Source organism: Rhizobium esperanzae, assembly GCF_002204185.1.
GTDB lineage: Bacteria > Pseudomonadota > Alphaproteobacteria > Rhizobiales > Rhizobiaceae > Rhizobium > Rhizobium esperanzae.
The window spans coordinates 335,793-391,422 of the sequence record NZ_MXPU01000001.1 but is presented as its reverse complement, the minus strand read 5'-3'; the positions used below and the strand labels follow the sequence as shown (position 1 = coordinate 391,422).

General features: G+C 61.6%; 58 protein-coding genes and 1 tRNA gene (2 of these 59 only partly in view). 24 read left to right on the top strand and 35 right to left on the bottom strand.

Going from position 1 to position 55,630, the window contains the following annotated elements; genetic code table 11:
* Both B5E41_RS01965 and B5E41_RS01960 read right to left on the bottom strand, forming a co-directional pair.
* Positions 1-389, bottom strand: partial view of a TadE/TadG family type IV pilus assembly protein gene (locus B5E41_RS01965; protein ID WP_088390617.1) — the 5' portion only. 247 nt of this gene lie to the left of the window's left edge; 389 of the gene's 636 nt are visible here — the first part of the coding sequence; the start codon lies at positions 387-389; its stop codon lies beyond the left edge, outside the window.
* A gap of 113 nt (positions 390-502) precedes the next feature.
* Positions 503-913 (bottom strand): pilus assembly protein N-terminal domain-containing protein, encoded by a 411-nt coding sequence (locus B5E41_RS01960; protein ID WP_064809269.1) that lies wholly within the window; start codon positions 911-913, stop codon positions 503-505.
* 380 nt (positions 914-1,293) lie between these two features.
* On the opposite strand from B5E41_RS01960, the gene B5E41_RS01955 reads away from it, so the two are divergent.
* From B5E41_RS01955 to B5E41_RS01910, 10 genes are all read left to right on the top strand, one after another.
* Complete coding sequence (locus B5E41_RS01955) at positions 1,294-1,482, top strand: Flp family type IVb pilin (RefSeq protein WP_088390615.1); 189 nt, start codon at positions 1,294-1,296, stop codon at positions 1,480-1,482.
* A gap of 124 nt (positions 1,483-1,606) precedes the next feature.
* Positions 1,607-2,119, top strand: coding sequence for an A24 family peptidase (locus B5E41_RS01950; RefSeq protein ID WP_088390613.1), 513 nt, complete (start codon positions 1,607-1,609; stop codon positions 2,117-2,119).
* Between the two features lie 109 nt (positions 2,120-2,228).
* Positions 2,229-3,044 (top strand): Flp pilus assembly protein CpaB, encoded by an 816-nt coding sequence (gene cpaB, locus B5E41_RS01945; RefSeq protein ID WP_088390611.1) that lies wholly within the window; start codon positions 2,229-2,231, stop codon positions 3,042-3,044.
* Between the two features lie 11 nt (positions 3,045-3,055).
* On the top strand, positions 3,056-4,552 hold the full coding sequence (locus tag B5E41_RS01940) for a type II and III secretion system protein family protein (protein WP_088390609.1): 1,497 nt from the start codon (positions 3,056-3,058) through the stop codon (positions 4,550-4,552).
* Complete coding sequence (locus B5E41_RS01935) at positions 4,549-5,301, top strand: CpaD family pilus assembly protein (RefSeq protein WP_088390607.1); 753 nt, start codon at positions 4,549-4,551, stop codon at positions 5,299-5,301. The genes B5E41_RS01940 and B5E41_RS01935 overlap by 4 nt, the downstream gene beginning before the upstream one ends.
* A gap of 14 nt (positions 5,302-5,315) precedes the next feature.
* On the top strand, positions 5,316-6,593 hold the full coding sequence (locus B5E41_RS01930) for a CpaE/TadZ family protein (protein ID WP_088390605.1): 1,278 nt from the start codon (positions 5,316-5,318) through the stop codon (positions 6,591-6,593).
* A gap of 32 nt (positions 6,594-6,625) precedes the next feature.
* A complete protein-coding gene (locus tag B5E41_RS01925) occupies positions 6,626-8,098 on the top strand; it encodes a TadA family conjugal transfer-associated ATPase (protein WP_088390603.1) in 1,473 nt (490 codons plus the stop codon).
* A gap of 4 nt (positions 8,099-8,102) precedes the next feature.
* Positions 8,103-9,110, top strand: coding sequence for a type II secretion system F family protein (locus B5E41_RS01920; protein ID WP_088390601.1), 1,008 nt, complete (start codon positions 8,103-8,105; stop codon positions 9,108-9,110).
* Positions 9,111-9,125: 15 nt separating this feature from the next.
* Complete coding sequence (locus tag B5E41_RS01915) at positions 9,126-10,112, top strand: type II secretion system F family protein (RefSeq protein ID WP_088390599.1); 987 nt, start codon at positions 9,126-9,128, stop codon at positions 10,110-10,112.
* 126 nt (positions 10,113-10,238) lie between these two features.
* On the top strand, positions 10,239-10,871 hold the full coding sequence (locus B5E41_RS01910) for a LysE family translocator (RefSeq protein WP_088390597.1): 633 nt from the start codon (positions 10,239-10,241) through the stop codon (positions 10,869-10,871).
* Positions 10,872-10,912: 41 nt separating this feature from the next.
* Here the strand turns inward: B5E41_RS01910 and B5E41_RS01905 are convergent, their stop codons facing one another.
* Positions 10,913-11,752: a tetratricopeptide repeat protein gene (locus tag B5E41_RS01905; RefSeq protein WP_088390595.1), complete on the bottom strand. Its 840-nt coding sequence runs from the start codon at positions 11,750-11,752 to the stop codon at positions 10,913-10,915.
* Between the two features lie 141 nt (positions 11,753-11,893).
* Between B5E41_RS01905 and B5E41_RS01900 the strand changes: the two genes are divergently transcribed.
* The 3 genes from B5E41_RS01900 (at position 11,894) to B5E41_RS01890 (ending at position 14,663) form a co-directional block, all read left to right on the top strand.
* Positions 11,894-13,285: a leucyl aminopeptidase family protein gene (locus B5E41_RS01900; protein ID WP_088390593.1), complete on the top strand. Its 1,392-nt coding sequence runs from the start codon at positions 11,894-11,896 to the stop codon at positions 13,283-13,285.
* 158 nt (positions 13,286-13,443) lie between these two features.
* Positions 13,444-13,794, top strand: coding sequence for a MarR family transcriptional regulator (locus B5E41_RS01895; RefSeq protein ID WP_011423607.1), 351 nt, complete (start codon positions 13,444-13,446; stop codon positions 13,792-13,794).
* A gap of 11 nt (positions 13,795-13,805) precedes the next feature.
* Positions 13,806-14,663: a C40 family peptidase gene (locus B5E41_RS01890; protein WP_088390591.1), complete on the top strand. Its 858-nt coding sequence runs from the start codon at positions 13,806-13,808 to the stop codon at positions 14,661-14,663.
* Here the strand turns inward: B5E41_RS01890 and B5E41_RS01885 are convergent.
* The 11 genes from B5E41_RS01885 to B5E41_RS01835 form a co-directional block, all read right to left on the bottom strand.
* Complete coding sequence (locus B5E41_RS01885; RefSeq protein WP_088390589.1) at positions 14,660-16,051, bottom strand: amidase; 1,392 nt, start codon at positions 16,049-16,051, stop codon at positions 14,660-14,662. The two genes, B5E41_RS01890 and B5E41_RS01885, sit on opposite strands and share 4 nt — an antisense overlap.
* Positions 16,051-16,911 (bottom strand): ABC transporter permease, encoded by an 861-nt coding sequence (locus tag B5E41_RS01880; protein ID WP_088390587.1) that lies wholly within the window; start codon positions 16,909-16,911, stop codon positions 16,051-16,053. Before B5E41_RS01880 ends, B5E41_RS01885 begins: the two co-directional genes overlap by 1 nt.
* Positions 16,912-16,914: 3 nt before the next feature.
* A complete protein-coding gene (locus B5E41_RS01875; RefSeq protein WP_088390585.1) occupies positions 16,915-17,862 on the bottom strand; it encodes an ABC transporter permease in 948 nt (315 codons plus the stop codon).
* A 358-nt stretch (positions 17,863-18,220) separates the two neighbouring features.
* The gene (locus B5E41_RS01870) at positions 18,221-19,753 is read right to left on the bottom strand and encodes an ABC transporter substrate-binding protein (RefSeq protein WP_088390583.1); all 1,533 of its coding nucleotides are present in this window, start codon (positions 19,751-19,753) and stop codon (positions 18,221-18,223) included.
* A gap of 107 nt (positions 19,754-19,860) precedes the next feature.
* A complete protein-coding gene (locus B5E41_RS01865; RefSeq protein ID WP_088390768.1) occupies positions 19,861-20,856 on the bottom strand; it encodes a P1 family peptidase in 996 nt (331 codons plus the stop codon).
* Between the two features lie 126 nt (positions 20,857-20,982).
* Positions 20,983-21,177, bottom strand: coding sequence for a hypothetical protein (locus B5E41_RS01860; RefSeq protein ID WP_003544544.1), 195 nt, complete (start codon positions 21,175-21,177; stop codon positions 20,983-20,985).
* A 522-nt stretch (positions 21,178-21,699) separates the two neighbouring features.
* Entirely contained in the window at positions 21,700-24,627 is a 2,928-nt protein-coding gene (locus B5E41_RS01855) for an aminotransferase (RefSeq protein WP_088390581.1), read from the bottom strand.
* Positions 24,628-24,746: 119 nt separating this feature from the next.
* Positions 24,747-25,631: a formyltetrahydrofolate deformylase gene (gene purU / locus B5E41_RS01850; protein ID WP_064800306.1), complete on the bottom strand. Its 885-nt coding sequence runs from the start codon at positions 25,629-25,631 to the stop codon at positions 24,747-24,749.
* A gap of 308 nt (positions 25,632-25,939) precedes the next feature.
* Positions 25,940-26,956 carry an acyltransferase family protein gene (locus B5E41_RS01845; protein ID WP_088390579.1) on the bottom strand — a complete coding sequence of 339 codons (1,017 nt, stop codon included), beginning with the start codon at positions 26,954-26,956 and terminating at the stop codon, positions 25,940-25,942.
* A gap of 52 nt (positions 26,957-27,008) precedes the next feature.
* Positions 27,009-28,289: a hypothetical protein gene (locus B5E41_RS01840; RefSeq protein WP_088390577.1), complete on the bottom strand. Its 1,281-nt coding sequence runs from the start codon at positions 28,287-28,289 to the stop codon at positions 27,009-27,011.
* 2 nt (positions 28,290-28,291) lie between these two features.
* Positions 28,292-29,341, bottom strand: coding sequence for a glycoside hydrolase family 5 protein (locus B5E41_RS01835; protein ID WP_088390575.1), 1,050 nt, complete (start codon positions 29,339-29,341; stop codon positions 28,292-28,294).
* A gap of 136 nt (positions 29,342-29,477) precedes the next feature.
* Between B5E41_RS01835 and B5E41_RS01830 the strand changes: the two genes are divergently transcribed.
* Both B5E41_RS01830 and B5E41_RS01825 read left to right on the top strand, forming a co-directional pair.
* Positions 29,478-31,106, top strand: coding sequence for a GumC family protein (locus tag B5E41_RS01830; RefSeq protein ID WP_088390573.1), 1,629 nt, complete (start codon positions 29,478-29,480; stop codon positions 31,104-31,106).
* 60 nt (positions 31,107-31,166) lie between these two features.
* On the top strand, positions 31,167-31,493 hold the full coding sequence (locus B5E41_RS01825; RefSeq protein ID WP_088390571.1) for a hypothetical protein: 327 nt from the start codon (positions 31,167-31,169) through the stop codon (positions 31,491-31,493).
* A 7-nt stretch (positions 31,494-31,500) separates the two neighbouring features.
* On the opposite strand, the gene B5E41_RS01820 is transcribed toward B5E41_RS01825, so the two are convergent.
* The 14 genes from B5E41_RS01820 to B5E41_RS01755 all read right to left on the bottom strand — a co-directional run bounded on the left by B5E41_RS01820 (position 31,501) and on the right by B5E41_RS01755 (position 45,755).
* On the bottom strand, positions 31,501-32,649 hold the full coding sequence (locus B5E41_RS01820; RefSeq protein WP_088390569.1) for a DegT/DnrJ/EryC1/StrS family aminotransferase: 1,149 nt from the start codon (positions 32,647-32,649) through the stop codon (positions 31,501-31,503).
* Between the two features lie 81 nt (positions 32,650-32,730).
* Positions 32,731-33,969 (bottom strand): glycosyltransferase family 2 protein, encoded by a 1,239-nt coding sequence (locus B5E41_RS01815; RefSeq protein ID WP_088390567.1) that lies wholly within the window; start codon positions 33,967-33,969, stop codon positions 32,731-32,733.
* Positions 33,966-34,508: a dTDP-4-dehydrorhamnose 3,5-epimerase family protein gene (locus B5E41_RS01810; RefSeq protein ID WP_088390565.1), complete on the bottom strand. Its 543-nt coding sequence runs from the start codon at positions 34,506-34,508 to the stop codon at positions 33,966-33,968. The genes B5E41_RS01815 and B5E41_RS01810 overlap by 4 nt, the downstream gene beginning before the upstream one ends.
* Positions 34,505-35,740 carry a class I SAM-dependent methyltransferase gene (locus B5E41_RS01805; RefSeq protein WP_088390563.1) on the bottom strand — a complete coding sequence of 412 codons (1,236 nt, stop codon included), beginning with the start codon at positions 35,738-35,740 and terminating at the stop codon, positions 34,505-34,507. The genes B5E41_RS01810 and B5E41_RS01805 overlap by 4 nt, the downstream gene beginning before the upstream one ends.
* Positions 35,737-36,801: a CDP-glucose 4,6-dehydratase gene (rfbG, locus tag B5E41_RS01800; RefSeq protein ID WP_088390561.1), complete on the bottom strand. Its 1,065-nt coding sequence runs from the start codon at positions 36,799-36,801 to the stop codon at positions 35,737-35,739. Before rfbG ends, B5E41_RS01805 begins: the two co-directional genes overlap by 4 nt.
* Entirely contained in the window at positions 36,792-37,565 is a 774-nt protein-coding gene (gene rfbF, locus B5E41_RS01795) for a glucose-1-phosphate cytidylyltransferase (protein WP_064800317.1), read from the bottom strand. Before rfbF ends, rfbG begins: the two co-directional genes overlap by 10 nt.
* Positions 37,566-37,715: 150 nt before the next feature.
* Positions 37,716-38,354 (bottom strand): GNAT family N-acetyltransferase, encoded by a 639-nt coding sequence (locus B5E41_RS01790; protein ID WP_088390559.1) that lies wholly within the window; start codon positions 38,352-38,354, stop codon positions 37,716-37,718.
* Between the two features lie 16 nt (positions 38,355-38,370).
* Positions 38,371-39,402, bottom strand: a complete 1,032-nt coding sequence (locus B5E41_RS01785; protein WP_088390557.1) for an N-acetylneuraminate synthase family protein — start codon at positions 39,400-39,402, stop codon at positions 38,371-38,373.
* Positions 39,403-39,413: 11 nt separating this feature from the next.
* A complete protein-coding gene (locus tag B5E41_RS01780; RefSeq protein ID WP_088390555.1) occupies positions 39,414-41,195 on the bottom strand; it encodes a thiamine pyrophosphate-binding protein in 1,782 nt (593 codons plus the stop codon).
* Positions 41,196-41,207: 12 nt separating this feature from the next.
* Positions 41,208-41,687 (bottom strand): 3-hydroxyacyl-ACP dehydratase FabZ family protein, encoded by a 480-nt coding sequence (locus tag B5E41_RS01775; RefSeq protein WP_064809290.1) that lies wholly within the window; start codon positions 41,685-41,687, stop codon positions 41,208-41,210.
* Positions 41,684-41,932: an acyl carrier protein gene (locus tag B5E41_RS01770; RefSeq protein WP_064800322.1), complete on the bottom strand. Its 249-nt coding sequence runs from the start codon at positions 41,930-41,932 to the stop codon at positions 41,684-41,686. Before B5E41_RS01770 ends, B5E41_RS01775 begins: the two co-directional genes overlap by 4 nt.
* Before the next feature lie 91 nt (positions 41,933-42,023).
* Positions 42,024-43,232, bottom strand: a complete 1,209-nt coding sequence (locus B5E41_RS01765) for an acyl-CoA reductase (RefSeq protein ID WP_176439321.1) — start codon at positions 43,230-43,232, stop codon at positions 42,024-42,026.
* On the bottom strand, positions 43,216-44,304 hold the full coding sequence (locus B5E41_RS01760; RefSeq protein WP_088390551.1) for a LuxE/PaaK family acyltransferase: 1,089 nt from the start codon (positions 44,302-44,304) through the stop codon (positions 43,216-43,218). The genes B5E41_RS01765 and B5E41_RS01760 overlap by 17 nt, the downstream gene beginning before the upstream one ends.
* The gene (locus tag B5E41_RS01755) at positions 44,301-45,755 is read right to left on the bottom strand and encodes an AMP-binding protein (protein WP_088390549.1); all 1,455 of its coding nucleotides are present in this window, start codon (positions 45,753-45,755) and stop codon (positions 44,301-44,303) included. Before B5E41_RS01755 ends, B5E41_RS01760 begins: the two co-directional genes overlap by 4 nt.
* A 309-nt stretch (positions 45,756-46,064) precedes the next feature.
* Here B5E41_RS01755 and B5E41_RS01750 point away from each other — a divergent pair, with 309 nt between their 5' ends.
* Positions 46,065-46,355: a DUF982 domain-containing protein gene (locus tag B5E41_RS01750; RefSeq protein WP_088390547.1), complete on the top strand. Its 291-nt coding sequence runs from the start codon at positions 46,065-46,067 to the stop codon at positions 46,353-46,355.
* Positions 46,356-46,484: 129 nt separating this feature from the next.
* On the opposite strand, the gene B5E41_RS01745 is transcribed toward B5E41_RS01750, so the two are convergent.
* A tRNA-Leu gene (locus B5E41_RS01745) sits at positions 46,485-46,569 on the bottom strand.
* 168 nt (positions 46,570-46,737) lie between these two features.
* Between B5E41_RS01745 and B5E41_RS01740 the strand changes: the two genes are divergently transcribed.
* Positions 46,738-47,145, top strand: a complete 408-nt coding sequence (locus B5E41_RS01740; protein ID WP_088390545.1) for a BA14K family protein — start codon at positions 46,738-46,740, stop codon at positions 47,143-47,145.
* A gap of 10 nt (positions 47,146-47,155) precedes the next feature.
* On the opposite strand, the gene B5E41_RS01735 is transcribed toward B5E41_RS01740, so the two are convergent.
* Entirely contained in the window at positions 47,156-47,449 is a 294-nt protein-coding gene (locus B5E41_RS01735; protein WP_088390766.1) for an Rdx family protein, read from the bottom strand.
* A gap of 125 nt (positions 47,450-47,574) precedes the next feature.
* Here B5E41_RS01735 and B5E41_RS01730 point away from each other — a divergent pair, with 125 nt between their 5' ends.
* From B5E41_RS01730 to B5E41_RS01720, 3 genes are read left to right on the top strand one after another with little or no spacing between them, the layout of a single operon-like run.
* On the top strand, positions 47,575-48,312 hold the full coding sequence (locus B5E41_RS01730; protein ID WP_088390543.1) for a type 1 glutamine amidotransferase: 738 nt from the start codon (positions 47,575-47,577) through the stop codon (positions 48,310-48,312).
* Positions 48,313-48,322: 10 nt separating this feature from the next.
* Complete coding sequence (locus tag B5E41_RS01725; RefSeq protein ID WP_088390764.1) at positions 48,323-48,880, top strand: sugar O-acetyltransferase; 558 nt, start codon at positions 48,323-48,325, stop codon at positions 48,878-48,880.
* Positions 48,881-48,922: 42 nt separating this feature from the next.
* Positions 48,923-49,375: a GFA family protein gene (locus B5E41_RS01720; RefSeq protein WP_088390541.1), complete on the top strand. Its 453-nt coding sequence runs from the start codon at positions 48,923-48,925 to the stop codon at positions 49,373-49,375.
* 4 nt (positions 49,376-49,379) lie between these two features.
* Here B5E41_RS01720 and B5E41_RS01715 read toward each other — a convergent pair whose 3' ends face one another.
* The 4 genes from B5E41_RS01715 to tenA form a co-directional block, all read right to left on the bottom strand.
* The gene (locus tag B5E41_RS01715) at positions 49,380-49,679 is read right to left on the bottom strand and encodes a CcdB family protein (RefSeq protein ID WP_064800330.1); all 300 of its coding nucleotides are present in this window, start codon (positions 49,677-49,679) and stop codon (positions 49,380-49,382) included.
* The gene (locus tag B5E41_RS01710; RefSeq protein ID WP_085857834.1) at positions 49,679-49,909 is read right to left on the bottom strand and encodes a type II toxin-antitoxin system CcdA family antitoxin; all 231 of its coding nucleotides are present in this window, start codon (positions 49,907-49,909) and stop codon (positions 49,679-49,681) included. Before B5E41_RS01710 ends, B5E41_RS01715 begins: the two co-directional genes overlap by 1 nt.
* A gap of 57 nt (positions 49,910-49,966) precedes the next feature.
* Complete coding sequence (gene lepA, locus B5E41_RS01705) at positions 49,967-51,799, bottom strand: translation elongation factor 4 (protein ID WP_064800332.1); 1,833 nt, start codon at positions 51,797-51,799, stop codon at positions 49,967-49,969.
* A 77-nt stretch (positions 51,800-51,876) separates the two neighbouring features.
* A complete protein-coding gene (gene tenA, locus B5E41_RS01700; RefSeq protein ID WP_088390539.1) occupies positions 51,877-52,575 on the bottom strand; it encodes a thiaminase II in 699 nt (232 codons plus the stop codon).
* A gap of 137 nt (positions 52,576-52,712) precedes the next feature.
* Here tenA and B5E41_RS01695 point away from each other — a divergent pair, with 137 nt between their 5' ends.
* Together B5E41_RS01695 and B5E41_RS01690 are read left to right on the top strand one after the other, a co-directional pair.
* Entirely contained in the window at positions 52,713-53,282 is a 570-nt protein-coding gene (locus B5E41_RS01695; protein WP_088390537.1) for a helix-turn-helix domain-containing protein, read from the top strand.
* Positions 53,283-53,306: 24 nt separating this feature from the next.
* On the top strand, positions 53,307-53,825 hold the full coding sequence (locus B5E41_RS01690; protein ID WP_088390535.1) for a GNAT family N-acetyltransferase: 519 nt from the start codon (positions 53,307-53,309) through the stop codon (positions 53,823-53,825).
* On the opposite strand, the gene B5E41_RS01685 is transcribed toward B5E41_RS01690, so the two are convergent.
* On the bottom strand, positions 53,807-54,451 hold the full coding sequence (locus B5E41_RS01685) for an HAD-IA family hydrolase (RefSeq protein WP_088390533.1): 645 nt from the start codon (positions 54,449-54,451) through the stop codon (positions 53,807-53,809). The genes B5E41_RS01690 and B5E41_RS01685 overlap by 19 nt on opposite strands.
* 134 nt (positions 54,452-54,585) lie before the next feature.
* On the opposite strand from B5E41_RS01685, the gene B5E41_RS01680 reads away from it, so the two are divergent.
* Positions 54,586-55,611, top strand: a complete 1,026-nt coding sequence (locus B5E41_RS01680; protein WP_088390531.1) for a histone deacetylase family protein — start codon at positions 54,586-54,588, stop codon at positions 55,609-55,611.
* Between the two features lie 9 nt (positions 55,612-55,620).
* Positions 55,621-55,630 carry the 5' portion of a recombination regulator RecX gene (gene recX, locus B5E41_RS01675; RefSeq protein WP_088390529.1) on the top strand. The gene runs 542 nt beyond the window's last position, so the window shows 10 of its 552 coding nt (coding positions 1-10); the start codon lies at positions 55,621-55,623; its stop codon lies off the right edge, out of view.

Below are 55,630 nucleotides of genomic sequence, written 5' to 3'. Positions count from 1 at the left end.
AAGGAGCTGAACGTCTGCACATCCACGTAAAGCTTGCTCGGCGTGGCGGCTTCGCTGGTCGAGCAGCTGATCAGGATCGAGATCTCGTTGCAGAACGCCTGGCGGAATTGCGTCTGGCTCATATCGGTCGTACGACCGAGATTGTAGGTGATCTGCCCGGTCCGCATCCGGCGGCTCATCGTATCGACGGCGTTGGAGACGAGTTCTTCGGCGGCGAAGGCGATGAAGGTTTCGAGGATCGCGAAGATCACCAGGAAGTAGGGGATGGCAAGCAAGGCAAATTCGATTGCCGCTGCGCCGTCGCGCGACCGGGCGACAGCGCGAAAACGGGAGAAACGGCTCGGCGCCAAGGCGCGCTCCCTATCCGTCTTCTGTTCAACTACCTTCATTGCCTGCACCCGAGCGACATCTCTGTCTGCCACACTAGGGTGCGTTCGTTGATTTTCCGTTTCAGGCCGATACGACGATTTTAAGGAATGCCAGAAGATCCGAACCGGGTCGATCAGGGTGACGTGGTGCCGGCGGCCGCTTGCTGCGCATGCTGCTCGCAATTGGGCGTGCAGGACAGCACGGAGCGCTCGGTCTGCCGGTAGACGCGCACCGTGTTGCCCTCGTCTATCGACACAAGGATGCGCTCGTCCAGGATCGCATTGCCGTCGGCATCCAGAAGAACCAGATTGGTGGTGCCGAAGCTGCGTCCCGTCAGCACGATCGTCTTGGCATCGGCTACGGTCGCGTCGGCGACCTGGGCGTTGCCGACGATGACCTTGCTGACGGGGCGGTCGAGCTTCAAGACGCGCGCGTGATCCATATAGACGCGCAGCATGTCATCGTCTGCGGCCGAGGAAACTCCCGAAATACCGGAAACGGCGATCATGCCGGCAAAGAAAATGGTTTTGCCGCTCGATGACATTTGGTCCTCTTTCACGATCACAGCGCAATAGGCGCATAGAATGGAAAAAAATGGTGAATGAAGCCTTAAACTCGCCATGCTGTTTCGCGGTGAAGCAGGATGATCTGATTTGGCACGGGCTCCGGGTGGCGCAGGTTCCGACTGAATGCAGTACCTGTGCTATTTCGATAAGAATCCCGCTGGCAACCTCTGAATATCGTTAAACATTGAGAGAAATGAATAAGGTAAAGCTTACCCTGCTGAAGCGTATAGCGGGCTTCACAGGCTGTTAACTCTTTTTCTTAAGCCGCTGGAAACGCCCATTCATTAGATTGCGGTTCATCCGATCAACGGCAACAGTTGGCGGACGTGCTGAACATCAACTGGAGTTAGGAGTACCCATGACCAAGCTTTTTAGCCGTTTTCTGAAGGACGAATCCGGCGCGACCGCAATCGAATACGGCCTGATCGCAGCCCTCATTTCCGTAGCACTCATCGCCGGCGCCACGACCCTCGGCCAGAAGATCGGCAACACATTCAACGGCCTGAGCACCAAGATGACGAACGCTGAGACCGCGAGCGGCGGCTGAGTTAGGCCTTACCGGGCGGCGTCGGTATAATGTCGGCCGGATTTGCTTCGGCGAAACTTTCGAGCGGGCTCACAGGCTTAACGGCCGTGAGCCTTTTCGTGTCTTACTATGATCGGGTATACGCATGATCGCAGCTGCAGTCTTCGTGATACTGCCACTCTGCCTCGCCATGGCGGCCTTTTCGGATCTGTTCACCATGACGATTCCGAACCGTGTTTCCCTGATCCTTATCGGCTCTTTCTTCGTTCTTGCGCCGTTTTGCGGCCTGGGCTTCCAGATGATCGGCATGCATCTGGCCGCCGGCGCGCTCGTCTTTACCGCATGCTTCGCTCTTTTTGCCTTCAATGTGATGGGCGGCGGAGACGCCAAGCTGTTGACCGCCACCGCGCTCTGGTTCGGTCTGAACGAATCCCTGCTTTTCCTGATGACCGATGTTGCCATTATCGGCGGCCTCATCACCCTGCTCATCCTGCTGGTGAGGGCACAGTCGAATACCATCCTTGCGATCGGCCTGCCGGTGCCGAACTCTTTGCTGCTCGCCAAGAAGATCCCCTACGGCATCGCCATCGCGATCGGCGGCTTCATGGCCTTCCCGTCTTCGCCGCTCTTCATCGCTGCGCTGGAAAGCTTGAAATAACCGCATTTTAAATGCCCGTTAACTTAAAATGTAAGCATTCCATTAACCATAATTATACCAATTCCTGAGCATTCTGCAGGGCGAACATATCGTGCCCTGAGGATGATCGATGAAACCGGCCCGCCTTATAATTCTCGCTGTCGCCGTGGTGGCAGCCGGCCTAGCCGGGCTCCTGGCGATGCGCATGGCCGGCAGCGGTGGCGTCGTCACCCAGGTGCAGTCGGTTATCGAGAAAGAACCCACCGTCAATATCCTCGTCTCGAGCGGCAATTTGCCGGTCGGAGCAAGGCTCGATGAGAAATCGGTGCGCTGGATGCCCTGGCCGCAGGGCGGCGTGGTCCAGGGCTTCATCACCGAGGCTGACAAGCCGGATGCGATCAAGGATCTGCAGGGCGCCGTCGTGCGTCTGCCGATTTTCGAAGGCGAGCCGATCCGGCCTGAAAAAGTCGCCGATTCCAGCAGCCGCATCCTGTCCTCGCTGTTGCCGGCCGGCAAACGCGCGGTCGCGACCGAGATATCTGTGGCAACGGGCGCCGGCGGTTTCATCCTGCCGAACGATCGCGTCGATGTCATCATGGTCCGCAAGGGTACCGAGGCCAACAAGCTCATCACCGAGACCGTGCTGAGCAATGTGCGCGTTCTCGCCATCGACCAGCAGATCCAGGAAAAGGACGATGGCTCCAAGACCGTGGTCGGCACAACCGCAACGCTCGAGCTGACCCCGGACCAGACGAAAGTTCTCGCCGTTGCCCAGCAGATGGCTGACCGACTTTCGCTCGCTCTGCGCTCCGTCGCCGATGCGCAGGAGCAGGATACCAGTGCGGCGGACTATCTGCTGAGCGGCGACAACGGCAGCGCGATCATTCAGGTCATCAAGTCGGGCTCCGTCGTGACGGATGCCGGCGCAGCGCCGAAGGCGGAGTAAAGGACGTGCAAATGGGCAATTCAACACGGCGCGCCAAGCTTCTCCTGACAGGCTGCCTTTCGCTGGCAGTCGGCGCGACCGGCATGGCACCGGCCTCTTTCGGACCGCTTCTCGTTGTCAATGAGGCGCGTGCCGCGGAAAGCCTTGTCCGCATCTCGCAGACCGGCCCCGACGCCCATCGCCGGCTGAAGCTCGGGCTGAACAAGGCCGTCGTCGTCGATCTGCCGGAGGATGCTCACGATATCCTCGTCTCCGACCCGACAATGGCTGATGCCGTTACCCGCACTTCGCGGCGCATCTACCTGTTCGGCAAGAAGGTCGGCCAGACGAATATCTTTGTCTTCGGCGCCGGCGGGCAGGAGGTCGTCAATCTCGACATCGAGATCGAGCGCGATGTCTCCGGCCTTGAAACCAATCTCCGCCGCTTCATTCCCGACTCCAACATCAAAGTCGAAATTGTCTCCGACAATATCGTTCTGACCGGCACCGTGCGCACGCCGCAGGATGCCACCCAGGCGGCCGATCTGGCGCAGGTCTTCCTGAAGGGCGGCGAAGCGACGACAAGAACCGAGACGGCATCCGGCACCGGCGGCGACAGCTCGGCGGCGCTCTTTGCCGAAGGCCGCCAGACCTCGCAGGTCGTCAACCTGCTGCAGATCCAGGGCGAGGACCAGGTCACCCTCAAGGTGACGATCGCCGAGGTTCGCCGCGAGGTCCTGAAGCAACTCGGCTTCGACAATCTCGTCTCCAATTCTTCCGGCATGACGGTTGCTCAGCTTGGCGCTCCGAGCGCTGACAGCGCCACAGCCACTGTCGGCGGTGGCCTGGCAGCGCTGTTCAAGAGCTCGATCGGCAAATATGACATTTCGACTTATCTCAACGCGCTGGAGCAGGCCAAGGTCGTCAGGACGCTTGCAGAGCCGACGCTGACGGCAATCTCTGGCCAGGCGGCAACATTCAATTCCGGCGGTCAGCAACTGTATTCGACGACCGACAGCGATGGAAACGTCACCGTCGTTCCCTTCAACTACGGTATCAACCTCGCCTTCAAGCCGGTGGTGCTCTCGTCCGGGCGCATCAGTCTGCAGATCAAGACCAACGTCTCCGAGCCGGTGGCCGGCAGCGGCAACGCCACCTATCAGCGCCGCTCGGCGGAGACCTCGGTGGAACTGCCCTCCGGCGGCTCGATCGCTCTGGCCGGCCTCATCCGCGACAATGTTTCCCAGACGATGGGCGGCACTCCCGGCGTCTCGAAGATCCCGCTTCTCGGCACGCTGTTCCGCCAGAAGGGCTTCGAGCGTCAGGAAACCGAGCTTGTCATCATCGCCACACCCTACCTGGTGCGTCCGGTGGCGCGCAATCAGCTCAACCGGCCGGATGACAATTTCAGCCCTGAGAATGACGGCGCAACCTTCTTCCTCAACCGTGTGAACAAGGTCTATGGCCGCCGCGAGGCGCCCGTCGCCGATGCGCAGTTCCACGGCTCGATCGGGTTCATCTACAAATGAGCGGGGCACGATCGGCAGCAATGGCACAGAACAGAGATCAGGCGATGGCCCATATCAATGCGACGACACACCGCCTCGGTTACTCCAGGGCGCTTTTTACCACGGCCGTCATGTCGGTGGCGATCCTTTCCGGATGCGCCGGTCCGCATGACCAGCTGACGACAGGCGGAATTCCCGACGACTACCGCGCCCGCCATCCGATCATCGTCACCGAGGCCGAGCAGACGGTGGATATACCCGTCGCCTCGACCGACCGCCGCCTGACCATCGCCCAGCGCGATCTCATCCGCGGCTTTGCTGCCAACTACATTTCACGCGCCTCGGGCCCGGTTTACGTCCTATCGCCGGAAGGTTCGCCCAATTCCGCGGCCGCCTATCAGTTGCGCAATCAGGTGCGTGCCGAACTGACGACAAGAGGGGTCGCGAGCTCGAAAATCATCAATACCTCCTATGCCGCTGCCGGCGCCGGCGATGCCGCGCCGATCCGGTTGAGCTTTACCGGCACGACGGCGATCACCACGCAATGCGGCCAGTGGCCGAAGGATATCTCGAACGATCTCGCCAACCAGAATTATTATAATTTTGGCTGCGCCTCGCAAAATAACCTCGCCGCCCAGATCGCTAATCCTGAGGACCTGGTGGCGCCTCGCGGCATGACCCCGATCGATGCACAGAGGCGCAACAACGCCATCCAGGAATACCGGACGACGTCGACGACGATCGAAGATGCCAGCGACAGCGGATTCTGAGGCGGAACGGCACGATGAGCGCAATCGAATACGAAATCAGGAATCCCAGCGAACTTCGCCACGCCGAAGAGGCGGTGCGGATGGCAGATCTGGAAACTATGCGGCCGTTGCCGCGCATCTCTGTTCACGCCTTTTGCGAAAGCGAGGCCCTGCAGCATGTCATGGAACGCTGCGCCAATGATCGGCGCATGGCGAAGGTAAGCGTGCGCATCACCAGCGGCGGCATAGCCGCTGCCGCCAATATGTTCGCCGCCGCGCCGACGCCGAACCTGATCATACTCGAGACCAAAGCCAATTCCGGAAGCCTGCTCGGCGAACTTGCGCCGCTCGCCGCCGTCTGCGACCCGACCACCAAGGTCGTGATCGTCGGCTACTACAATGATATCGGGCTCTATCGCGAACTCATCCGCAACGGCATTTCCGAATATATGGTTCAGCCGGTCGCCATGCCCGACATTCTGACGGCGATGGCGTCGATATTCGTTGATCCGGAAGCCGAACCGCTCGGCCGCAGCATCGCCTTCATCGGTTCGAAAGGCGGGACCGGCGCCTCGACCATCGCGCATAATTGCGCTTTCGGCATTTCCAATCTTTTCTCCACCGAGACTATACTCGCCGATCTCGACCTGCCCTATGGCACGGCGAATATCGATTTCGATCAGGATCCGGCGCAAGGCATCGCCGAAGCGGTCTTTGCGCCCGATCGGCTCGACGAGGTCTTTCTCGACCGCCTGCTGACGAAATGCTCCGAGCACCTTTCCCTGCTTGCCGCACCCTCGCTGCTCGACCGCGCTTATGATTTCGATGGCCAGGCTTTCCAGCCGGTGCTCGATGTCCTGCAGCGCAGCGCGCCCGTCACCGTGCTCGACGTTCCGCACGCGTGGTCGGAATGGACGCGCTCGGTGCTGGCGAGCGTCGACGAGGTGGTCATCACGGCGGTTCCCGACCTAGCCAACCTGCGCAACACCAAAAACATGCTGGATGCGCTGCGCAAGATGCGGCCGAATGACAAGCCGCCGCATCTGATCCTCAATCAGGTCGGCATGCCGAAACGTCCGGAGATATCGCCGTCGGATTTCTGCGAGCCGCTGGAGGCCGATCCGATCGCGATCATTCCCTTTGACATCAACCTCTTCGGCAACGCCGCCAACAGCGGCCGGATGATCTCGGAAGTCGATCCGAAGTCGCCGACGGCCGAGACCTTTTCGCAGATATCGCACATCGTCACCGGCCGGGTCGCCATCAAGAAGGCGAAGAAGGGCGGCCTGCTCGGCCTCCTGAAGCGGAAATAGATGACTAGAATGAAGAGATCGGATTAAGCGGCATGTTTGGAAAACGCGGAAACGAAGGTTTCGGAAAGGCCGGAGGCGCGATTGCTCCTCCGCCGCCGACCCCGGCCGCCGCCGTGGCCTCTTCTCCTGCCGTTCTCGTCGAACCGCAGCGCGAACCCTCGCGCCAGCAGGTGACACCGCCGCCGATGCAGGCGCCGCAGCGCAAACGACCGGTTCGCACCGAGGAATATTATGATACCAAGCAGCAGGTCTTTTCCGCGCTGATCGACACGATCGATCTCTCGCAGCTTTCCAAGCTCGATGGCGAAAGCGCGCGTGAGGAAATCCGCGACATTGTCAACGACATCATCACCATCAAGAACTTTGCGATGTCGATCTCCGAGCAGGAAGAACTGCTCGAGGATATCTGCAATGACGTTCTGGGCTACGGTCCGCTGGAGCCGTTGCTAGCGCGCGACGACATCGCCGATATCATGGTCAACGGCGCCGGCCAGACCTTCATCGAAGTCGGCGGCAAGACGATCGAATCGGAAATCCGCTTCCGCGATAATGCGCAGCTTCTCTCCATCTGCCAGCGCATTGTCAGCCAGGTCGGCCGCCGCGTCGATGAATCGAGCCCGATCTGCGACGCGCGCCTGCCCGATGGCTCGCGCGTCAACGTCATCGCGCCGCCGCTGTCGATCGATGGGCCGGCGCTCACCATCCGCAAGTTCAAGAAGGATAAGCTGACGCTCGATCAGCTCGTCCGCTTCGGCGCGATCACGCCGGAAGGCGCGACCGTGCTGCAGATCATCGGGCGCGTGCGCTGCAACGTCATCATCTCGGGCGGCACGGGCTCGGGCAAAACGACCCTCCTGAACTGCCTCACCAACTATATCGACCGGGATGAGCGCGTCATCACCTGCGAGGACACGGCCGAACTGCAGCTGCAGCAGCCGCACGTCGTGCGTCTCGAAACGCGCCCGCCGAATATCGAAGGCGAGGGCGAGATCACCATGCGCGATCTCGTCAAGAACTGCCTGCGCATGCGTCCCGAACGCATCATCGTCGGTGAAGTGCGCGGACCTGAAGTCTTCGACTTGCTGCAGGCGATGAACACCGGTCACGACGGCTCGATGGGCACGATCCACGCCAACACGCCGCGCGAATGCCTGAGCCGTATCGAATCGATGATCGCCATGGGCGGCTTCTCGCTACCGGCAAAGACGGTTCGCGAGATTATCTCCACCTCCGTCGACGTCATCATCCAGGCGGCGCGGCTGCGCGATGGTTCGCGTCGCATCACCCAGATTACCGAGGTGATCGGCATGGAAGGCGACGTCATCATCACCCAGGATCTGATGCGATACGAGATCGAAGGCGAAGATGCGGGCGGCCGACTGGTCGGCCGGCACATGTCGACCGGCGTCGGCAAACCGCATTTCTGGGATCGGGCTCGTTACTTCAACGAGGAAAAGCGCCTGGCCGCCGCCCTCGACGCGATGGAAGCGAAATCGAAGGAATAGGGTGATGTTCGGATTCGATCCGGTAGTCCTGGCAATCGTCGTCCTCGCCGCTGTCTCCGCCGCGGCGGTCGCCTATGCCCTGTTGTTTTCCCGGATCGAGGCCGACAAGAAATCGGCAAGCCGCATCAACCGTGTCAAATCGGCCGAGGTCGACCGCGCCAAGGTCAAGGCCGCCCGCGACCGGGTGCAGGAGATGTCGAAGCGGCGCAAATCGGTGCAGGACAACCTGAGGGATCTGGAAAAACGCCAGAACGAAAAGACCAAGAAGACCCTGTCGATGAAATTGCGGCTGGTGCAGGCCGGCCTGACGGTCACGCTGACGCAGTTCTATCTCTTCAGCGCCATTTTCGCTTCGGTGCTGCTATTCATGGCTTTCATCATCGGCGCGTCGTGGCTGGTCATGATCGGCATCGCTTTCGTGGCCGGACTCGGTCTGCCGCGTTGGGTCATTGGTTTCCTGATCAAGCGCCGCCAGAACAAGTTCCTCAACGAGTTCCCCAATGCGCTCGATGTCATCACCCGTTCGATCAAATCGGGATTGCCGCTCAACGATGCGATCCGCCTTATCGCGACCGAAGGCACTGAGCCGGTGAAGAGCGAATTTCGCCGCGTTATCGAGGCCCAGCAGGTTGGCCTCAGCATTCCCGACGCCTGCGCCCGCATGACGCTTCAGATGCCGCTCCAGGAAGTCAACTTCTTCGCGATTGTCATCGCCATTCAGTCGCAGGCAGGTGGCAATCTCTCCGAAGCGATCGGCAACCTGTCAAAGGTGCTGCGCGAGCGCAGGAAGATGAAGGCGAAGGTCTCGGCGCTGTCGATGGAAGCCAAGGCGTCCGCCGTCATCATCGGCGCTCTGCCCTTTATCGTCGCGACCCTCGTTTACCTCACGTCGCCGAACTACATGATCGTCCTTTTCACTGATCCGCGCGGCCATTTCATCATGGGCGCCTCGGCGGTCTGGATGTCGATCGGCATCCTCGTCATGCGCAACATGGTCAATTTCGACATCTAGCGGGAGAGAAGCACCATGTCGCAGGATCTTGCCGCAACGCTGACCAATCCGAGCGTGCTGATCGCTGTTTTCGTCGCGATCGCCGTCTTCGCGACTTTTTACACGATCGCCGTGCCCTTCTTCGAGCGCGGCGATCTCAACAAGCGCATGAAAGCGGTCTCGACCGAGCGCGAGCAGATCCGCGCCCGCGAACGCGCCCGCATGAACACGGAACCGGGCGCCGGCAAGACTTCGCTCAGGAACCAGAACAATCGCTCGGTCCGCCAGATCGTCGAACGCTTCAACCTGCGTAAGGCGCTTGTCGACGAAAACACGGTCAACAAGCTGCGCGCCGCCGGTTTTCGCTCGGAAAACGCGCTGAATACCTTTCTCGTCGCACGCTTCCTGCTGCCATTTCTCTTCCTCGCGCTCGCCGCCTTCTGGGTCTTCGGTCTCGGCGGCCTTGCTGATCGCGGCATGCCCATGCGTATGCTCGCCGTCATCGGCATCGCCTATCTCGGCTTTTACGCGCCGAATATTTATATCTCCAACCGCATGAGCAAGCGTCAGCACTCGATCAAGCGCGCCTGGCCGGATGCGCTGGACCTGATGCTGATCTGCGTCGAATCAGGCATCTCGATGGAGGCGGCGATGCGTCGCGTGTCGGAGGAGCTCGGCGAGCAGTCGCCGCCGCTTGCCGAGGAGATGGTGTTGACCACCGCCGAACTCTCCTTCCTGCCGGATCGCCGCGTGGCGCTCGATAATCTCGCTGCGCGCACGCAGCTCGAGCTGGTGCGTTCGGTGACCCAGGCGCTGATCCAGGCGGACCGCTACGGCACGCCGGTTGCACAGGCCCTGCGCGTTCTGGCTCAGGAAGGACGCGACGAGCGGATGAACGAAGCGGAAAAGAAGGCGGCCGCCCTGCCGCCGAAACTGACGGTGCCAATGATCCTGTTCTTCCTGCCGGTGCTGATCGCCGTCATCCTCGGCCCGGCCGGCATCCAGGTGGCGGATAGGTTCTGAACCGCAGGGGCCTTCGACCCGCGTGACCGGCGCTGGCATAGCTGGTAAACCGGATCGGACGGTCGGGGAGCACGGAAGTGGCCGCCGCTTTTTCCAGCGCAATCCGATCCCGAAAGAGAGGTTCCGATGTCTTCCGCAGGCATTTTCATCAGCATCATGGCAGCCTTGGCCGTCGGCGCGATGAGCCCCGGCCCGAGCTTCGTCGTCGTCTCCAGGATCGCCATCTCGCGTTCGCGGCTGGATGGACTTGCGGCCGCATTCGGCATGGGCGCCGGCGGCGTCGTTTTCGCCGGCCTGGCGCTCGCCGGTCTGACGGCGTTGCTGTCGCAATTCGAATGGCTCTATGTGCTGCTCAAGGTAGCGGGCGGGGCTTATCTCCTCTACATCGCCGTCAATATCTGGCGAGGCGCCGCAAAGCCGATCGAGCTTTCCGATGCCGTCAATGGCCATCGTGCGCCCATGCGCAGCTTCATCACCGCAGTGCTGACGCAGCTCAGCAACCCGAAGACGATCATCGTCTACGCCAGTCTCTTTGCGGCGCTTCTGCCGAGAACGGTGCCGCTCGATCTTCTCGTGGCGCTGCCGGTCGGCGTCTTCGCGGTGGAGGCGGGGTGGTATTCGATCGTGGCGCTCGCCTTTTCGGCCCGCCACCCGCGGCAGCTCTATCTCCATGCCAAAGGCTGGATCGACAGGGCCGCCAGTGCGGTGATGGGCGGCCTTGGTCTGCGGCTCATTCTCTCGGGCCTTAGCATCAGGTAGAACAGGCGGAGAAGGCCTGGTCATCCGGCAAAATGACGAGATCAGTTCGTGTTGCTGCCATCAGCTGCGCCCGGCGTCTTGTCCTTGGCAGCGAGTTTCTGCCAGGAATTCTGCTGTGAGAGCATGCCCCTGAGATAGGCGACATTGGCATCGGCCTGCTGCGGCGAAAGCTCCCGCCGTGCGATCTGTTCCGCTTCCGCAAAACGCCCTTGCAGGCCGACGACGAGGGCAAGATTCTGCCGAACGCGGCTGTCGGCGGTCGGCTGGCCGGCGGCGGAGTGCAGATAGGTTTCGGCCGTGCGCAGATCGCCGGTCAGCACGTAGGACATGCCGAGGTTGGAAAGGATTGAAGGTTCATTCGGCTGAATGTCGAGCGCGTCGCGGTAGCGCTGCCGGGCCTCGCTCGCCCGGCCCATCTGGTCGAGAATTGCGCCTTCGGCCGAGATCAGCCTCCAGTCGGGGCGATCCGGTGTCTGGGCGCGGCCGAGCGTGTCGAGCGCCTGCTGGAACTGACCGGCCGCCGCCTGCGCCTTGCCGTAGGCGGCCAGCACATTGCGGTCGCCCGGATTGGCGATCGCCACCTGCTGCATGACGGCGAGCGCCTGCGCGTCGCGGCCGCTCATGCGCAGCAGGTTGGCATAGTTGACGCCGTTGACGGGATCGCGCGGATTCTTTTCATAGGCCTGGCCGATCCGATCCGTCGCCGAGCGCAGCTCGGTCGCATCCATCTCTTCGAGCGGCTTGGTAAGCTTCGGCACCGAGCCTGTCGTCATCCGGTCCTTGGCCGTCGTCGAGCAGCCGGCAAGCGCGAGGATGATCAGCGAAGCTGCTGCGCCGCGCAGGATATGGTTCATGGATATGGTGATGCGCGAGGCGGGCATGTTGCGTTCCTGATTCCGAAATCGGCGCCTGACCTCGAAGCGGAACAGGGAAAGGTTTGACGCAATCTTCGCTCCAGCAATAGTCTGTTAACCCTAACAGACCGTTAAGGAACGATTCCTGGCGACCGCCGAAGGACAATCATGGCCCCCTATCAGTTCATCGAAAGACCGACTCCTTTCAACACGAAAGGTGGCTCGACGCTGCCGATCTTTGCCGTCACGCCTGCCCACATCGACACCGGCACGATCGATCCGATTGCGCTCGATTGGGCGCGCAAGGCGGGCTACAAGGCCGAAAGCGGCTCGCTCTTGCTGATCCCGACCGCCGACGGCCATCTCGGCGGCGCGCTTTTCGGCCTCGGCACCAACCCGTCGGAACAGCCCTACATCACCGGCAGGCTGGCCCGTGCGCTGCCCGCCGGCGACTGGCACATCGAGACCGCGCCGCTGACGGCGAATCGCCTCGCCCTCGGCTTCGGGCTCGGCAGCTACCGTTTCGATCGCTACAAATCGGAAAAGTCGCCGGCAGCGACCTTGATGATTCCCCGCGATGCCGACGGCGCCGACATCAAGCGCCAGCTCGCCGGCGTCTTTCTTGCCCGCGACCTCATCAATACGCCGACGAACGATATGGGGCCGGACCAGCTCGAGGCCGCCTTCCGCGCCCTGGCCGCACATTACAAGGCGGAAATATCCGTTGTGAAGGGCGACGAGTTGCTCGAGCAGAATTTCCCGCTTGTCCATACCGTCGGCCGCGCCAGCGCCGATGCGCCCCGCCTTCTCGAACTGCGCTGGGGCAAGAAGGGTCATCGCAAGGTGACGCTCGTCGGCAAGGGTGTCTGCTTCGATACCGGCGGTCTCGATATCAAGCCTGCCGCCTCGATGCTGCTGATGAAGAAGGACATGGGAGGCGCGGCGAATGTCATGGGGCTCGCCCTGATGATCATGGACGCCAAGCTGAAGGTCGATCTGCGCGTCATCGTCCCGGTCGTCGAAAACGCCATCTCCTCCAACGCCTTCCGCCCAGGCGACATTTATCGCAGCCGCAAGGGCCTCACCGTCCAGATCGACAATACCGACGCCGAGGGCCGTTTGATCCTGGCCGATGCGCTTGCCTATGCCGATGAGGAAGAGCCCGAACTCCTGATCGACATGGCGACGCTGACCGGGGCTGCCCGCGTTGCCCTCGGTCCGGATCTTCCGCCCTTCTTCACCGATGATGCCAATCTGGCCCATGATCTGACCGAGGCAAGCCTGGAGACGGACGATCCGATCTGGCGCCTGCCTCTCTATGCCGGCTACGAAAGGGATATCCGCGCCAAATTCGCCGACCTGACCAATGCCCCGGCCGGTGGCATGGCGGGGTCGATCACCGCCGCGCTTTTCCTCAAGCGCTTCGTCAGCAAGACCAAGAGCTGGGCGCATTTCGACATTTACGGCTGGGCTCCGTCCGAACGGCCGCATTCGCCGGGCGGCGGCGAAGCACAGGCGATCCGCGCGCTCTTTCATCATATCCGCGGAAGCCTGCGCTGACGGATGCAAAAGAGGTTGCGACGCCGCCTCACGCGGCGCCTCGCGGCCAATCGTTAAAATTTTATTCACCCTGCCGGGCGGCTGTTCTCGCCACCACTTGCATGTCCACGACAACTGCCGGAAAATGAAACGCTAGCGTAACGATTTCCGGAGGGGCCGTGCCGATCGAACTGACCGCCTCGCAGGCGCTGGGGCTTTGGCATGGCGTGGCGCTCGATCAGGTTCGTCATGACGACCGCGATTTGACATTGCGCCAGATGGCGATCCTGCTGCATATTTATCTCGTGCCGCCACCCCACACCGTGCGCGGGCTTGCCGCCACGCTCAACGTCACCAAGCCTGTCATTACCCGCGCCTTGGATACGATGGGTGAGATGGGCCTGGTTGATCGCGTGCGCGACGATGCCGACCGCCGCAATGTGATCATCAAACGTACCGTCGGCGGTGCGCTTTATCTGGAAAAGCTCGGCGATCTCGTGCGGGATCAGGGCCGCCGGCTGCCGATCTGAAAGGAAGATAAATGACGATGCTCGACCGCCGCCTGCATGCCTATCGGCCGGATCTCGCGGAAGCGGGGCTCGAGGGCAAGGTGGAGGCGTCGCGATTCGTGGAAGGCGCCGCAGCGCGTGTTGCCCTTCCCGTCGCCGCCCTGCGCCCTGAGCCGGACCTTGCCCGCGGCATCGATACGGAACTGCTCCTCGGCGAGGATGTGACCGTTTTCGATCGTGCCGACGGCTGGTGTTGGGTGAAAGCTGTCTCCGACGGCTATGTCGGCTATCTCAAGGCGGAGGCGCTCTCGCAAACCGGACCGGCGCCGACCCACATCGTCACCGTCCAGCGCACCTTCCTCTATCCGGAGCCGGAACTGCGCAAACCGCACCGGGCCATCCTGTCGATGGGAAGCCGCGTTCACGTCGCCGGCGAGGCGGAGGTGCGCGGCAATCACTACGTCGTACTGACGGACGGCACGGCGATCTTCGCCAGACACGTGCAGCCGATCGGCGCTCTCGACGGTGCCGATTATGTCGGCATCGCCGCCCGTTTCCTCGAGACACCCTATCTCTGGGGCGGCCGATCCGGCCTTGGCATCGATTGCTCCGGCCTCATCCAACTGGCGATGCTGATGGTGGGCAGACCGGCGCCGCGTGATACCGACATGCAGGCGGCCGGACTCGGCGAGCCGATCGACCGCTCGGAGATCCGCCGCGGCGACCTGGTGTTCTGGAAGGGCCATGTCGCCATTTTCGAGGATCCCCAAACCATTCTTCACGCCAACGGCCACAGCATGACGGTGGCGCGCGAGAATTTCGAGGCGGCCGTCGAGCGCATCGGCTCGCTATACCAACGGCCGACCGGCTATCGCCGCCCGTTTAGCTAGGTGATCGGCCGCTGCGGCCAGACGCTCACGCCCCCGGTCCAATCCTCGAAGGCTTTCGACAGTCTGAGCACCCGCATGTCGTCGAAACGCGGTCCGACGATCTGCAGCCCGATTGGCATGCCCGACCGTGAGAAGCCGCAATTGATCGAGGCGGCCGGCTGCTCCGACATGTTCCACGCTACGGTGAAGGCGATATGTTCGAACGGCCTCGTCGGATCGTTGGTCGGCGATGCCCATTCCGCCGGATAGGAGATGATGGGATTGGTCGGCGAAAGCAGGGCGTCGACCGTGGTGAACAGCCGTCCGCAGCTCCTGCGCATTTCGATCGTCTGATTGAAGCCTCTGACGGCATCGACGCCGCTGATATCGGCGCCGGCCTTCGCCCAATCCCGGATATAGGGCAGGATGCTGTCGCGCCGCTCTTCGTTAAGCCCTGCGATATCGCTCCACAGACGGGCGCGCCAGAACGTGTCGAGCCCGTCAAGCATCGCGCGCGTCAGCACCGGTTGAACGGAGACGATGGTCGCGCCGGCTTTCTCGAAACGTTTCGCCGCCGATTCGACCGCGACCCTGATCTCATCATCGACAGCAAACCCGCAACCGGCATCGAGCATCAGGCCGATCTTCATGCCTGACATGTCGACAACGAAATCCATCCAGTCGAAATCGTTGGGCGGCAGGCTGGTGCCGTCGCGCCAGTCGGGTCGCGACAGCGTCGCCATCGAAAAAGCGGCATCCTCGACGGTGCGCGTCATCGGGCCGAGACAGCGCCCGACATAATAGGGATCGGCCGGAATGCGCCCGTGGCTCGGCTTGAAGCCGAAGATGCCGGTCCAGCCGGCAGGAAGCCGTACCGAACCGCCAATATCTGTGCCGATGTGCAGCGGCCCGTAACCGGCCGCCGCCGCGGCCGCGGCGCCGGCGCTCGATCCGCCGGGATTCTGCGCGATGTTCCAGGGATTGCGGCTGAGAGGATGAAAGCTCGACAGGCCGGAGGAAAGCATGCCGTAGTCGGGACAGGTGGTCTTGGCGAAGATCACAGCGCCGTCCTCGCGCAGCCGCGCGGCAGCCGGCGCGTCGGCCTCCGCCGGCTTCAGTTCCACCGCTCTGGTGCCGAGTGGCACCGGCTGGCCCTCCGTCGCGATCAGTTCTTTCAGCGTTGCCGGGACGCCGTCGAGCGTGCCGAGCGTTCGTCCCTTCGCCCAGCGCTCCGTCGAAGCTTTCGCCTGCACGCGCGCCGCCTCCGGGTCGTAGAGGTAGAGTGCTGAAATCGACGGCTCCCAGGCGGCGATATGGTCTTCGAGGGAGAGCCAGTATTCGAGCGGCGAGAGGCTCTTGTCGGCGAAGCGTCGCCTGAGTTCACGGATGGTAAGGTCGGTTTCGGCCATCAGCGGCTCGCCTCGCGTGGATCGAGAAGATCGCGCAACCCGTCGCCGAGCATGTTGAAGCCGAGGACGGTGAGCGCGATGGCAAGGCCGGGCAGGACCGCCAGCCAGGGGGCCAGCGCCAGATAGGTTTGCGCATCCGCAAGCATCCGGCCCCATGTCGGCGCCGGCGGCGCCATGCCGAGCCCGAGAAAGCTGAGGCCGGCTTCGGTCAGGATCGCCAGCCCGAGCTGGATTGTCCCATGCACGATGATCTGGCCGATGATGTTCGGCAGCACATGGCGCAGCGAAATGGTCAGGCGCGTATTGCCGATCGCGCGCGCCGCCGTCACATAATCGCGGCTCCAGGCCTGCAGCGAGGTCGCCAGCGTCACCCGTGCAAAGACCGGGATCATGAAGACGGCGATCGCTGTGATCGCGGTGAACCGCCCGGGCCCGAGAAAGGCGCCGAGCACCATCGCCGACAGGATCGGCGGCAAGGCGAAGATGACGTCGCAGATGCGCATCAGCAGCGCTTCGGCCGGACCCCGGATCGCCGCGGCGGAGATGCCTGATATCGAGCCGAGCGTCCCGCCGATCGCAACCGCGGTAATGGCGACCGATAGGGAGTTCCAGCATCCCGCCATCAGCATCGAGGCCACGTCGCGGCCGAACTGATCCGTGCCAAGCAGGCCGAAGGCGAGCGGCGGCTGCAGTTTATGGATGATCTGCATCTTCGCCGGCGGCAAGGGTGTCCATGCGAGCGACAGCAGCGCAACGGCGACCAGCAGGCCAATGATCACCGCTCCGGATATCAAGTTAATTCGCCGGCTAAGTTTTAAACCCCGGCGGCTGATGATGGTGGCGGAAATGACGGAAGTCATGCTTCAGGCCGCCTTCCTCATCCTGGGATCGATCGCCAGATAGGAGAGATCGACGATGAAATTCACCACGATGACCAAGCCCGCGAAGAACAGCACGACGTCCTGCATCACGATGACGTCGCGCTGGGAGAGTGCCTGAAGGGCGAGCCTCCCGAGACCCGGCAGGTAGAAGACGTTTTCCACCAGCACCGCGCCGGCGACAAGAAAGGTGAATTGCAGCCCGATCATCGTCAGAATCGGGATCAGCGCATTAGGCACGACATGTCGCCACAGTACCGCACTGCGTGACAGTCCCTTGGCGACGGCGGTGCGGGCAAAATCCTCATGCATCGTTTCGAGCACCGCCGAACGTGCGACGCGCGTCAACACCCCCGCCTGCGGCAGCGCCAGCGCCACGGCCGGCATGACAAGCGCCTGCACCGCCGGCAGAAGACCGGCGCCCCACCCCGGAAAGCCGCCGGCCGGCATCAGTCCGAGCATCGTCGAAAAAAGCATGATCAAGAGCAGCGCCACCCAGAAGGCGGGCACGGCGATGCTGATTTGCGAAAACAGCGTTGCGATGACAGCGAAGACACCGCCGCGGCGCGAAGCGGCCAGCACGCCGAGCGGCAGCGCAATCGCCACCGACAGTACGATTGCCATCAGCGCCAGCGGCAGCGTCACCGCCAGCCGCTCGACGATCAGTCCCGCAACGGGAACGCCATAGGTATAGGATTGGCCGAGATTGCCCCACACCACGCCAGCCAGCCATTGCCCGTAACGCAGGATGAGCGGCTGGTCGAGACCGAGCTCGTGACGCAGCGCCGCCAGCGTTTCCGGGCTTGCCGAGGTGCCGAGCATGATCGAGGCTGGATCGCCGGGCAGGAGATCCATGACGGTGAATATCAGCAGTGAGACGATCAGGAGGGTGACGAGGAGACCGGCGAAGCGGCGGGCGAGGAGGGCGATCATGTGGGCTGCGCTGCCGAGGTGGCACGGCGGCTCTCCCATGGGCTGACGTTGAGTTTGGCGAGAAGGTCAACCCCAGTCTCCGTCATCCTCGGCCTTGAGCCGAGGATCCATGTCGCGGCTGCTGGTGGATGCCGTGTGGATGATCGGCTCAAGGCCGAGCATGACGGAGGGCGGGGTGGGTGGAAGGAGTCATCGAAAGCGCTGACGCCAGGAGTGCCATCCAGCGAAATCAAACCATGTCGGTCCCGGCTGAACGGGCTTAGCGAGCCAGGGAAAGGGCTGCGCGCTCTATCGGCCAAATACATCTCGGATCTGTCCAAGGCCATCCTCTTTTTCGCGTCCCCACCAGGCCCGCCGCTCACTCCTCCCAGGAAACCCCCGACAGCACATTCGACGGAATCGGCTCGTTCTCCCACAGCCCCTTCAGCTTCCTGTCCCAGACGCCGAGTTTCGGCATGACGAAGAGGTAGAGCGCCGGCACGTCCTCGGCGAGAATCTTCTGCGCCTCGCCGTAAACCGCATTTTGTGCGGCGGGATCGGCGGTCTCCTGGACCTTCTTCATCAGCGCATCGAAGGCCGGGTTCCTGTAGTTGAAATAATAGGGATCGCGTGCGTAGATGTCGATGTCGAGCGGTTCGGCATGAGCGACGATCGTCATGTCGAAGTTGCGATCCTTCATAACGTCCTGGACCCATTTCGCCGGAAATTCGGTCGGCTCGATATTCATCGTCACGCCGATTTCGGCAAACATTGCCTGCATCACCTGGGCGCTGCGCGGCGCATAGGCCATCTGCGGTGATTTGATCGTGAAGGTGAAGCCGTTGGGATAGCCGGCTTCGGCCAGCAGCGCCTTCGCCTTTTCGACATCATAGGGCAGGACGCCGGTCATGTCCTGGTAGCCCGGATCGTTCGGCGTGTAATGGCTGCCGATCGGCGTGCCAAGGCCGGACCATGCGCCGTCGATCACCGTCTGCCGGTCGATCGCCATCATCAGCGCCTGGCGGACGCGCTTGTCGTCGAAGGGCTTCTTGGCATTGTTCATGCCGGCGATGACCTTGAGTTCGGTATTGCCGACCTTGGTGATGAGCCTGGCATCGCCGTCGAAGGAACTCATCAGCTCGGGCGCGGCAAATTCCGGAAAGGTATCGAGATCGCCCGATTTCAGCGCGGCCGCCTGCGCCTGCGGATCGGGGATGAAACGGAAGGTCACCTTCTCGAGCTTGGCAGAGGCATCCTTGTTCCAGTAGTCGCCATTCCTGATGAGTTCGACCCTGTCGCCCTTCGTCCAGCTGACGAACTTGAAGGGACCGGTGCCGATCGGCATGACCTTGTCGTTGTCGGCCGTCTTCGGGGCGACGATGACAGATGCCGGCCAGCCCAGCCAGTAGATCAGGCTGCCGGTCGGCGCCGAGAGATGCAGCACCAGCGTTTCGGCATCCGGCGTCTCGATCGAGGCGATCGAGGCGAAGAAGCGCTTCTGCGGATTGACTGAATCCGTCCCGCGGGCGCGGTCGAGCGTAAATTTGGCGGCGGCGGCATCGAAGGCTTCGCCGTCATGAAATTTGACGCCGGTCCGCAGCTTGAAGGTATAGATCAGGCCATCGGCCGAAATCTCCCAGCTCTTTGCCAGCTGCGGCTGGACCTTGCCGGTCTGATCGATCGTCACCAGCCCCTCGAATACATTCTGCCAGGTGACCTGGCCGATCGCGACCGGCGCGGCGATCGTCGGGTCGAGGCCTGTTGGTTCGACGCTCATGCCGAGATTGAGGGTGGTCTTGGCCGCTTCCGCCGGTGTCATTGCCGTCACTACGAGACCGGCCGATAACGCAGCAACGAGGGAAAGCCGCTTGATGAAGCGCGCCGAAGACGCAAACGAAACTTTGTTGATCATATCCCCCGGCACATGATTTGGTTCTCACCAGCTCGTCGAAAATACATCAGCGGCAGGATCTGCATTCACTTATCTCCGCCATTCTATCAGGTTGAGACCCTATTCAATCAATGGCGTTCAGCATAGCGGTCTTGCCATGCTATTTGTCCGCCTTCCGCCGGAAGGGCGCTCGCCATATAGACGCCGCGCGCGATCGCCCGCGCCATGACGATAGTGGCGAGGTGGCAAAGCTCCATCAGGCTTGCCATGTCATTTCTTGAATGTTTGGCCGTCGAAGCGGCAAAGACGGTATCGCCGTCGAGCGGCAGATGGGCCGGCAGCAGCGCCCGGGCAAGGCCGTCATGACCGGCAAGTGAAAGCCGATGCGCTTCCGCCTTCGTCAACTGCGCGTCGGTGACGACCGCGCCGATCGTCGTTGCCGGCGTAGTCATCCCCTTGAGCCGCATCCGGTGATCGGTCGTCGCAGGCATGCCGAGCCCGCCGAATTCGCCATATTTCTCGAAGGGTGCCGCCCAGAAATGCGGCCCGTCGCCGATCGTTGCCGAACCGAGCGCATTGACGGCGACGATCGCAGCGATGCGATGGCCGGCGCTGCTGACGGCACTGGCCGAGCCGAGCCCGCCCTTGAAGGTGGCCGTCGTCGCCCCGGTGCCGGCGCCGGCGGTGCCGAGCGGAAATACGCCCTTCGTCGCGGCCTTCAATGCCGCATAACCCATCTCACGATAGGGGGAGTGAAGGCCCCAATCCTTGTCGCCGCCATTCAGCAAGTCCATCAGGATCGCTTGCGGCACGATCGGTATTCGCACCGTACCCACGGCAAAGCCGCGGCCGGCTTCGCGCAAGCCGGCCTGCACGCCGCCGGCTGCATCGAGCCCGAAGGCCGAGCCGCCCGAGAGCACGAAGGCATCGACGGCACTGACAGTCATCGACGGGTCGAGCAGACTGGTGTCGCGTCCGCCCGGCGCGCCGCCGAGCACCGTGCCGGATGCGACCGCCGGCTCGTCGAAGACGATGACCGTGACGCCGGATCCCAGCGCGAGGTTGGTCGCATGGCCGACGGAAACGCCTTCGATATCGGTGAGCAGATTGAGAAGATCGGGCAAGGGCTGATCCTGGTGGCGCTGATCCGGCCGATAGGACTGCAATTGCCCGCAAAAAACAAGACCGGCCCTTTTGGCAGGACCGGTCACATCAGAAAAGCCGCGAAAGTCGGTAGCGGCCGCATGCCGTCAGGCATGAAGCGGCTTCGGATGACGGCGGGTCATCAGGTCGTGGATGGCCAGCCGCACCTCGTCGGGCGAACCGAACCGCTGCTCATCGAGGTCGTGGACATGGAATTTCACGGCGATGAACTTCAGCCGGTCTTCGTCGGGGATAACGATGCCGACGGGAACGCCAGCATATTCGATAACTTGCTTCTTCATAGATAGAACTCCTGCCGCGCGGGCATGCGCAGCCATGGCGAATTGACTTGTCTGGTACCGTTGAAAGGAGGACGAACGTCACATTCGACAGTTCGGGCGGGAGAGGGCGCCCGGACGGTCATTGCCAAGCACAGATCGCCCAAGGAGAGTGGCGAGAATTTCGATGTCTATCATGTCTCGTTTCCTTTCGTTGGCGTTGCGCTCGATGGTCCCGGAAGAGCCCGGGGCCGGTGATGGCTGTCTTCAATGTCTACTAACTTAGTAGAAATTAACCGATAGCCTGTCGGAAACATATTCCGAAACGTGTCAAAATATCGACGATCCGAAAAAATTCATTCCAGCCTGGCCCGAACTTACAGAAGGAAACATATCAGCTCTTCGTAAAATTCGCATGACAGAATCGAAACTCTTTCGATCGCCGCAGCAGAAATAGGAAGCCTGTCTGATTCCGACAATGGGCCTCGTCGCTAAAAATCGAGATGCCTCGAAATGATCGATTTGGTTAACGCCCGAAAGCATGGATCACCAGCCTTCCTGGAGCACCTTTTCCAGCATGTCTGCGAAGAAATCCGCGCTTTCGATGCTGAGGCAGAGCGGCGGCTTGATCTTCAGCACATTTTGGTGATCGCCGGTCGGCTGCATAATGATACCGAGGTCGAGAAGGCGGTCGCAGATCGCCGCCGTCTCTTCCGTCGCCGGCTCCAGCGTCGTTCTGTCGCGGACGAATTCCAGGCCGAGATAGAGACCCATGCCGTGGACGGCGCCGGCGATCGGGTGCCGGTCGATCAGCGCGGCAAGTCGCGCCTTCAGATGGTCGCCGACCGTTCGGGCATTTTCCTGCAGCTTCTCCTCGGCCATGATATCGAGCACCGTCATGCCGGCGACGCAGCTGACCGGGCTGCCGCCGGTGGAGGAGAAGAAAGGCCCTTCCTTCTCCAGCGACTGCGCAATCTCCCGTCTGGTGATGACGGCGCCGAGCGGATGGCCATTGCCCATGCCCTTGGCGATGGTGATGATATCGGGCACGACCCCCTGCTGTTCGAAGCCCCAGAAATAATGGCCGAGCCTGCCGTAACCGACCTGCACCTCGTCGGCGATGCAGAGCCCGCTGCGGGCGCGCACCTCGGCATAGATCTCCTTCAGATACCCTTCCGGCAACGGAATGCCGCCGGCATTGCCGTAGACCGATTCGCAGATGAAACCGGCAAGGCCCTGGCCGCCGGCGTCGATCGTCTCGAGCATCGGCTTGACGGCGGCCAGATAGCTCGCCGCTGTGTCGGGTCCGCGAAACGCGCCGCGATAGGTATTCGGCGAAACGGCCGCACGCACCCAATCCGGTCGGGTGGTCAGCGCCAGCGGGTTGTCGGCGATCGAAGTGGAGACGGCATCGCTCGCCGCCGACCAGCCATGATAGGCTTCGAGCAGGCAGAGCATGTTGCGGGCGCCGCTATGGGCCCGCGCCAACCGAATCGCCAGATCGTTCGCCTCAGAGCCGCTGTTGACGAGGAAGACGGCGTCGAGGCCATCAGGCGCGAGCGCCGCGAGACGTTCGGAAAATTCCGCAATCGCCGCATAGTGGAAGCGTGAATTCGTATTGAGCCGCAGCCATTGAGCGCTGATTGCCGCCGCCATCCTGGGATGGCCGTGACCGAGGATCGTGACATTGTTGACCATGTCGAGATAGGCGCGGCCCTCGACATCGAACAGGTGCTCCTTCCAGCCGCGCTCGATCTGCGGCGGCGCGGCATAATAGTTCTTCTGGGCGCTGGCGAGATGGGCCTGCCGCCTGACGAGCAGTTCAATGGTCTCCGGTCGCGGCGCATCCGCGCCCGTGCTGAGAAGGGATGAAGGCGAAGGGCAGAGCACCGACCAGGCCGGCGCCTTGCGCGGCATGGCAAAGAGCGGCGGTTCGAGGCCTGCGACGCTGCAGAGCTGGAGGCGTAGGCCGCCGAGCGACGACGCTTCACCGAAAACCGAACCGAGCGGATCGCCGGCGGCAAGCACGACGCCATCCTCGACCAAGGGGTTGAGTCCATCGAGATGCAGGGTCATGCTGTCATCCGTCAGTGTCAGATGCTGGTCCTTCCAGCCGATGCGGCCAGCAAAGGGTGCCGCGACCGCGCTTCCTGCGGCAAGGCAGATGTCGACATGCAGGGCGAAGGTCGCCTGTCCCGCGTCGTTTCCGAGCGCAGTGCGGGAAAGCCGATATTCACCATAGCGCGTCGCCGCCGTGCCGCTTTCGGTTGCAGCCCGGGCAAGCAGCCGCCAGTCCATATCGGCGTCCAGCCAGTTGCCGGCGGAAAAATGCGTACTTTGTACGCCAAGGTCGACATAGGCGATCGTGGCGGGATCGACATCGGGCAGCAAGGGCAGCCATGCTGATGCCGACGGGGCGGCGACATCTGCGCCGGCCGCCTTGAGGATTGCAGCTTCCATGAGCTCGAACGGAACCGACATCACCGTATCGAAGATCGCCCGCTCGCGGTCGAGATTGCTGCGGACGTAATCGTTATCAGGATCGATCGACATCTGCTGTTCGCTGCTGGCGACGAGGATGACCGCGCGCGCGACGATCAACGGCCAGAGCGCCTTCAGCTCGTCGTCGCTCAGCGGATAGATCGCCTGATAGGCGGTGACGGCGGGCAGGATATGAAAGGGATCGCCATTCGCCTGATGCAGCAGCGAAGCGCAGGTGACGGCAAGGTCGCCGACCAGCCAACCGCGGATGATGTCGCCGAAATCGATCACGCCATCGGGGATCGTGTGGCCTTGGGCGTCGCAATGGCCGACGACATTGTCGCCGGTGACGTCGTGATGGACGGCCTGGAGCCGAAGCGACGGCGCCAGGGGCTGGATGCGGCGAACGGCCATCACCATGGTTTTGGCGATCCGGTCACGGGCAGCGCTGTCGGTGATGGCGGACAGCAGCTGTACGGCGACAGGGCCGGCGCGTCGTAAATCCCACTGCAGGCTGCGGTCGAGGCCCGGATGGTCGAAATCGGCAAGCGCCTGCGCCAGCCTCGCGCAGAGCGCGCCAAGCGCCGCGACGGACGCCGGCGCCAGATATCTCATCTCCGTCAGTCCCTGGCCTTCCAGATATTCCAGCAGCCGGACCTGATAGCCCCGCCCGCGCACGGTAAGGACGACAATTTCCCGCCCGTCATTCGCGGCGATCACCTTCGGAACGCGTGGCGCATCCTCTCGGCTCTTGAGATGATCGAGCGCGGCATTCTGCGCTTCGAGCTCGCGGACCTCGTAGGCGGCATGGCAGATCTTCAGGACGTATCGACCGCGATCGCTGTCGACGCGGTAGTTCCGATCCTGCTGGCTGCCGAGTTCGGCGAGCGTGCCGGTCAGGCTGTAATGGGCAAGAAGGATTTCTTCCGCGTCAGCAACGGTGACGTCGGGACGCGGCAGCGTCATGCGATCCACAAGCGCCTCGTCGGTCATGACACCCCTCCCGCAGCATGATTCGATTACCCCTTAAGCGCGATAATCAAATACTTGCCGCTGGCAGGCAACGGGAGATTGTTGTCTGCCAGCAAAAGAGATGCGCGGCCTCGGCCGACTCACCCCATGCGTTCGGAGGCGTAGCTTCCGGGGCTTGCCGGGAAGACGACGGTGCGGTTGCCGTTGATGAAGGTGCGGTGGTGGATATGGGCGTGGATGGCGCGCGCCAGCACCTGGCTTTCGACATCGCGGCCGATCGAGACATAGTCGTCGGGCGACTGCGCATGGGTGATGCGGGCGGTGTCCTGCTCGATGATCGGGCCTTCGTCGAGATCGGCGGTGACGTAATGGGCGGTCGCGCCGATCAGCTTGACGCCGCGCTGATAGGCTTGCTTGTAAGGGTTGGCGCCCTTGAAGCTCGGCAGGAAGGAATGGTGGATGTTGATGATCTTGCCCGACATCTGCTTGCAGAGCTGGTCGGAGAGAACCTGCATGTAGCGGGCGAGCACGATCAGTTCGGTGCCGGTCTGCTCGACGAGATCGACGAGCTGGGCTTCCGCCTGCGGTTTGTTCTCCTTCGTCACCTTAATGTGGTGGAAGGGGATGTCGTGATTGACCACGACCTTCTGGTAGTCGAAATGGTTGGAGACGACGCCGACGATATCGATCGGCAGGGCGCCGATCTTCCAGCGGTAGAGCAGGTCGTTGAGGCAATGGCCGAAGCGCGACACCATCAAGAGCACCTTCATGCGGCTCTCGCTGTCGTGGAATTCGTACTCCATCTCGAAGGGCGCGGCGACGGCAGCAAAATCGGCGCTGATCGCGGAACCGGAAAGTCCTTCCTCGGAAATGAAGCTGACGCGCATGAAGAACCTGCCGGTATCGAGGTCATCGAACTGCGAGCTGTCGATGATGTTGCAGCCCTTCTCGGCCAGATAGCTCGAAATCGCCGCAACGATGCCGCGCGTCGATTTGCAGGATACCGTCAACACATAGCTTTTCATGTCTCTCCCTCTTCCCTCTTGGAGGCCGCAGCCCGTGCTTAGATCAAAGCCCGTGCCGCGAATAGGCCGGCGCACTTTCATTTATGCGACAAATTGCAAGATAAACCATCACGTTCCTGCAAGTTCTCTCATCGCCGGATCAGCTTAGGAGAAGTTGCTCAAAACGCTGTGCCGCCAGCGCCGCACGGATGTGTATTCTCGCCTTCAGTGAATGAAATTAAAGCATGTCGCTGAAAGCTGATGAGCAATTTGCGACATCGGGAGGCGGGAAACCAAGCATGTGAAGGACGGAAAGTGGATCCGAAGGGTTAGGCCGGCGGACGGCTTGCCACGGCGACCTTCCGGCGCGGCGTGGTGATTTCATGAATGATTGCGCCGCCGATTGACGACAGCACCAGCGACAGGATCACGAAGAGCACCGGCTGCTGCAGGATGCCGAGCGGCAGGCGGTCCGAAGCCACCCTCAGGAAAGCGAGCGTGAAAGCGTGGGTGATATAGATGCTGTAGGAGCAGTCGCCGAGATAGTTCAGCCATCCCAGAAAGGGCAGCCGGGAAAAGTCGATGGAAACTGCCCCGTAGATGATGAAGATCGCCGGAATTCCCCAGGCGTAGAACCGGCTCTCCGGCGGCATCAGCGCTTCGTTGATGAAGAGGAACACAAAACCCGTGGCCAGTGCCGCCCATGCCCACCGGTTCGGAAGAAGCACCTTCTGCCCGTAAAGCCAGCCGAGCACGACGCCGGCGAGGAACTCCAGCATGATCGGTTCGCCGTAGAACCGGGTGGCCGTCGTTTCCGGCAGCACCCGGCAGGCAATCAGGATCACCGCAAAGACGGCAAACATTACTGGAATCCGGCGGGTTTCCGAGAGCGGCAGCAGCAGCGCAAAGATGAAATAGAAGAACATCTCGTAATTCAGTGTCCAGCCCGGCACGACGACGGGGGTGATCGTGCTTGGATCGGCGGCATTGGCCCATGGCAGAAAGAGCAGCGAGGCGATGAGATGCGGAAGGTCGAACACCGTCGATTTCAACAATGACGGGGCCGCCAGCGCCACGACAGCCGAAAACAATGTTGCCAGCCAATAGAGCGGGACGATCCTCCTGATGCGGCGGCGGGCGAAATCGATGGGGCTGATCGCGCGCCCGCTCGTCGTCAGCCACATCACGAAACCGCTGAGGACGAAGAAGATGTCGACGCCGGTTTCGCCATAAAGAAAAGCCGTGGCATCGACGGCGGGATTGACCTTGGCAAGCTGCAATATCGCATGGAAATAAACAACCATCAGCGCCGCAACCGCGCGCAGATATTGAAGCTGGACAAGCATCTGATGTCTTGCTCCTCGGGCTCGCGCGGTCGCGTTTACCGTGCCGCTGCGGTCAACTCAGTACATCTACCGCACGACCCTGTCGGATGCGTGGGCTGTCGTGGAAGCGCATATATCCGACGACGAACCACAAGAGGCCGGCGATCTTCATCGAGAAAACGGCGGTCCCCCCGATCATCATATTCAGAAAAATGAAAAGAGAAAGTGAATGGGCGCAGCGCCGCTGCGCCGCCGTACGCCCGGCGGGGAAGAGGCAGACGAACAGCCAGAGAGCGACGACGCCGAAGATCGTCGCCGCGTAGATCAGATAGACATAGCCGCTGTCGGCGAACTCGGCGACCCTGTCGACCGAAAGCCCGAGCACGGCGAGAGGATCGAGCTCCATGATCTTCTTCATCGTCAGATTGATGCGGCCGGTGAAATTGTCGCCCGTCGCATTGGGTTTGAGGGTATAGACGACGAAACCTGCGACGACGATCAGCGGCATCAGCGCCAGATTGAAATTCCGCGGGATCTTCGGAAAGACGAAATAGCCGACGATACAGGCAAAACAGAAGATCAGCATGGTGCGTGTATCGTTCGTCACCAGGATCAGCACCGCCGTGCTGATGAAGAGCAGCCGGTCCCAGCACCCCAATCTTTCCCACATGGAAATCAGGTAGATCGCGATCACGCCGCAAAAATTGGCAAGCGACACCTGTTCGAGGAAAATCGACGACGAGCGATGGTCGATGATGCCGAAGGAAAAGCGCTCGGGAAAGCCGAGCGCATTCTGGAAAAGGCCCGTCTTGTTGTAGCTCAGCGGCAGCAGCCCGCGCGTATTGGCGAAATAATCGGACGGATGCACGATGCTGACATAGAAAGGCACGCTGATGATCTCGAAGATCAGGAAGATCAGCACGACGAGGCTTGCCCAGCGGAAGGCCAGCTTCATCGTTCTCTCGTTGCTCCAGCCGCCGAGGCCGGTAAAGCAGAAGATGATCAGCACGTTGCGGAAATGATCGACGAACGGCATGCGGTTGAGCACGCTGACATAGACGGTCACGACAAGCGTGAACAGCAGGAACAGGAAGGCCGGCAGATCCGTCTCGTAGATCCCCTTATGGAGGATGTAGATGATGGCGCCTGCCAGAATCAGGCCTTCGCTGGCGGCGACATGCGTCATCGACAGCGGCATGATGTTGTGGTTGATGAAGGCAAGAATGCCGTTATAGAGCATCGAAAGCAGGCCGAGCCAGAGCACCGGATGGTCGATGCGCGACGTTCCCCCGGCCGCCTCGAGGCGGTTGCCCGCCACGGCGAAACTCGCTGCCTTCTGATCGACGGCCGCCACGGTCAGTTCCCCGCAGGCTTGACGGCGGTGCAGGCGCCGGCATCGGCTTTCACCGACGCGGCGAGAAGCCGCATCTGCGGTCGCTCGGTACCCTTGCCCGGCTGAACGTTGAAAGCTTCGTCCGCCGGCCACCATTCGCCCGCCGCCCAATAGGACCAGCCGAGCCAGACATCGCTGTTGTCGGACATGGTGGCGTAGATCTTGGTCAGGCCGCTCATGCAGTCCTTATCGCCGGAGCCGCCGAATTCGCCAAGAAAACCGCGTTTATGGTTTCGCTTCAGCCAGGCGGTGACGCCGGCGATGGCCTCGACCGCGGCGGTGGCGCCTTCGCAGGTGGCATGGGTTCCCGACGAATCGACGTCGAGATATTGGTGGACCTCGTAAGCGTAGAAATCGAGCGGATCGCGCACGCCGAGCATGACCGTGCCGTTGGCACCGCCGATCACATCCTCCTCCCAGCTGTGAGCGCCGCTCCAGGCGGTACCCGGCACGAGGATGAGGTTGCGAGCGCCGACGGCGCGGATGGCGCGGATCGCCGCGTTGGCGGCATCGAGCCAGTCCGTCGCCTTGACGTCGTGCGGCTCGTTCATCAGGCCGAAGAGAACGCCGTCCTCATTGGCGAATTCGACCGCGAGCCTTGCCCAGAAGTCGGCGAATGCGGCGTCCGTCGCCGGCGCGGTGCCGACCTGCGCCTTGTCGTAATAGCCGAAATTATGCGGGTCGAGCAGAACGGCCATGCCCTGCTTTCGGATCAGGCCGACCGTTTCCTTGATCCGCTTGAATTCGTCCTCGTCCAGCCGCCCGCCGAGCGCCGGCTGCAGCCGCTCCCAGCGGAAGGGCAGCCGAATGATCGTCATGCCCTTTTCGGCGAAATAGCGGATCGTCTGCTCGCTCGGATAGATGTAGTTCGTGCCGTAGATGGCGCCGCGCTCGCTATATTCGCCGCCGGACAGATTGACGCCGCGATAACACGGCGCGCCGGCCGCAAAGACCGGCGACGGCATGAGGGCGGCCGCAAGCAGCAGCGCCACCAGATGTCGTGTCGTCCTCATGGCTATCCTCGCAATCACGGCAAAATCGCAACATCGACTTCGCTGCACCTATCTTAACGGTCCGTTAGCTAAGAATTTCTAAAGTCTCCGCACCTTGGCTTCAGTCTTTCACGCTGGGCGGGATACGAGTGCGCGTATGAGTCAGTATGACAGGAACAGGGTAAGCCGGCTGCCCGGCTGGCGGAGTTACGAGCCGTCTCCGACTGCGTCGGAAGGCGTGCGCCCGCGCAGTCCCGTTATTCGTCCGGATGATTTCGCCCGTCCCGAACCCCAACCCGCCCCGCCGCCTTTTGTGCCGCCGTCGGCACGGGTTGCAGACATCCGTCGATCCGAGCCGCCGCCCGCAGCTGCCGTCGAGCCGCCTGCGGCCCCAGAACCGCCTGCGGCCAATGTGCCGCAGCAGAGCACATCCGCGCCCGCCGCCCCGCTTCTCGACCTCCGCTCCAGCATCGCGGCGATCTGGAGCCGCCGGCTGGTGGTGTTTGTGCTGGCCCTGTTTGGAGCCGTCGGGGGCGGCGTGGTGGCGCCGCTGATCGGCCAGAAATTCACTGCCGTCAGCAGCCTTTATTTCGATCCGCGTCAGATCGGCCTTGCCGAGGCCGGCGCGCAATCTTCAGGCCCATCGCCGGACATGATCTCGGCCCTGATCGACAGCCAGGTGCAGATTCTGACCTCGGGCAATGTGCTGCGCCGCGTCGTCGAGGCGATGAAGCTCGACCGGGATCCGGAATTTAACGGCGGCAGGACGGATGGCGCGGCCGTGATCGGCGCCCTGCAGAAAGCGCTTGTCATCACCCGCCAGACCGGCACCTATGTCGTTTCGCTCGCCGCGACGACCAACGATCCCGAAAAATCGGCAAGGCTTGCCAACCAGGTCGTCACCTCCTTTACCGAGGAGGAAAACAGCGCTTCGAACGGCCTCTACGAAAACACCTCTTCGACGCTCGACGGACGCCTTGCCGACCTGCGTCAGAAGGTGCTGGAGGCCGAGCAGGCGGTCGAAACCTTTCGGGCCGACAACGACATGGCCGCGACCGAAGGCAACCTGATCTCCGACCAGCGCCTCGTCTCGCTGAACACGCTGCTGGTGACGGCGCAGGAAAAGACCATCCAGGCGAAGGCCCGCGCCGATGCCGTCGCCAATCTGCGCGTCGAGGACATCGTTGCCGGCAACCAGGCGGAGGGCGGCGTCACCTCGCCGCTCGTCAGCTTGCGTCAGCAATATGCCGCCCAGGCCGCCGCCGTCGGCAGCCTCGAAAGCCAGATGGGCACGCGTCATCCGCGCCTGCAGGCGGCGCGCTCCTCGCTGCAGAGCATAGCAGGCGAAATCAGGGGCGAATTGCAGCGCCTCGCCACCTCGGCAAAGGGCGAATACGAGCAGGCCAAGGCTGCCGAGGACAGCGTCGCCAAGGAACTCGCCGTTCAGAAGGCGCTGCAGGCGACGACCTCGGACAAGCAGGTGGAGCTGAACGAATTGCAGCGCAAGGCGACGGCGGCGCGCGATATCTACGAAACGGTGCTCAAGCGCTCGAGCCAGACGAGCGAGGAGCAGAACCTCAGCAAGAGCAACATCCGCGTCATCTCTCCGGCCGAACCGCCGGTCAAGGCCGATGGTCCGGGGAAGAAGATCTTGATGGTCGCCGGCATCATCGGCGGCTTCCTCGCCGGGTTCTTCCTGGGTGCCGCCTTTGCCATCCTCGCCGGTCTCTTCGGCCACTCCGTCATCAGAGGCTATTTCAGGAAATCCCCCGCCGCGGCGGCTTGATGCTGGCCGTCGGTTTTCCTACATGCAGGAGAAGCGGTTTGTCGCCGCAGGAGAATTCCCATGCGGCTGTTGCTTCTGATATCCATCGGCGTCCTGTTCAGTCTCGCCCCAGCGTCAGCCTTCGCTGTCGACTGGACGAAATCCGTGGATTCGACTGTTCAACCCCTCTATCCCTACAAGGGCCTTCCCGGCGTCAAGGCGCAGCCGGACAAGAAGGAAGAGGAATCCTATAATTGCCGCACCGAGACCGTCCAGATCCGCCGGCGCTATGACGAAATCTTCCGCTCTGGCGGCATGCCGACGCTGATGTACGTCTGCGACCGCGACGGCTTCGTCACCATGGGCGAAAAGGTTCCGCTGCGCGGCCACTATCAGCCGGTGCGGTAAGGCCTTTTCAGGCCTGCTGCCGCAATGTCATGCTGTTGTGATACATTCGAGTCGAGGCGAGATTGACCAGCGTTGCCGCCACTCGCTCGATATCGGCCTCGCTCATGTCATGATAGCTCGGCAGGTTGATCGCCCGTCCTGGAATGCTCCAGGCGTTGAGGTTTTCCGGTCGGTCCTCGAACATCGCGAGGCTGGAGAGCGGATAGAAGAAGACGCGTGCGTCGGTATTCGCCGCATCAAAAGCCTGCTGCAGCATCTCGCGGGTGATGCCGGTCGAGGGATGGAAGACTGCTGTTGGCATCCAAGCGCCGTTGACCGTGCCGGTATATTCCGGATTCATTGTGATGCCGGGTAGGGTCGAAAGCCGGATCATATAGGAAGCCAGAATTTCGCGCTTGCGATTGACGAGTTCATCGATACGCTCGAGCTGGGCGCAGCCGATGGCCGCCTGAATATTCGACATCTTGTATTTGAAGCCGATCGCATCCGGCCAGAATTGCTTCGTCTGGCCGCGGGCGCGTCCATGATTGCTGAGCGTCAGCACGCGCTCGTAAAGGGCGGCGTCATTGGTGACGAACATGCCGCCTTCGCCCGTCGTCAGCGTCTTGGTGCCGTGGAAGGAGAAGGTACCGAAGGCGCCCATCGAGCCGGCGCGGCGGCCGTGCCAGACGGAGCCGATCGCTTCGGCGGCGTCTTCGATGACGGGAATGCCGGTGCGTTTGCTGATCTGCAGCAGCGCATCCATGTCGCAAAGGTTGCCGTAGAGATGTGTCGCGATGATCGCCTTGGTCTTCGGCGTAATATGGCGCTCGACCTGCTCAGGATCGATGCACCAGGTGTCGGTAAGCACATCGACGAAGACAGGTGTGGCACCGAGATGAACGATCGGCGAGACAGTCGCGACCCAGTTCGTATCGGCAAGGATCACTTCGTCGCCGGCGCCGACGCCGAGCGCTGCAAGCCCCATATGCATGGCGCCGGTGCAGCTCGACGTGGCGATTGCAAAGCCGCTGCCGAGATAGGTTTTGAAGTCGTGCTCGAAGCGGTTGAGATAATCGTAGCAGCGTGCGCCCCAGCCGGTGGCGGCGGCATCCGCCGCGTAGTCCGTTTCGAGCTGGGTGATGGATGGCTTGGTGTAGAAGATCCTGTTGCTCATGCCGCTGCTTCTTCTGAGTGAAATGGAAATCGGATAAATTTGGCGCCTGAAACTCGTCCCGGGGCTCACGTGACTTGAGGCTTACATGATCACATGCCGGGCGAGGTCGTGTTCGTGCAGGACGATGCCAGGCAGGTAGCCGAGCGAGACAAAATAGTCTCGGTCGCTGCCGTCGGCGACGAAGACCGCCGTCGTCTCGATCGGATCGGCACCGATTTCCGTCGTCACTTTCACGCGCGGCTTGAGGCCGAGTTCGCGCATCAGTGCCTCTAGAGCGGGCGTTTCCGTGAAACCGGCGAGCAGCAGCGCGTTGACGCCGATCGCGCCGTTCACTTCGCCGACGAGTGTCTGGATCACGACCATCAGCGGCAGGCGGTCGCGGAAGGGCCGGATCTCGGGGTGATCGACAATGCCGCCCCAGACGATCCGGACGTAGAGTTCATATGCTTTGAGGAAGTTCTTGCGCATCGCCCAGAAGCGAAAGGCGACAGCCATGCGGTTGAGAGTGAAGATCTTGCACTTTTCTTCATATTGAAGCCGGGTCTCCGCCGTGAGGTGGATCGCGCCACGCTTGGCTCCGGTAAAGAGGAAATATTCGAGGCCCGCGCGGTAGCGGTCCCAACTCGTCATCACCTCGTCGGTGCCCGCTTGCGGCCGGTCGCGTTCGATCACCGTGTTGGAGACCGAGCGGTAGAATGGCTGCTTGAGGAAGCTGACGGCGCCCTGGTCGAGGAAATGGGCGAGGAACGAGAACGGGTAGAAACAGAATTCCCGGGGAACCCAGGCCGAGCGAAGTGCGGAGGCGCGGTAGACCGCGATCTCGGGAAAGATGTGGCGTTCGTAGATGAACTGGAAGACTTCGGTGAAACTGCCCCGCTGAAATTTCACGTCGGATTCGAGATTGAAGAACTGCCCGAGATCGGTTTTGTTGACCTCGTCATAAAGGAACCATGGCGCCTGAACGGCGGTCACGTCCGGGTTTCGGTCGAGATATTCGACGGTTTTGGCCACGGCGTCGGGGATCAGTATGTCGTCGTCGGCGAGATAGATGAGATATTCGCCCTTGCCGAGGCGGAAGGCGCTGGCGAAGTTCGGTCCGCCGCCGGCATTCTCGTCACGGCGGAAGTAGCGGATCGGCAGCCCGCGGGCGATGAATTCCTCGACCACCTGCTGTGTGCCGTCGGTGGAGGCGTTGTCGCAGACGACGATCTCGAAGGGGAAATCGAACTTGTAGTCGTTTTCGCAATAGGTCAGGCAATGGCGAAGGAAAGGTTCGCGATTATAGGTCGGAATGCAGATGCTGAGTTTGATGCCGCTCAAGTGAGTGTCCCCCTGACATAGCTTTCGAGCGCGGCGTCGCGCTCACTGATGATGACTGGCGCGAATGGCCAGGCGATGCCGAATTCAGGGTCGTCGTACCGCACACCCCTCGCGAGTTCGGCAACGTAGACTTCGGACATCTGGTAAAAGAGTTCGCAATTGTCCTCGAGAGTGAGGAACCCGTGGGCGCAGCCCGCCGGAATGTAGAAGGCGTTGCGCTTTTCGCCGTCGAGTTCGACCGCGGCCCATTTGAGGTAGGTCTCGGATGCCGGACGAAGGTCGAGCGCCACGTCGAAGACCCGGCCGCGTACTGCCCTGACGAGCTTTGACTCCGGTTTCGGATCGGCCTGGTAGTGCATACCGCGCAGCGTTCCGCGCTTGTGATTCTGGGAGACGTTGCACTGCGGATAGACCGAGGCGAGCCGGTGGGCGGCAAAGCTTTCCGCACAGAAGGTTCGCGCAAACACTCCGCGGTTGTCGGCGCGTTCCTCGACGTCGACGACGAAGGCTCCTGCAACCGCGGTTGGCGAGAACCTCATCCGAGCACCGTCAATTCAGGCACGGCGACGGCAAAACGTCCGCCCCAGGCGGCGACCTCTCTGTTGCCGGAAACCACCTCATTCTTGATGTTCCAGGGCAGGATCAGCACGTAGTCGGGCCGGGTTTCTTCCATCTTCTCCGGCGCATAGATCGGCAGCTTGCTGCCCGGCAGGTAGTGGCCCTGCTTGTGCGGATTGCGATCGACGACATAGTCGATGAGGTCGGTGCCGACGCCACAGAAGTTCAAAAGCGTATTGCCCTTGGCGGCCGCGCCATAGGCGGCCACACTCTTGCCGTTGCGCTTGGCTTCGTTGAGGAAGGCGAGCAGGCCTTGCTTGATCGGTGCGACACGGCTCTGGAAGGCTTCGTAGGTTTCGGTCCTGTTGAAGCCGGCGGCCTTTTCGTCGGCCCGTACCTTGTTAAGGGCAGGACCGGTGGCGTGGGCGGTCGAGGTCGTGCGGCAGGCGAGGATGCGCAGGCTGCCGCCATGAGTCGGCAGTTCCTCGACGTCGAAGACCTTCAGGCCGTGAGCGGCAAAGACCTTTTCGACGGCGAGCAGAGAAAGATAATAGAAATGCTCGTGGTACACGGTGTCGAACTGGATGCTCTCCATCAGCCGCAGCAGATGCGGAAATTCGACGCTGACGACGCCGTCGGGCTTCAGCACGGCCGAAAGCCCGCCGACGAAGTCGTTGATGTCAGGCACATGGGCAAGCACATTATTGCCGATGACGATATCAGCGGCTTGCCCGCGCGAGACGAGATCGGCGGCCGTCGCCTTGCCGAAGAAGCGCGCCTCCGTCGGCACGCCGATGGCGCGGGCGACTTCGGCTACGTTTTCGGCCGGTTCGATGCCGAGCACCGGCACGGCGGCCTCGACAAAATGCTTCAGGAGATAACCGTCATTGCTCGCCACCTCGATGACCTGCGAGGTCGGACCGAGGCCGAAGCGCTCCCGTACCATGATGGTGAACCGGCGCGCATGCTCCACCCAGCTGTCGCTGTAAGAGGAAAAATAGGCGTAGTGGCTGAAGATATCTTCTGGCGGAACAAAGGCATCGGCCTGCACCAGCCAGCATTCGGAGCAGACGAAGGCGCGCAGCGGATAGGACGGTTCCGGCTGGTTGAGCTGCTCTTCCGTCAGGTAGGCATTGGCGAGCGGCGTCGAGCCGAGATCGACGAAACGATGCTTCAACGGAGCGTCGCAAAACCGGCAATTATGCGCTGTCATGATACTGCTTCCTCATATGCCGCGATCTGGCCGAGAGAGAAGGCGCGCATGTCTTCGCCTTCGCGGTTGGCCTTGTACCAGGCGGCAGTCCAGTCGATGGTCTGTTGCAGGCTGAGGCGCGGGCGCCAGCCGATGGTGTCGAACGCAAGGGCCGAACTCAGCGTCAGCGCCGGCGCTTCAGGCAGATGTTCGCCCGGCGCAAGCCGCCATACATTTTCGACGTCATGCGCGCGCCCGAGCGCTTCCGCGAGTTCGGAAACCGTGGCGAAGCTTTCCGGATTCGGGCCGAAATTCAGCGCGTCCGGCAGATTCTTGCCGCGCTCCTCCGTCAGCACCTCGGCGAAGCCGAGATAGCCGCCGAGCGGCTCCAGCACATGCTGCCAGGGGCGGATCGCCTCGGGATAACGCAGCATGATCGGCTCGCCGCCCTCGAAGGCCCGGATGAAGTCCGGGATCAACCGGTCCCTGGACCAGTCGCCGCCGCCGATGACATTGCCGGCGCGCACGGTCGCGAGTCTGAGATCGCGTCCCTTGAAGAAACTGTCGCGATAGCTCTGGCAGACGAGTTCTGTGCAGGCCTTGGAGTTGCTATAGGGATCCTTGCCGCCGAGCGTATCTGTTTCGACGAAAGGTATGCCGCTGCCGTTGTTGGCGTAGACCTTGTCCGAGGTGATGACCAGCACCGTCTTGACGGATGGCGTATGCCGGATCGCGTCAAGGATATTTGCCGTTCCCATCACGTTGGTCGAGAAGGTTTCGGCCGGGTTCTCATAGGAGCGCCGCACCAGCGCCTGCGCAGCCATATGAATGACGATCTCCGGCTCGAAGCCTTTGAAGATGGCGAGAAGTGCCGCGGCATCGCGGATATCGACGATATGGTGGCGGCGATCGTCCCAGGGGGCGAGCTTCCGATAGAGCGACGGTCCGGTCTCGGGCGCCAGAGACACCGCAGTCACCGCGGCGCCGAGCCGTTCCAGCCACAGGGAGAGCCAGGATCCCTTGAAGCCAGTATGTCCGGTCAGAAAGACCTGCCGTCCTTTCCAGAAGTTGGTCAGGCCCATAGCTTCCACGGCGCCTTTCCGGTGTTCCAGAGTTCTTCCAGATGGTTGCGCTCTCGAAGCGTATCCATCGGCTGCCAGAAGCCGTCATGTTTGAAGGCGGCGAGTTGGTTGTTGGCGGCGAGCCATTCCAGCGGCCCTGCTTCCCAAATCGTGTCATCGCTCGGAATGAGATCGACCACGGAGGGATCGAGCACGAAAAATCCGCCATTGATACGCTGGCCGTCGCCTTTCGGTTTCTCCACAAAGGAGGTGATGAACTTTCCTTCGATGTTTGTGGCGCCGTAGCGGCCGGGAGGGGAGACTGCGCACATCGTCGCCTTTAAGCCGTGGCTGCGATGGAAGGCGACTTCAGAGGCGATGTCGATGTCGCCGACGCCGTCGCCATAAGTCATGCAGAAGGGTTCGCCGGGGTTGAGATAGTCGCGTACGCGGCCGATACGGCCACCGGTCATCGAATGCACGCCGGTATCGACGACGGTGACGCGCCAGTTCGGGCGCTTGCCGCCGTGATAATCGATGCTGTTGGAGGCGAGATCGACGGTGACGTCGCTGTGATGGAGAACAAGGTTTACGAAGTATTCCTTGATCATGTAGCCCTTGTAGCCGGCGCAGATGATGAAATCATTGAGCCCGTGATGGGCATAGATGTTCATGATGTGCCAGAGGATCGGCATGCCGCCGACTTCGACCAGAGGCTTGGGGCGGATACTGGTTTCCTCGGCAAGACGAGAGCCAAGGCCACCGGCGAGAATTACGACTTTCATCCCAAGCGAACTCCAGAGTATCTAATCAAGTCCGCCCGCCCGTCCTGCGACGCGCCGGGCTTTCAACAGGCGGAAAAGCCCGCATTTCATCCTCTTCCGGTATCCGATTTCGTTCTTGTGCGAGGCTTACCGTAGTGCCTGGGGATCGCATCAGGCACCGCTTCGGACGACCTCGACGCGATAGCAATATGAATTGTCGTCGCTGTTTCCGCCTTTTGGTCCGATGTCCCAGCGAGCCTCGCCATTCGTCACGGACTTGTTGAGCGGATATTTGTCCCAGAGGCCAAAGCCCATCGCCCGGTTAAGCATGATCGCGGCCGCATTTGTCGTCAGCACATATCCATAGACCGTTTTGACATTGGTCTTTTCGAACAGCCAGTCGATCAGCGCGCGGCCGGCGGCCTGGAGCAATTTCGGATGGCCGCCGCGCTCGCCGCGCATGGCGTTGTCGAGCAGCACGTCCTTCTCCGTCAGGTCCTTGAAGCCGAAATGGCCGATCAGCTGGTCGGACGAATAGATCAGGAACATCAGCTGCGTCGGGTTCTTGAAGACGACATTGGCAAGCCAGCTTCTCGTCCGCTCGATGGTCGCGGTGAAATGCGTCAGGAAGAAATTCATATTGGCGTTACGCCAGTCGGTCAGCTTACCGAGGATGACTTCGTCGTCGAGATGGCTGACAGTCAATGGAAGGAGTCTTCCGATCGGAGTGCCGCTCTCGTCGACGAGATCGATGACCGCCGAAATTTTCTCCTGCACGATATCGTGAATATATTGCTGTATCGGGGTCATCGGCTGACCTTTCCAGTTACTCGAAATGTTCCGGAAGGATGATCTCGTCGGCATCGATGTCGACTTTCAGCCGCTTGCCGATCACGGTATCGATTTCGGTCGGCGCAATGCCCGTTCCCGGCCGCTTCGCATCGAGATCGTGTGCTCCGATGACGCTGCCCGCCTTCAAGGCGCGTGCAGTGATGATGCTCCGCCGCATCTTCGGTATCTGGTCTCGCTCGGAAGGATCGAGGATCCGTCCCGTGCCGCCGAGCGCCGTATGCACCTTATGGCAGGCTGAGATCATCGCCTTCATTTCCTCGGGCTCCGTCGCCATCTGGTTGTCCATGCCGATGCGCGAACTGTCGAGCGTGAAGTGTTTTTCGATGACGCATGCGCCGAGCGCGATCGACGCGGCCGGGATCTCGATACCCGTGCTGTGGTCGGAATATCCGATCGGATAGGCCGGGAATTCGCTGCGCAGGCCGAGGATATTCTGAAGGCGGATGGTCTCCGGCGGCGCCGGATAGACCGACGTGCAATGCAGGATGATGATCTGCCGATTACCGGTCTCTTCGATGGCCTCGACTGCGCGGATGATTTCCTCCAGCGAACCCATGCCGGTCGAGAGCACCAGCGGAGCACCGAGACTGCCGAGATGGCGGAGATAAGGCAGATTGTTCAGCTCCATCGAGGCGATTTTGATGAAGGGAACCTCGCAGACCTTCACCAGGAACTCGGCTTCGTAACGCGAATAGGGCGTTGAGGCGAAGTCGATGCCAATCTCCCGGCAGTAGGCCGCGAGCTCTTCAAGCTTCGCATCCGCAAGTGAGAACTTGTTGACGATGCGCTTCGCGATCGCGTTCTCGCGGTAATAACCGGCGGAATAAAGAGACTCCGTGCTCCACGATTGAAACTTCACGCAATCGCAGCCGGCCTCTTTCGCCTGAGCGATCATGGTTCGCGCCGTGGCCACCTCGCCGAAATGGCTCGTATTCAGCTCGGCGATGACGTAGGGCGCGAGATAATCACCGATCAGCCGGCCGTTGCGAAGTGTGACAGTTGCCATGATGAGTTTGCCTATTGGTCGATGGGCTCGATGACCATTTCCGAAAGGAAAAGATCGCGGTCGAGGAAGGGGGCCTGATCTTCGAGTGGACGGCGTACGAAACGCCGGTCGATCGCGCTCCGTGTCTGCCCCAGCTCGATATATTCTTGATCTTCGCGGCCCATGATCTCGCAGAGAACCGGTCCATCCCGGCTGAGAAGATCCTCAAGACCGCTCCGCAGCTGATCCGGGGCGTCGATCCTGATGTAATCGAGCTCGAAGCAGGCGGCGACTTTGGAGAAATCGGGCGCGCTCACGCCGTTGGCGGGATCGACACCGATGACGCGCTTCCGGAACAGCTCCTGCTGGCGTCTGCGGATGATCGAATAGACGTTGTTGTTGATGACGATGACCTTGACCGGCAGGTTGCGGTAGCGGATGGTCTCGAATTCCTGCAGGTTCATCATGATCGAACCGTCACCGATGACGGCGATGACAGGCTGCGGCTTTGCATAATAGGCGCCGATCGCCGCCGGCAGGGCAAAGCCCATCGCCCCTTGCATGGCCGGATGAACAGCGGTCATGCCGTCGGAAAACTGGATGTTGGTCGGCAGGATCACCTCGTTCAATCCGGAATCGGTGACCAGTGTCGATGACGGCGGCATCAGCTCGGTCAGGCATTCGGCCAATTCATAGAGGTCGACCCGCTCCGCGTGCCTGAAGTCGGGCTCGGGGCCTGAGAAGATTGCCTTCCAGTGCTGACACTTGGCCATCCAGGCGGCATTCGCCGGCTCGCAGTCGGCTGCATTGATCCGTTCGAGGAAGTTGGCGAGCTCCGCATGCACGAATCGGTCGATTTGCACGGTTTCCTTGCTGTGCTCGACCTGATCGATATCGACGACGACGATCTTTGCTGCCCGGGCGAATTTGCAGAAGTCCGGTCCCGTCGTCAGCGAGGTCAGCCGGCAGCCGAGGACGAGCAGCAGATCGGCATTTTGCACCGCGAAATTCCCGGCGCGCGAACACCCCATCGAACCGACGGAGCCGATTGACCTGGCATTGGCGCTGCCATAGGCGTCCGGAGCCGAGGCGGCGAAGGTCACCGGGACGTTCCAGCGCTCCACGAACTGCCGAAAGGCGTCCGCCGCACCGCTGGAACGCAGGCCATTGCCGATCAGCACGACGGGGCGTTTGGCCGCCGACAACGCCGCGACGACAGCATCCATATCTTGCTGCGTTGCTAAGGGCAGCACCGGCGCCTGACTTGCCCGCGCGATCGATTCGGGATCGATCTGGGCGCTCTGCAAGTCCAGCGGCACATCGATCCAGACAGGGCCTTTCCGGCCGGTATTAGCGAGGGTCAGCGCCGTGTCCATGGCTTCGACGATCTCTTCGGCCGAGGTGATCATTTTCGCATATTTGGTAATCGGTTGAACGATCGAGATGATGTCGGCTTCCTGCTGGCCGTAGGTGCGTAGCGGAATGCCGGTATAGCGGCTGGTTTCTTTCAGCGTATTCTGGCCGGAGATGAAAATGCAGGGAATGCCGTCCTGCCAGGCCGACAGCACGCCCGTGATCGTGTTGGTCGAGGCGCAGCCGGTGGAGACGAGGCACGCGCCCAGCCCGCCCGTCTGATGGGCGTAGGCGGCAGCCGCGAAAGAAGCCGACTGTTCGTGATGGACCGATATGCCCTGCAGCTCAGCATGTTTGGCCAGCGCGTCGGTCAGGAACAAGGCGCCACGTCCGGTGACCAGGAATACGTGTCCGATCCCGGCCTCAGCGAGACGCTGCATTATATAGTCGGCAACTCTCATCGATCGTCTATCTCATGGGGTTTTCGGCTTGAAGCGATCCAGGATGTCGGGCACGGCCACGATGAAATCGCCGCTGCAGGCAGGTTCGCCTCTCACCGCGCTGCTGACCGAGCCGATTGCAATTCCGCGCTTGAAGGAGGCGAGGACTGCATCGATCTCCAAGACGTCGCCCGGAACGATCTTGCGCTTGAACTTCACATTGTTGAGCGAAACGAAATTGGTCTTCATGCCCTTGTATTCCTCCATACAGAGGAAGGTCATGATGAAGGTCTGCGTCAGCGATTCGATCTGGATGAAACCCGGCACATTCGGCTCATCATCGAAATGGCCGGGAAAGAACCATTCATTATAGGTAAAGCACTTCACCGCCGAGGCGCTCCTGCCGGGATCGACCGCTGTGACGCGATCGATCAGCAGAACAGGATAGCGATTTCTCTGATGGCTGATAATGCCGTTGATATCGAAAGCGACGGCGTTCGTTGCGTCACTCATGCGGCCTTCTCGATGCTCACATTGTACTTTGCCAGGATCTCCTGTCCGGCTTCGTAGCTGGAGAATTCGATGATGTCGTCGATGTCCATTTCGATACCGAAGGCTTCCTCCAGCGCGGCCATGAGCGCCATATGCCCGACGCTGTCCCAGGCTGCGGCTTCCTGATATTTCAGGTTAGGCAGGTCCTTGGCGTCCAGCATGAAGGTTTCCGCAAAAGCGGCCTGATATTTCTCACGGTTGCTCATAGTCCGATGTCCTCACTCAATGTCAAAAGCGGTCCGAATCGCAGCAGCTGCGCCTGAACATGAACACCGACAATGCGCCGCCGTCCTTGCGCTAGGCTGTACTGACGATCCGCGAAAGCTCCTGGACGAGATTGTAGCCGTCCCAGATGGCGCCCATATCGAGCGCTCTGCCGACCGGCACCACCCGATCGATGCCCGTCAGCCCTTCATCGATGATGAAACGGACCAGTGCGTCCCGGTCGATGCCGAAGCTGGTCAGCGTCTGGTAACGTTCGCCGACGATCCCGGCGAGGCAGCCGAGATCTGCCGTCACATATTCGTAGAAGAAACCGTATTGGCCGCGATGCCGCTCGATATTGGAGGGCAGGGCATCCAGGCTGACGCGGTAGATCAGATTGTCGTGCCGCGTGCTCCCGCTTGCCTGCGGCAGCCTGTCTGCTGTCCGGCAAAGATTGACAAACTTGTCGACGGCATGGATCGGCGCGATCTCGTAACGCTGCTGGAGATACGCCGCCATTGTCGGCCAGAACCGGTCCTGCGCCTTTGCGGCCTGCTCTTCATCGCCTTGCCAAATCACCAGATGCGGAGACGAGCAGGCATTCTGGTCAAGAAGGAAGACATCGTTGAAGAAACCCCTCGCGAGTTCCGCGATCGCCCGCTCGTCGGCCCTGAGCACGGCCTCGGCCTGCATCAGGCAGAAGGAATAACGGTCGGCGAAGGCGATATCGACGCTGCGCGGATGGGCGGGAAGCTTGCGCAGATGAGCGATCGTCGAATCGCCCCCCCAGAGCATCCGCGCCTGGCAATGAACCGACAAAGCGCCGGTGATCTCGTCATCGCGCGGATATTTTATCAGCCGGTTCATTGCGGCCAGCCGGCTGTGCACTGGCAGGGCGAACAGCCTGGTGATCTCGTCGCAGATGATCTCGACCTGCGGAAAATCCCGTTCAGGAATACGAACGATGTTGGCATTGCCGGCCAGCAGCCCGAAGGCGAAGGAAAAAGCGAAGTTGACCGGGACGTTGGCCGGCGCGATGTGAAGCACGAGGCCTCGGCCGATACGGGGATATTGCGTGCCGAATTCGCGCGCGAGTTTGGCAAGGTTCGCGGCTCGGCACCAATAGCCGAAGGCGGCGATATCGGGATACTGGCGCGCTGCCGGCAGCGCGAGCAACGCCTTCGAAAGGGCCGCCAGGAATTCCACCGCCTGAGTGGAGTAGGGCGCCAGCGGCTTGCATTCCAGCGTGTTGAGCGCGCCGCCGACGCGAAGGGTGACGGGCAGTTCAGGAATTTGCTTCATAGGTGTCGCTGCAGCCTCTGACCTCGGCCTTGGCGACGCGTCCGGCCACCGAGAAATACTTGCCATGCCGCCCGCAGGGGCAGTCGTCTTCGCCGTCGATTCGGCCGATATCCTCAGTCAGCAGCGCATGCCCGGGATAACTGCGCGGTATCAGCGACATGACTTCGATCAGCCCGGTCTTTCCGACTTCGAGCGTCCGAAAATCCTTCGGATCGCGGATAATGACATCGGCATAAATCGGCGCATGCAGATGCCCCTCTTCGCATTCCAGGAAGATCGATCCCGTCTGTTCGACCATGCCGTAATAATTGACGACGCGCCTGATCCCGGCGCATTCGGTCATCGCCGCCCGGAATTCAACATTGCCGACCGCCTGATCCTGCAGCTTTTTCCAGCCCCCGCCATGCAGCAGGATGCCCCCGTCGATCGGCAGACGTCTACCCATCGCCTTCAGCGGCGCGTAGAAATGCTGCCAGATCATGAAGGTGAAGCCGAACAGGAAGATCGGCTGGTCCGGGTGCCGCTCGAGAAAGGCCTCGATGGCCGGTATGTCCAGGTTCATTTCGTCGTCGAGGGCATAGGTGACGTCCTGCCCGAAGAAGGAAAAGCCGAGAATACCGGCACCCCGCGCCGAGAAGGCGTTGCGGTTGCGCAGCACGCTCGGTGAATCGATGACCAGCATCGGCAGCCGCTTCTTGCCGAGTACTTCCGCCATCAGCCGGGCGAGGATCTTGCTTTGCAGCGCCGCGGTTTCCTTGTCGAGGTAGATGCGCGACACCTGCTGGCCGCTGGTGCCGGATGAGGTCATCGTCTTGAACACCTGACCTCTCTCGATGCTCAACAGATCCAATTCCTTGAACAGCCGAACCGGAATGAACGGCACGTCCTCCAATCCGTCCACCGCTGCCGCCCTATCGCTGACGAGGTCGAGAATGCGGCTATATTCGGCGCAATGGTCGCGATGCCATTCGGTCAGATTGCGCATGACTTCAGTCAGCGCCCCCGATTTTTCCGCGGCTTTCATCGAATAGGGCTCGCGGTCGAGCCATCGGGAGGGATCAAGAACGCTCATGCGAGGTTATCCCCGGCAGATGATTTCAGCTGATTATATTGGATCTTGCCGGAATCATTCCGCGGCAGCTCGGCAATCGCATAGACGCTGATCGCTTTCGGGCTGATCTTCAGATCCGAAATGAGTTTGGCCTTGATGAGCTTACCGGCCTCGCCGGAGCCTTGAGGGAGGTAAATTTCCAGCTGATCGTCCTGGCCAGCACAGACGACGGTGTGACCGGCCGCCAGCAACTGCGCCTCGACATCCTGCAGATTGATGCGATGGCCGAACATTTTGAGGAAACGCTTCAGACGCCCGACGATGTAATAATCGCCTTCGGCGTCCCGGCGGGCGATATCGCCTGTGCGCAGAACGCCGCCTCGCTCGTCGCCGAGCGCCAGATCCCGATAACCCTCCGCATAGCCCATCGAGACGTTGCGGCCGTAATATACGAGCTCGCCCGCTGCGTCGTTGCCCTCGATCTTCTGCCCGTGCTCGTCCTCGAGCCAAAATGCGCCGCCCGGGATCGGCCGGCCGATGCTGCCGGCCTTCTCGATCGCCCTGTCGGGAGAGAGATAGGACATCCGCGCGGTGGCTTCGGTCTGCCCGTACATGCTGAAATAGCGGATACCCTTGTTGGCGCAAAGCTCGGCGAAGTCGCGCGTCAGTTCGGGTTCCATCCGCGCGCCCGCCTGCGTCAGGCTCCTGAGGCTCGGAAGATCCATGGATGGAAAGCGCAGTTTCTTCAGCATTTCGTAATGATAGGGCACGCCGCCGAAACTCGTCGCCTTCGACGATTTCAGAAAGTCCCAAAATGCCCGATCGAAGAAGGTCTTGTTGGTCAGCGCGATCGTGGCTCCCGCCAGAAGATGGCTGTGGATGATTGAAAGACCGTAGGAATAGCTCGGCGGCAGCGTCGTGATCGGCCGCTCCTCGCCTGTCAAGCCCAGATAGGTGCTGATGGCCTCGGCATTGGCGAGGATATTGTCGTGCGAAAGCCGCACGAACTTCGGCGTTCCCGTGCTTCCCGAGGTGCTGAGCAGCAGCGCCAACGAATCGTCGATCGGATAAGCTTCATCTGCCCCGGCGGCGACGAGACTATATCCCATGTGAGAGAGCAGCACATGCCCGTCGCCGAATTCACCGGCTCGGTGGTCCGGCAGCCATGCAAAACCCGGACGATAGGCCGACACCAGTTTCTCAAATTGCGCCGCTGCCAGGCTAGCGCTCAGCATCAGCGGAACCGCATCGAGTTTGAGTAGGCTGAGATAGCCCAGCAAACCGCCCGGGTCGTTCTCGCACATGCAGAAGACCAGCCGCCGGGGCGTCTGTCGAAATGCGCGCTGCGCGCTGAATTCCAGCAGGCTCGAACTGGAAATGCTGGTTCCGTCGTCACATTCGAACAGAATGTGATCGATATGAAAGGAGACGGCGTCCATCAGCCGGGTGGAATTTGCAATGGGTGCTACCATCGAGACTTGGCCTGGAACTGCTATTAGCGTGTTTCACACATTTGCAATGCGCTGACATCCATCGCCAGGCCTCCTCATGAAACCCGCTGATCTAGGGGTCATAGAAGAGATGGGGTCAACGATTCTGGAACGGTCGAATCAGTTGATGTCCTTTCAGCTTAATATGTCCGGGCCGCGATGCCAAAGGCAGTGAGTGCGAGACCCGCCGGCGATCTCGCGAAAATGGCTCAGAACTTCCAGGAGCGCCTTCCGCTCCCCGGCACGCTTCTTGCATCATTACTAATATTCTAACCTTTGGGAGAAAGTGTCATGCAATGGAACGCATCACCGAATTTTCCACCTCTCGTCCTCTTTCTTGGCGGTCGGCGAAGGATCGTCAAGACGCTCCGAGACGCAGCCGAAGTTCTGATAATGGATTGGCCGTTCGACGATGGAGAGGAATATGTCGCGGCTGTAAAGGCTTGCGACGATGCCGTCGCGGGAGAGGCCGGGATGGAGGAATTGAGGGAGTTGCTTCTTCGCGCCGCCAGAGAAGCCGGCATTACAGCTTTGTCGGTCGTATCGGAAAGCGGGAAGACGACACGCCACATGGCGGCGTGACTGGCTTCAACATGCGCCGCTCACGGAACCGGTATCCAGGCAAGCACGTCAATGGCCTCTGCCAACAGAGCCAAGTGCGCAATTTTTGGAAAGGTTCGAATATTGATCTTGGCAGCGATCAAAAGGAAATGGTGCCCAGAAGAGGACTCGAACCTCCACGCCTCGCGGCACAGGTACCTGAAACCTGCGCGTCTACCAATTCCGCCATCTGGGCGACGGAGAGCGATGTAAGGGGGTGGCTCGTGACTGTCAACTGGGTTTTTGAAGTTTTCCTGACAGTCTGCAAAAAACAGCCGATCACATGCGAGGGAGCGGCTGGAGGGGAGACATAGCGGTTCGCTCCGGGCGCCCTATATAGAGGGGGTCTCGAAAGGAACGCCTCATGCCTGCTGCCCGCACGCTTCTGCTCGCCGGCCTTTTTGCCGTTTTCGCGCCTGTCGTGGCCGGCGCTGATTCGCCGAAGCCGGGTCTCGGGCCGGTCAACACGGGCTCGACGCTCTGCGATTTTCGCGGCTGCTTCGGTTTTGGGCCGCAGCAATGGCATCGCCCGGCCTATGTCCAGCCGAATTACCGTCCGCGCGGCGCGGGGCCGACCTATTATCTGCCGGGCGCGGCGGGGCGGCCGCAGCTGACCTATGACCCGCCGCCGGTGCGCCAGGTGCAGCCGGCACGGGATATGAACAAGCACATCGCCTGGTGCACCAATGAATACCGTTCCTATAATCCGCGGACGGATCACTTCCTCACTTATGAAGGCGTCTACAGGGTCTGCCGCTCGCCCTATCGCTGAGCGGGTTTGGTCAGCTTTCGTGCGAGACGCGGTCGACATGGCCGAGATCGCGGCCGGGCTCGATGATGTCGCGGACGCGTTGCTTCAGCTCCTTCGGCCCGGGAAAGCCGCCGTCGCGCTTACGCTCCCAGATGAGATCTCCATTGACGCGGATTTCGAAATTGCCGCCGGTGCCGGGGATCAGCGCCACCTCCCCGAGACTGTCGGAAAAGGTGCTCAGCAGCTCCTGCGCCATCCAGGCGGCGCGCAGCAGCCAGTTGCACTGGGTGCAGTAGAGGATCGAGATGCGGGCTTTTTCGGTCATGGTGTTTTCCTTTCGTTTGGCGTGATTTAAGCCCTTGCAGCGGGCGGAAGCAATCGCGCATGCGCAAGCATCTTGCGCGCTGTTCTCCGCCATGGTCTCTTCCTGCCGGCCACCGGGGAGAACCTATGCGAGTCGCAGTCGTCGAAAATATGCGCAACACCGGCCTCGGCGCGCTTGCGACCGCGCTCGACGAGGCGGGTGCTGAGATCGAGTGGTTCCGGGTCTGGCGGGATGGCATCCTGCCGCCAGACATAGCCGGCCATGACGCGCTTGTCGTTCTCGGCGGCGAGCAGAGCGCGCTGGATGACGAGACGCATCCCTATCTGCCGGAGCTCGCCCGGCTCGCGCGCCGCTTCGGCGATGCCGGCAAGGCCGTGCTCGGCATCTGCCTCGGCAGCCAGATCCTTGCCCGCGCCTATGGCGCCGACAACCATCTCGGAACCGCCCGCGAATTCGGCTGGCACAGCATCGGCGTCACCGATGAAGGCCGAGCCGATCCGCTGCTCTCGGCGCTTGGCGGAGAATTCACCATCTTCGAGTGGCATGCCGACACCTTTTCACTGCCTGCAGGCGCCGTTCGTCTCGCGAGCAGCCCTGTCGCCGAAAACCAGGCTTTCCGCATCGGCCGCGCCGTCTACGGCACGCAGTTTCATTTCGAGGCTGATAGAACCGTGATCGAGCAGTGGAAGGCGGAATTCCCCGATACGATCGAGCGAATCGCGCCCGGCTGGCTGGAAAGCTATGCCGAGTTGGCTGCGCAGCATGCTGGTGGCGCCGATGCCGCCGGCCTTGCCATCGCCCGCGCCTGGGTCGGGCAGATCGAACGGCAAGAGGTCGAGATGCTGTCGCAGGTCCCGGCTTGAAGGCGATGCGCTGATGGCAAGCGAACGCGAGAAGATGGTGGCGGGTGAGTGGTATTGCTGCCTTGACGACGAGCTCGATCACCTACGCCGGCAGGCGCGGCTCGCCGTCCACGCCCACAATACGCTGCCGCCGGACGAGCGCGGCCCCGCAGCCCCCGCCCTCAGGGCGCTTTTTGCACAAGCCGCCTCCGATATCTTTATCGAAGCGCCGTTTCACTGCTCCTACGGCATCAATGTCGTTCTCGGCGAGCGCGTCTATGTCAATGCCGGCTGCACCATCCTTGATTCCGGCAGCGTGACGATCGGCGATCGCACCATGTTCGGCCCGGGCGTGCAGATCTATTGCGCCGAGCATCACAAAGATCCGGCGCTTCGCAGTAGGGGAATCGAGATCGCCCGGCCGGTCGCAATCGGCAGCGACGTCTGGATCGGCGGCGGCGCCATCATCCTCGGCGGCGTGACGATCGGCGATGGCGCGATCGTGGGTGCGGGCGCCGTCGTCACGAAGGATGTGCCGGCGGGCGCAACGGTGGTCGGCAATCCCGCGCGTCCGCTCCCTCGACAATGACGCCGCCTCCTCTAGATCAGAGGACGGAAGGGGAGAGATATCATGACGTCACCGAATTTGCCCATGGAAGGCGGCTGCCGCTGCGGCCGAGTGCGCTTGAAGATCAGCGCTCCGCCGCTGCTGGCCATGGCCTGCCATTGCACAGGCTGCCAGAAGATGACGGCGAGCGCCTATTCGCTAAGTGCCGCCATCCCCAGCGAAGGCTTCGAGATTACCAAGGGCGAGCCTGTTATCGGCGGCCTGCACGGCGCCACCAAGCACTATTTCTGCCCGCACTGCATGAGTTGGATGTTCACCCGGCCGGAAGGCATGGACTGGTTCGTCAATCTACGCGTCACCATGCTCGACGACCCCAGCTGGTTCAAGCCCTTCATCGAGACATGGACGAGCGAGAAGCTGTCGTTTGCCGAGACCGGCGCGGTGTATAGTTACGAAGCGCTACCCGAGATGGACGCCTATGAGGGGCTGGTGAAGGAGTATATGGGCAGGAGGTGAGGGCTTAGAAGCCTTGGAAAAGAAAATCGACGGCAGCGACGATGCGATCGCTATCGGAGGTGAGATCCGCGGCAACGACGCCGATCTCCTTAGTGGAAACCGCACCGATAAACTGGGTCGCCATCACGTATGGCACGTCATTGATGACGAATTGCGGATTGAGCTGACGCATGATTTTGGGAAGAGCTTCCAGCGGAAGCATCGGCGCCATGATTCGCGTCGTCAGCTCGCCGTGTAGGTCTGACTGCAGATCGAGGGCGAACGCATCGCTATGCATCAGATTGTAAACATGAAACCGAGCCATCAGAACTGTCGATATTTCTGAAAAGGCAGGCCGTGCTTCTCGACATAAGCATTGGAAGCGGCGATAGCCTCGGCGTTCTCGATCCGCCACAGCCGCTCGCGTTCCGCCTTTATCGCTTTCGCGATACCTTCTTCCGCCGCCCTGGATATGTTGATCTTGAGCTCGCGGGCCTGGGAAACGAGGCTTTCATCAAGTGAAAGATTCGCTGCTTTTCTCGCCTGATGACCCATAAGGATCTCCTCGTGTTATGCGCAGATCATATGCGCATAAGACGTCATTGAGAAGCGTTATTCATCGCCCATCTTGAGCGCGGCGATGAAGGCTTCCTGTGGAATCTCCACCTTGCCGAACTGGCGCATGCGCTTCTTGCCTTCCTTCTGCTTGTCAAGCAGTTTGCGCTTGCGGGTGGCGTCGCCGCCATAGCACTTGGCCGTCACGTCCTTGCGCAACGCCGAGATGGTTTCGCGGGCAATGACGTTGCCGCCGATCGCCGCCTGGATCGGGATCTTGAACATGTGCTTCGGAATCAGCTCCTTCAGCCGCTCGCACATGTCGCGGCCGCGCTTTTCAGCTGCCATGCGATGCACGAGCATCGAGAGTGCATCGACCGGCTCGCCATTGACGAGGATCGACATCTTCACGAGGTTGCCGGCGCGGTAGCCTTCGAGGTGATAGTCGAAGGATGCGTAGCCCTTGGAGATCGATTTCAGCCGGTCGTAGAAGTCGAAGACGACTTCGTTGAGCGGCAGTTCATAGGTCACCATCGCCCGGGTGCCGACATAGGTCAGCTCGGTCTGGATGCCGCGGCGGTCCTGGCAGAGTTTCAGAATGCCCCCGAGATAGTCGTCCGGCGTCATGATCGTCGCCTTGATCCACGGCTCGCGGATTTCGGCAATCTTGACGACATCGGGCATGTCGGCCGGATTGTGCAGTTCGCGCTCGCTGCCGTCGGTCATCGTCAGCTGATAGACGACGGAAGGAGCCGTGGCGATGAGGTCGAGGTCGAACTCGCGCTCCAGGCGCTCCTGGATGATTTCGAGATGCAAGAGGCCGAGGAAGCCGCAGCGGAAGCCGAAGCCGAGAGCGGCAGATGATTCCATTTCGAAGGAGAAGGACGCGTCATTGAGGCGAAGCTTGCCCATCGCGGCTCGCAGATCCTCGAAATCGGCGGCATCGACCGGGAAGAGGCCGCAGAACACCACCGGCTGCGCCGGCTTGAAGCCCGGCAAGGCTTCTGCGGTCGGGCGCTTGTCTTCGGTAATCGTATCGCCGACGCGCGTATCGGCTACTTCCTTGATCGAGGCGGTGATAAAGCCGATCTCGCCGGGGCCGAGGCTGTCGACATTGACCATCTTCGGCGTCAGCACGCCGACGCGCTCAACCTGGTATTTCGCATCCGTGCCCATCATACGGATCGTCTGGCCCTTGGTCAGCACGCCGTCGATGACGCGCACGAGAACCATGACGCCGAGATAGGTGTCGTACCAGCTGTCGACGAGCAGCGCCTTCAGTGGCGCCTTGTCGCCGCCCGGGCTCTTCGGCGCCGGCAGCTTGTGGACGATCGCTTCCAGCACGTCGGGGATGCCGAGGCCGGTCTTGGCCGAGATCAGCACGGCCTCGGAAGCGTCGATGCCGATCACTTCCTCGATCTGTTCCTTGATGCGGTCGGGTTCGGCGGCCGGCAGGTCGATCTTGTTGAGCACGGTGACGAGCTCGTGGTTGTTGTCGATCGCCTGGTAGACATTGGCGAGCGTCTGCGCTTCCACGCCCTGGCTGGCGTCGACGACCAGCAGCGAGCCCTCGCAGGCCGACAGCGATCGCGAGACCTCATAGGCGAAGTCGACGTGGCCGGGCGTGTCGATCAGGTTGAGAATATATTTCTCGCCATTGTTCGCCTGATAGTGCAGGCGCACAGTCTGGGCCTTGATGGTGATGCCGCGTTCGCGCTCGATCTCCATATTGTCGAGTACCTGCTCGGACATTTCGCGCTCGGCAAGTCCGCCCGTCGTCTGGATCAGGCGGTCGGCCAGCGTCGATTTGCCGTGGTCGATATGGGCCACGATCGAGAAGTTGCGGATATGGGACAGCGGAGTGGTCGAATTGGTGCTCATGCGCGCCATATAGCAGCGCCGCTCCCTGCCGCAAAGCGGTAATTATCCCGGATTTTACGCTATTTTGCGGGTCTGCCCAGCGTGCGTCAGACCGGCCAGGTCTCCAGCCGCCAGGCCGAGTCCCAGAACATCCATTCATATTGCGAGGCGCGCACGAAAACGTCCATCATCGCGGCACGCTCCGCCTCCGATGCCGCGCGGGCGGCGATATCGGTCAGTGCGATCACCTCGCGGGCGCCGGCTGCAAATTGCGGATCGCCATAGGTGTTGATCCAGGCCTGAAAAACATTGCCGTCGATAACAGGCCTGCCTTTGATGCCTTCGCCGACATGCATGTAGATCCAGAAGCAGGGCAGGATGGCCGAAAGCGCAACGGCATAGGAGCTGTGATAGGCGGTCGCCAGAAGGAAATTCGTATAGGCGAAACAGGAAGGCGAGGGCTCGGCGGCCGTCACATCCGCGCTCGAAATGCCGAACTGCGAGAGGAAGCCCGCATGCAGGCCCTGCTCGACGGTGATGGCCTTCTGCGCCGAACCGAGGAAGCGCAGAACCTGTGCATTGTCGGGCGCCTTGGCTGCGACGATGGCGAGGCACCGGGCATAATGCTTCAGATAGATTGCGTCTTGCAGGATGTAGTGACGGAAAACCTCCGGCGGCAGCGTGCCGTCCGAAAGCCGTTCCAAGAGCGGCAATCGCTCGATCTCGGCCATAAGAGGTTTGATCTGCTCCCAGGCGGCGGCCGTGAAGCTTCCCGTGATTTCGGTGTTCTGCATGCTGCCGTCCATGATGTCCTCCGCTCTGCAAGCGCCGCTGCCATATATCGGCGGCGCGGGGGTGAAGGCAAGCGAGATGAAGCATCGAGGGAGGCTTGATTCTATCATGAGATAATATAATTCTCATATAGTAGAATCAGGGATCGGCGATGGAACAGGAACTCGAACAGGCGATCGGCAGCCGCATTCGCACCTTGCGGCTGGAAAAGGGCCTGACGCTGGATGAGCTTGCCGAGGCGTCGGGCGTCAGCCGCGCGATGATTTCGCGCATCGAGCGGGCGGAGGCGAGCCCGACCGCCTCGCTGCTGGCAAGGGTCTGCGCCGCGCTCGGCCTGTCGCTCTCAGCCTTCTTTGCAGAGGAGGGGCAGCAGGCCTCGCCGCTGGCGCGGCGGCAGGAGCAGCAGGTCTGGCGCGATCCGGAAACCGGTTATCTCAGGCGCGCGGTGTCGGCGCCCGGCACCGGCTCCGCCGTCGATATCGTCGAAGTCGAATTTCCACCCGGCGCCCGCGTCAGCTTCCCACCGCATGCGGCATCCCATGACATGACGCAGCATGTCTGGCTGTTCGACGGCGAGTTGGAGATGACGGCGGGTGAGACGGTCTACCGGCTGCGTCCAGGCGATTGCCTTTTCATGCCCGTCGGCGAGGGCCATTCCTTTTATAATCCCGGCAATGCGCCGGCGCGCTATTGCGTCGTGCTCGATCGCGGCGGCCGATGACGACCTTCATTTCAGGAGAAGAACATGCCTGACATTCGCATCCTTTCTGCCGAGGAGGCCCGCGCTGCCATTCCGGCCCTCTCGGAGGTGCTGGCCGATTGCGTCATGGGCGGCGCCTCCGTCGGCTTCATGCAGCCCTATGGACCTGAAGATGCCGAACCCTATTGGCTGGACGTTGCCGATGCGGTTGCCGGCGGCGGCAGCCTGCTTGTTGTCGCCGAACTCGATGGCCGGATCGTCGGCACGGTGCAGGTGGGCGCCGCGCAGATGCCGAACCAGCCGCATCGCGGCGATCTGAAGAAGCTCCTGGTGCATCGTTGCGCCCGCGGGCGCGGCCTCGCCCGGCTGCTGATGGAAGCCGCCGAACGCGAGGCGGCCGCCCGCGGCAAGACCTTGCTGGTGCTCGACACCGCAACCGGCAGCGATGCCGAGGCGATCTATCCCCGCCTGGGCTGGCAGCGCGTCGGCGTCATCCCCGATTATGCTCTGTGGCCGGAAGGCGGCTTTTGCGACACCACCTTGTTCTACAAGCGGCTCGCCTGATTGCACCAGCGCTGCTCATGCCACCTTGCAAACATGGGAAGCGCCCCGGCCAACGTCGCCCCCGCCGTCCATTGCGCCGCGTTCCAACCGAACTGCCGCGCCGTTTCGACATTCGCCGCCATATCGTCAATGAATGCGATCTCCGCGGCCATGACCCCGGCACGTTCGGTCGCCATCCGGAAGAAGTCGGGCGAAGGCTTGCTGTGTCCGAGTGCTGCCGAATAGATGATGTCGTCGAAATGGGCGCCAAGGCCCAGCTGTTCCATCAGGTAACGCGCCCGCCTGTGCTCTTGGTTGGTCGCCAGGAAGAGAGTGACGCCGCTTCGCCTGAGAGCGGCGAGATCTGCCAGCAGATTGCGGTCGAGCCGGGAATCGTTTTCGAACCAGTAATCGATCAGCGCCGCTGCGCTGAGATGGGGCGCGATCTTTGCGAGCACGCCGGCGAGCCTGGGCTCCAGTGCTTCGCGGCCGATGATGATGTCGCCCCAGTGAACCTGGAAAAACTCCTGCTGCAGCAGATCGGGTCGCAGGCCGAGATCGCGCTCGAGATAGGTGAAGTGGGGCAGCCCGTCGGCCGGACGGCCATGGATGAGCACGCCGTCGACATCGACCATCAGCACTTTCATGCGGCAGTTTCCTTCGGACTCAAAACATCGCGAAGGGTGAAGTCATTCACTTTGGCGATCAAGGGCGCCGCGCCGGCTTTTTTGTCGCGGCCGACGCATGTAAGTCTGGAGTTTCAATCAAGGACGAATCCGAAATGCGCGTCATCTATTCCGAAGACCACAAGCTGCGCGATGCCAGGACCGAGCTCTATGCCGGCCAGCTGGTGACGCCCTTCGAGGCGCCGTTTCGCGCCGAGTGGATCCTGACGGCGGTCACTGAAGCCGGTTTCCGGGATGTCGTGGCGCCGGATGCGCATGGGCTGGATACGGCCCGAAAGGTGCATGATCCCGCCTATCTCGATTTTCTCGCCACCGCCTGGGATCGCTGGGTCACGGCCGGCTTCGAAGGCGAGGCGATCGCCAATTCCTTCCCGGTCCGCCGCACCAGCCAGCGCGTGCCCGACAATATCGTCGGCGCGATCGGCCATTACGCCAATGCCGCCGACACCTCCATCACCAAGGGCTCCTACGAAGCGGCGATCGCCTCGATGCGTTGCGCCATCACAGCCGCGGATTGGCTGAATGCCGGCAACCGTTTCGCCTTTGCGCTTTGCCGGCCGCCTGGCCATCATGCCGGCATCGATCTCTTCGGCGGCTATTGCTTCATCAACAATGCAGGCGTCGCGGCCCAGCGGCTCATCGATCACGGTGCGAAGAAGGTCGCCGTGCTCGATGTCGATTTCCATCACGGCAACGGCACGCAGGATCTCTTCTATCACAGAGGCGATGTTTTCACCGCCTCGCTGCATGGCGATCCCATGCACGCTTTCCCCTATTTCCTCGGCCATGCCGACGAGGAAGGGGAGGGGGAGGGCGCCAGTGCCAACCGCAACTATCCGATGCCGCCCCACACGCCTTGGCAGGTCTGGTCTTCGGCGCTTACCGACGCGCTCGCACGCATCAAGGCCTTCGGCGCCGAGGCGATCGTCGTGGCGCTCGGCGTCGATACTTTCGAGCGCGACCCGATTTCCTTCTTCCAGCTGAAATCCGAAGATTTCATGCGCATGGGAGAGATGATCTCCGCCGCCGGCTTGCCCGCCGTCACCTGCATGGAAGGCGGTTACGGCGTGCCGGAGATCGGCCTCAACGTCGCCAATGTCCTCAAGGGCCTGGAAGCCTGATCGCTTGATATGACCGACG

Excerpts from the sequence above, each read along its gene's own strand:
- lepA (WP_064800332.1), bottom strand. The coding sequence starts at position 51,799 with ATGGCGCGCATGAGCACCAATTCGACCACTCCGCTGTCCCATATCCGC.
- B5E41_RS01855 (WP_088390581.1), bottom strand. The coding sequence starts at position 24,627 with ATGACCGACGAGGCGCTTGTGGATCGCATGACGCTGCCGCGTCCCGAC.
- B5E41_RS01835 (WP_088390575.1), bottom strand. The coding sequence starts at position 29,341 with ATGAGGACGACACGACATCTGGTGGCGCTGCTGCTTGCGGCCGCCCTC.
- B5E41_RS01785 (WP_088390557.1), bottom strand. The coding sequence starts at position 39,402 with ATGGCAACTGTCACACTTCGCAACGGCCGGCTGATCGGTGATTATCTC.
- B5E41_RS01905 (WP_088390595.1), bottom strand. The coding sequence starts at position 11,752 with ATGCCCGCCTCGCGCATCACCATATCCATGAACCATATCCTGCGCGGC.
- B5E41_RS01880 (WP_088390587.1), bottom strand. The coding sequence starts at position 16,911 with ATGACTTCCGTCATTTCCGCCACCATCATCAGCCGCCGGGGTTTAAAA.
- B5E41_RS01915 (WP_088390599.1), top strand. The coding sequence starts at position 9,126 with ATGTCGCAGGATCTTGCCGCAACGCTGACCAATCCGAGCGTGCTGATC.
- B5E41_RS01755 (WP_088390549.1), bottom strand. The coding sequence starts at position 45,755 with ATGGTAGCACCCATTGCAAATTCCACCCGGCTGATGGACGCCGTCTCC.
- B5E41_RS01690 (WP_088390535.1), top strand. The coding sequence starts at position 53,307 with ATGCCTGACATTCGCATCCTTTCTGCCGAGGAGGCCCGCGCTGCCATT.
- B5E41_RS01885 (WP_088390589.1), bottom strand. The coding sequence starts at position 16,051 with ATGGCCGAAACCGACCTTACCATCCGTGAACTCAGGCGACGCTTCGCC.
- B5E41_RS01925 (WP_088390603.1), top strand. The coding sequence starts at position 6,626 with ATGTTTGGAAAACGCGGAAACGAAGGTTTCGGAAAGGCCGGAGGCGCG.
- B5E41_RS01780 (WP_088390555.1), bottom strand. The coding sequence starts at position 41,195 with ATGAGAGTTGCCGACTATATAATGCAGCGTCTCGCTGAGGCCGGGATC.
- B5E41_RS01825 (WP_088390571.1), top strand. The coding sequence starts at position 31,167 with ATGCGGCTGTTGCTTCTGATATCCATCGGCGTCCTGTTCAGTCTCGCC.
- B5E41_RS01910 (WP_088390597.1), top strand. The coding sequence starts at position 10,239 with ATGTCTTCCGCAGGCATTTTCATCAGCATCATGGCAGCCTTGGCCGTC.
- B5E41_RS01810 (WP_088390565.1), bottom strand. The coding sequence starts at position 34,508 with ATGAGGTTCTCGCCAACCGCGGTTGCAGGAGCCTTCGTCGTCGACGTC.
- purU (WP_064800306.1), bottom strand. The coding sequence starts at position 25,631 with ATGAAAAGCTATGTGTTGACGGTATCCTGCAAATCGACGCGCGGCATC.
- B5E41_RS01930 (WP_088390605.1), top strand. The coding sequence starts at position 5,316 with ATGAGCGCAATCGAATACGAAATCAGGAATCCCAGCGAACTTCGCCAC.
- B5E41_RS01735 (WP_088390766.1), bottom strand. The coding sequence starts at position 47,449 with ATGACCGAAAAAGCCCGCATCTCGATCCTCTACTGCACCCAGTGCAAC.
- tenA (WP_088390539.1), bottom strand. The coding sequence starts at position 52,575 with ATGGACGGCAGCATGCAGAACACCGAAATCACGGGAAGCTTCACGGCC.
- B5E41_RS01760 (WP_088390551.1), bottom strand. The coding sequence starts at position 44,304 with ATGAGCGTTCTTGATCCCTCCCGATGGCTCGACCGCGAGCCCTATTCG.
- B5E41_RS01805 (WP_088390563.1), bottom strand. The coding sequence starts at position 35,740 with ATGACAGCGCATAATTGCCGGTTTTGCGACGCTCCGTTGAAGCATCGT.
- B5E41_RS01730 (WP_088390543.1), top strand. The coding sequence starts at position 47,575 with ATGCGAGTCGCAGTCGTCGAAAATATGCGCAACACCGGCCTCGGCGCG.
- B5E41_RS01875 (WP_088390585.1), bottom strand. The coding sequence starts at position 17,862 with ATGATCGCCCTCCTCGCCCGCCGCTTCGCCGGTCTCCTCGTCACCCTC.
- rfbG (WP_088390561.1), bottom strand. The coding sequence starts at position 36,801 with ATGGGCCTGACCAACTTCTGGAAAGGACGGCAGGTCTTTCTGACCGGA.
- B5E41_RS01940 (WP_088390609.1), top strand. The coding sequence starts at position 3,056 with ATGGGCAATTCAACACGGCGCGCCAAGCTTCTCCTGACAGGCTGCCTT.
- B5E41_RS01870 (WP_088390583.1), bottom strand. The coding sequence starts at position 19,753 with ATGATCAACAAAGTTTCGTTTGCGTCTTCGGCGCGCTTCATCAAGCGG.
- B5E41_RS01790 (WP_088390559.1), bottom strand. The coding sequence starts at position 38,354 with ATGACCCCGATACAGCAATATATTCACGATATCGTGCAGGAGAAAATT.
- B5E41_RS01715 (WP_064800330.1), bottom strand. The coding sequence starts at position 49,679 with ATGGCTCGGTTTCATGTTTACAATCTGATGCATAGCGATGCGTTCGCC.
- B5E41_RS01900 (WP_088390593.1), top strand. The coding sequence starts at position 11,894 with ATGGCCCCCTATCAGTTCATCGAAAGACCGACTCCTTTCAACACGAAA.
- B5E41_RS01775 (WP_064809290.1), bottom strand. The coding sequence starts at position 41,687 with ATGAGTGACGCAACGAACGCCGTCGCTTTCGATATCAACGGCATTATC.
- B5E41_RS01765 (WP_176439321.1), bottom strand. The coding sequence starts at position 43,232 with ATGAAGCAAATTCCTGAACTGCCCGTCACCCTTCGCGTCGGCGGCGCG.
- B5E41_RS01820 (WP_088390569.1), bottom strand. The coding sequence starts at position 32,649 with ATGAGCAACAGGATCTTCTACACCAAGCCATCCATCACCCAGCTCGAA.
- B5E41_RS01935 (WP_088390607.1), top strand. The coding sequence starts at position 4,549 with ATGAGCGGGGCACGATCGGCAGCAATGGCACAGAACAGAGATCAGGCG.
- B5E41_RS01740 (WP_088390545.1), top strand. The coding sequence starts at position 46,738 with ATGCCTGCTGCCCGCACGCTTCTGCTCGCCGGCCTTTTTGCCGTTTTC.
- B5E41_RS01770 (WP_064800322.1), bottom strand. The coding sequence starts at position 41,932 with ATGAGCAACCGTGAGAAATATCAGGCCGCTTTTGCGGAAACCTTCATG.
- B5E41_RS01955 (WP_088390615.1), top strand. The coding sequence starts at position 1,294 with ATGACCAAGCTTTTTAGCCGTTTTCTGAAGGACGAATCCGGCGCGACC.
- B5E41_RS01860 (WP_003544544.1), bottom strand. The coding sequence starts at position 21,177 with ATGAAGAAGCAAGTTATCGAATATGCTGGCGTTCCCGTCGGCATCGTT.
- B5E41_RS01750 (WP_088390547.1), top strand. The coding sequence starts at position 46,065 with ATGCAATGGAACGCATCACCGAATTTTCCACCTCTCGTCCTCTTTCTT.
- cpaB (WP_088390611.1), top strand. The coding sequence starts at position 2,229 with ATGAAACCGGCCCGCCTTATAATTCTCGCTGTCGCCGTGGTGGCAGCC.
- B5E41_RS01710 (WP_085857834.1), bottom strand. The coding sequence starts at position 49,909 with ATGGGTCATCAGGCGAGAAAAGCAGCGAATCTTTCACTTGATGAAAGC.
- B5E41_RS01720 (WP_088390541.1), top strand. The coding sequence starts at position 48,923 with ATGACGTCACCGAATTTGCCCATGGAAGGCGGCTGCCGCTGCGGCCGA.
- B5E41_RS01695 (WP_088390537.1), top strand. The coding sequence starts at position 52,713 with ATGGAACAGGAACTCGAACAGGCGATCGGCAGCCGCATTCGCACCTTG.
- B5E41_RS01680 (WP_088390531.1), top strand. The coding sequence starts at position 54,586 with ATGCGCGTCATCTATTCCGAAGACCACAAGCTGCGCGATGCCAGGACC.
- B5E41_RS01845 (WP_088390579.1), bottom strand. The coding sequence starts at position 26,956 with ATGCTTGTCCAGCTTCAATATCTGCGCGCGGTTGCGGCGCTGATGGTT.
- B5E41_RS01830 (WP_088390573.1), top strand. The coding sequence starts at position 29,478 with ATGAGTCAGTATGACAGGAACAGGGTAAGCCGGCTGCCCGGCTGGCGG.
- B5E41_RS01950 (WP_088390613.1), top strand. The coding sequence starts at position 1,607 with ATGATCGCAGCTGCAGTCTTCGTGATACTGCCACTCTGCCTCGCCATG.
- B5E41_RS01685 (WP_088390533.1), bottom strand. The coding sequence starts at position 54,451 with ATGAAAGTGCTGATGGTCGATGTCGACGGCGTGCTCATCCATGGCCGT.
- B5E41_RS01920 (WP_088390601.1), top strand. The coding sequence starts at position 8,103 with ATGTTCGGATTCGATCCGGTAGTCCTGGCAATCGTCGTCCTCGCCGCT.
- B5E41_RS01890 (WP_088390591.1), top strand. The coding sequence starts at position 13,806 with ATGACGATGCTCGACCGCCGCCTGCATGCCTATCGGCCGGATCTCGCG.
- B5E41_RS01960 (WP_064809269.1), bottom strand. The coding sequence starts at position 913 with ATGTCATCGAGCGGCAAAACCATTTTCTTTGCCGGCATGATCGCCGTT.
- rfbF (WP_064800317.1), bottom strand. The coding sequence starts at position 37,565 with ATGAAAGTCGTAATTCTCGCCGGTGGCCTTGGCTCTCGTCTTGCCGAG.